At 63.5% G+C, this 55,604-nt stretch carries 55 protein-coding genes and 2 tRNA genes (1 of these 57 running past the window's edge); 28 read left to right on the top strand and 29 right to left on the bottom strand.

The genetic code is table 11. The features are described from left to right. From ACVOLZ_RS06890 to ACVOLZ_RS06840, 11 genes are all read left to right on the top strand, one after another. Positions 1-210, top strand: the 3' portion of a protein-coding gene (locus ACVOLZ_RS06890) for a hypothetical protein (protein ID WP_481515530.1). Its footprint begins 348 nt before the window's first position; only the last 210 of its 558 coding nucleotides appear in the window; its start codon lies off the left edge, out of view; its stop codon occupies positions 208-210. Between the two features lie 302 nt (positions 211-512). Further along, on the top strand, positions 513-1,523 hold the full coding sequence (locus ACVOLZ_RS06885; protein ID WP_481515529.1) for an N-acetylornithine carbamoyltransferase: 1,011 nt from the start codon (positions 513-515) through the stop codon (positions 1,521-1,523). A gap of 145 nt (positions 1,524-1,668) precedes the next feature. Continuing rightward, positions 1,669-2,859 carry an argininosuccinate synthase gene (locus ACVOLZ_RS06880; protein ID WP_481515528.1) on the top strand — a complete coding sequence of 397 codons (1,191 nt, stop codon included), beginning with the start codon at positions 1,669-1,671 and terminating at the stop codon, positions 2,857-2,859. Between the two features lie 196 nt (positions 2,860-3,055). Further along, complete coding sequence (locus tag ACVOLZ_RS06875; RefSeq protein ID WP_481515527.1) at positions 3,056-4,153, top strand: acetylornithine deacetylase; 1,098 nt, start codon at positions 3,056-3,058, stop codon at positions 4,151-4,153. Positions 4,154-4,225: 72 nt separating this feature from the next. After that, on the top strand, positions 4,226-5,554 hold the full coding sequence (locus tag ACVOLZ_RS06870) for an acetylglutamate kinase (RefSeq protein ID WP_481515526.1): 1,329 nt from the start codon (positions 4,226-4,228) through the stop codon (positions 5,552-5,554). Positions 5,555-5,556: 2 nt separating this feature from the next. Further along, on the top strand, positions 5,557-6,165 hold the full coding sequence (locus ACVOLZ_RS06865; protein WP_481515525.1) for a GNAT family N-acetyltransferase: 609 nt from the start codon (positions 5,557-5,559) through the stop codon (positions 6,163-6,165). Then, positions 6,162-7,115, top strand: a complete 954-nt coding sequence (argC, locus tag ACVOLZ_RS06860) for an N-acetyl-gamma-glutamyl-phosphate reductase (protein WP_481515524.1) — start codon at positions 6,162-6,164, stop codon at positions 7,113-7,115. Before ACVOLZ_RS06865 ends, argC begins: the two co-directional genes overlap by 4 nt. A 91-nt stretch (positions 7,116-7,206) precedes the next feature. Continuing rightward, complete coding sequence (locus ACVOLZ_RS06855) at positions 7,207-8,505, top strand: argininosuccinate lyase (RefSeq protein ID WP_481515523.1); 1,299 nt, start codon at positions 7,207-7,209, stop codon at positions 8,503-8,505. A gap of 440 nt (positions 8,506-8,945) precedes the next feature. Continuing rightward, on the top strand, positions 8,946-9,203 hold the full coding sequence (locus ACVOLZ_RS06850) for a YciI family protein (RefSeq protein WP_481515522.1): 258 nt from the start codon (positions 8,946-8,948) through the stop codon (positions 9,201-9,203). A 4-nt stretch (positions 9,204-9,207) separates the two neighbouring features. Then, entirely contained in the window at positions 9,208-10,356 is a 1,149-nt protein-coding gene (proB, locus tag ACVOLZ_RS06845) for a glutamate 5-kinase (protein ID WP_481515521.1), read from the top strand. Positions 10,357-10,386: 30 nt separating this feature from the next. Further along, positions 10,387-11,643, top strand: coding sequence for a glutamate-5-semialdehyde dehydrogenase (locus ACVOLZ_RS06840; RefSeq protein ID WP_481515520.1), 1,257 nt, complete (start codon positions 10,387-10,389; stop codon positions 11,641-11,643). Positions 11,644-11,853: 210 nt separating this feature from the next. On the opposite strand, the gene ACVOLZ_RS06835 is transcribed toward ACVOLZ_RS06840, so the two are convergent. The 6 genes from ACVOLZ_RS06835 to ACVOLZ_RS06810 form a co-directional block, all read right to left on the bottom strand. Beyond that, positions 11,854-13,065 (bottom strand): CynX/NimT family MFS transporter, encoded by a 1,212-nt coding sequence (locus ACVOLZ_RS06835; protein ID WP_481515519.1) that lies wholly within the window; start codon positions 13,063-13,065, stop codon positions 11,854-11,856. Positions 13,066-13,145: 80 nt separating this feature from the next. Next, positions 13,146-13,222 (bottom strand) — tRNA-Pro (locus ACVOLZ_RS06830). Positions 13,223-13,384: 162 nt separating this feature from the next. Next, positions 13,385-13,461, bottom strand: a tRNA-Pro gene (locus ACVOLZ_RS06825). Between the two features lie 60 nt (positions 13,462-13,521). Then, positions 13,522-13,632 (bottom strand): cytochrome bd-I oxidase subunit CydX, encoded by a 111-nt coding sequence (cydX, locus tag ACVOLZ_RS06820; protein ID WP_282269734.1) that lies wholly within the window; start codon positions 13,630-13,632, stop codon positions 13,522-13,524. Positions 13,633-13,662: 30 nt separating this feature from the next. Then, entirely contained in the window at positions 13,663-14,814 is a 1,152-nt protein-coding gene (gene cydB / locus ACVOLZ_RS06815) for a cytochrome d ubiquinol oxidase subunit II (protein ID WP_481512096.1), read from the bottom strand. A 15-nt stretch (positions 14,815-14,829) separates the two neighbouring features. Next, positions 14,830-16,416 carry a cytochrome ubiquinol oxidase subunit I gene (locus ACVOLZ_RS06810; protein WP_481515518.1) on the bottom strand — a complete coding sequence of 529 codons (1,587 nt, stop codon included), beginning with the start codon at positions 16,414-16,416 and terminating at the stop codon, positions 14,830-14,832. A gap of 201 nt (positions 16,417-16,617) precedes the next feature. Between ACVOLZ_RS06810 and cydD the strand changes: the two genes are divergently transcribed. Both cydD and cydC read left to right on the top strand, forming a co-directional pair. Further along, entirely contained in the window at positions 16,618-18,339 is a 1,722-nt protein-coding gene (gene cydD, locus ACVOLZ_RS06805) for a thiol reductant ABC exporter subunit CydD (protein WP_481515517.1), read from the top strand. Continuing rightward, positions 18,336-20,003 (top strand): thiol reductant ABC exporter subunit CydC, encoded by a 1,668-nt coding sequence (cydC, locus tag ACVOLZ_RS06800; RefSeq protein WP_481515516.1) that lies wholly within the window; start codon positions 18,336-18,338, stop codon positions 20,001-20,003. Before cydD ends, cydC begins: the two co-directional genes overlap by 4 nt. A 66-nt stretch (positions 20,004-20,069) precedes the next feature. On the opposite strand, the gene ACVOLZ_RS06795 is transcribed toward cydC, so the two are convergent. From ACVOLZ_RS06795 to ccmA, 16 genes are all read right to left on the bottom strand, one after another. Continuing rightward, positions 20,070-20,342, bottom strand: coding sequence for a hypothetical protein (locus ACVOLZ_RS06795; protein WP_481515515.1), 273 nt, complete (start codon positions 20,340-20,342; stop codon positions 20,070-20,072). A 38-nt stretch (positions 20,343-20,380) separates the two neighbouring features. Continuing rightward, positions 20,381-20,983 carry a GyrI-like domain-containing protein gene (locus ACVOLZ_RS06790; RefSeq protein ID WP_481515514.1) on the bottom strand — a complete coding sequence of 201 codons (603 nt, stop codon included), beginning with the start codon at positions 20,981-20,983 and terminating at the stop codon, positions 20,381-20,383. Positions 20,984-21,040: 57 nt separating this feature from the next. Beyond that, positions 21,041-22,987: a PEP/pyruvate-binding domain-containing protein gene (locus ACVOLZ_RS06785; RefSeq protein ID WP_481515513.1), complete on the bottom strand. Its 1,947-nt coding sequence runs from the start codon at positions 22,985-22,987 to the stop codon at positions 21,041-21,043. 278 nt (positions 22,988-23,265) lie between these two features. Beyond that, entirely contained in the window at positions 23,266-23,874 is a 609-nt protein-coding gene (locus tag ACVOLZ_RS06780; RefSeq protein ID WP_481515512.1) for a DUF1294 domain-containing protein, read from the bottom strand. 182 nt (positions 23,875-24,056) lie between these two features. Continuing rightward, positions 24,057-24,893, bottom strand: coding sequence for a DNA ligase (locus ACVOLZ_RS06775; protein WP_481515511.1), 837 nt, complete (start codon positions 24,891-24,893; stop codon positions 24,057-24,059). A gap of 92 nt (positions 24,894-24,985) precedes the next feature. Further along, complete coding sequence (gene metX / locus ACVOLZ_RS06770; RefSeq protein ID WP_481515510.1) at positions 24,986-26,110, bottom strand: homoserine O-acetyltransferase MetX; 1,125 nt, start codon at positions 26,108-26,110, stop codon at positions 24,986-24,988. A gap of 322 nt (positions 26,111-26,432) precedes the next feature. Further along, positions 26,433-27,455, bottom strand: a complete 1,023-nt coding sequence (locus ACVOLZ_RS06765) for a tetratricopeptide repeat protein (RefSeq protein ID WP_481515509.1) — start codon at positions 27,453-27,455, stop codon at positions 26,433-26,435. After that, positions 27,449-27,901, bottom strand: a complete 453-nt coding sequence (locus tag ACVOLZ_RS06760; RefSeq protein WP_481515508.1) for a cytochrome c-type biogenesis protein — start codon at positions 27,899-27,901, stop codon at positions 27,449-27,451. The genes ACVOLZ_RS06765 and ACVOLZ_RS06760 overlap by 7 nt, the downstream gene beginning before the upstream one ends. Continuing rightward, positions 27,898-28,524, bottom strand: a complete 627-nt coding sequence (locus ACVOLZ_RS06755) for a DsbE family thiol:disulfide interchange protein (protein ID WP_481515507.1) — start codon at positions 28,522-28,524, stop codon at positions 27,898-27,900. The genes ACVOLZ_RS06760 and ACVOLZ_RS06755 overlap by 4 nt, the downstream gene beginning before the upstream one ends. Beyond that, on the bottom strand, positions 28,521-30,455 hold the full coding sequence (locus tag ACVOLZ_RS06750; RefSeq protein WP_481515506.1) for a heme lyase CcmF/NrfE family subunit: 1,935 nt from the start codon (positions 30,453-30,455) through the stop codon (positions 28,521-28,523). The genes ACVOLZ_RS06755 and ACVOLZ_RS06750 overlap by 4 nt, the downstream gene beginning before the upstream one ends. Then, positions 30,456-30,923, bottom strand: a complete 468-nt coding sequence (ccmE, locus tag ACVOLZ_RS06745; RefSeq protein ID WP_481515505.1) for a cytochrome c maturation protein CcmE — start codon at positions 30,921-30,923, stop codon at positions 30,456-30,458. Beyond that, positions 30,920-31,093, bottom strand: a complete 174-nt coding sequence (gene ccmD, locus ACVOLZ_RS06740; protein ID WP_481515504.1) for a heme exporter protein CcmD — start codon at positions 31,091-31,093, stop codon at positions 30,920-30,922. Before ccmD ends, ccmE begins: the two co-directional genes overlap by 4 nt. Further along, the gene (ccmC, locus tag ACVOLZ_RS06735; protein WP_481515503.1) at positions 31,090-31,842 is read right to left on the bottom strand and encodes a heme ABC transporter permease CcmC; all 753 of its coding nucleotides are present in this window, start codon (positions 31,840-31,842) and stop codon (positions 31,090-31,092) included. The genes ccmD and ccmC overlap by 4 nt, the downstream gene beginning before the upstream one ends. A gap of 339 nt (positions 31,843-32,181) precedes the next feature. After that, positions 32,182-32,814: a TetR/AcrR family transcriptional regulator gene (locus ACVOLZ_RS06730; RefSeq protein ID WP_481512112.1), complete on the bottom strand. Its 633-nt coding sequence runs from the start codon at positions 32,812-32,814 to the stop codon at positions 32,182-32,184. 99 nt (positions 32,815-32,913) lie between these two features. Next, positions 32,914-33,609 carry a heme exporter protein CcmB gene (gene ccmB / locus ACVOLZ_RS06725; protein ID WP_481515502.1) on the bottom strand — a complete coding sequence of 232 codons (696 nt, stop codon included), beginning with the start codon at positions 33,607-33,609 and terminating at the stop codon, positions 32,914-32,916. Beyond that, positions 33,606-34,265: a heme ABC exporter ATP-binding protein CcmA gene (gene ccmA / locus ACVOLZ_RS06720; RefSeq protein ID WP_481515501.1), complete on the bottom strand. Its 660-nt coding sequence runs from the start codon at positions 34,263-34,265 to the stop codon at positions 33,606-33,608. Before ccmA ends, ccmB begins: the two co-directional genes overlap by 4 nt. Before the next feature lie 182 nt (positions 34,266-34,447). Here ccmA and ACVOLZ_RS06715 point away from each other — a divergent pair, with 182 nt between their 5' ends. The 5 genes from ACVOLZ_RS06715 (at position 34,448) to ACVOLZ_RS06695 (ending at position 37,530) form a co-directional block, all read left to right on the top strand. Next, the gene (locus ACVOLZ_RS06715) at positions 34,448-35,596 is read left to right on the top strand and encodes a pyridoxal phosphate-dependent aminotransferase (RefSeq protein ID WP_481515500.1); all 1,149 of its coding nucleotides are present in this window, start codon (positions 34,448-34,450) and stop codon (positions 35,594-35,596) included. Positions 35,597-35,610: 14 nt separating this feature from the next. After that, on the top strand, positions 35,611-35,922 hold the full coding sequence (locus ACVOLZ_RS06710; RefSeq protein WP_481515499.1) for a hypothetical protein: 312 nt from the start codon (positions 35,611-35,613) through the stop codon (positions 35,920-35,922). Positions 35,923-35,927: 5 nt separating this feature from the next. Then, positions 35,928-36,743, top strand: coding sequence for an amidohydrolase (locus ACVOLZ_RS06705; protein ID WP_481515565.1), 816 nt, complete (start codon positions 35,928-35,930; stop codon positions 36,741-36,743). A gap of 92 nt (positions 36,744-36,835) precedes the next feature. Then, the gene (locus ACVOLZ_RS06700) at positions 36,836-37,267 is read left to right on the top strand and encodes a hypothetical protein (protein ID WP_481515498.1); all 432 of its coding nucleotides are present in this window, start codon (positions 36,836-36,838) and stop codon (positions 37,265-37,267) included. A gap of 95 nt (positions 37,268-37,362) precedes the next feature. Further along, positions 37,363-37,530: a hypothetical protein gene (locus ACVOLZ_RS06695; protein WP_481515497.1), complete on the top strand. Its 168-nt coding sequence runs from the start codon at positions 37,363-37,365 to the stop codon at positions 37,528-37,530. 232 nt (positions 37,531-37,762) lie between these two features. On the opposite strand, the gene ACVOLZ_RS06690 is transcribed toward ACVOLZ_RS06695, so the two are convergent. The 5 genes from ACVOLZ_RS06690 to ACVOLZ_RS06670 all read right to left on the bottom strand — a co-directional run bounded on the left by ACVOLZ_RS06690 (position 37,763) and on the right by ACVOLZ_RS06670 (position 42,320). Next, on the bottom strand, positions 37,763-38,398 hold the full coding sequence (locus ACVOLZ_RS06690; protein WP_481515496.1) for an ATPase: 636 nt from the start codon (positions 38,396-38,398) through the stop codon (positions 37,763-37,765). Between the two features lie 3 nt (positions 38,399-38,401). Further along, positions 38,402-38,746, bottom strand: coding sequence for a type II toxin-antitoxin system prevent-host-death family antitoxin (locus tag ACVOLZ_RS06685; protein WP_481515495.1), 345 nt, complete (start codon positions 38,744-38,746; stop codon positions 38,402-38,404). Positions 38,747-38,925: 179 nt separating this feature from the next. Beyond that, complete coding sequence (locus ACVOLZ_RS06680; RefSeq protein ID WP_481515494.1) at positions 38,926-40,563, bottom strand: pseudouridine synthase; 1,638 nt, start codon at positions 40,561-40,563, stop codon at positions 38,926-38,928. Then, positions 40,556-41,407: an SMC-Scp complex subunit ScpB gene (scpB, locus tag ACVOLZ_RS06675; protein WP_481515493.1), complete on the bottom strand. Its 852-nt coding sequence runs from the start codon at positions 41,405-41,407 to the stop codon at positions 40,556-40,558. Before scpB ends, ACVOLZ_RS06680 begins: the two co-directional genes overlap by 8 nt. A 16-nt stretch (positions 41,408-41,423) precedes the next feature. After that, positions 41,424-42,320, bottom strand: a complete 897-nt coding sequence (locus ACVOLZ_RS06670; RefSeq protein WP_481512123.1) for a segregation and condensation protein A — start codon at positions 42,318-42,320, stop codon at positions 41,424-41,426. 351 nt (positions 42,321-42,671) lie between these two features. On the opposite strand from ACVOLZ_RS06670, the gene ACVOLZ_RS06665 reads away from it, so the two are divergent. From ACVOLZ_RS06665 to radC, 5 genes are all read left to right on the top strand, one after another. Continuing rightward, entirely contained in the window at positions 42,672-42,971 is a 300-nt protein-coding gene (locus ACVOLZ_RS06665; protein WP_481515492.1) for a YciI family protein, read from the top strand. Further along, positions 42,968-43,246 carry a BolA family protein gene (locus ACVOLZ_RS06660; RefSeq protein WP_481515491.1) on the top strand — a complete coding sequence of 93 codons (279 nt, stop codon included), beginning with the start codon at positions 42,968-42,970 and terminating at the stop codon, positions 43,244-43,246. The genes ACVOLZ_RS06665 and ACVOLZ_RS06660 overlap by 4 nt, the downstream gene beginning before the upstream one ends. 144 nt (positions 43,247-43,390) lie before the next feature. Then, positions 43,391-44,410, top strand: a complete 1,020-nt coding sequence (locus tag ACVOLZ_RS06655) for a LacI family DNA-binding transcriptional regulator (RefSeq protein WP_481515490.1) — start codon at positions 43,391-43,393, stop codon at positions 44,408-44,410. 77 nt (positions 44,411-44,487) lie between these two features. Then, positions 44,488-47,376 (top strand): TonB-dependent receptor, encoded by a 2,889-nt coding sequence (locus ACVOLZ_RS06650; RefSeq protein WP_481515489.1) that lies wholly within the window; start codon positions 44,488-44,490, stop codon positions 47,374-47,376. Between the two features lie 563 nt (positions 47,377-47,939). Next, complete coding sequence (gene radC, locus ACVOLZ_RS06645) at positions 47,940-48,449, top strand: RadC family protein (RefSeq protein WP_033475433.1); 510 nt, start codon at positions 47,940-47,942, stop codon at positions 48,447-48,449. A 43-nt stretch (positions 48,450-48,492) separates the two neighbouring features. On the opposite strand, the gene ACVOLZ_RS06640 is transcribed toward radC, so the two are convergent. Next, a complete protein-coding gene (locus ACVOLZ_RS06640; protein WP_180890450.1) occupies positions 48,493-49,416 on the bottom strand; it encodes a LysR family transcriptional regulator in 924 nt (307 codons plus the stop codon). A 66-nt stretch (positions 49,417-49,482) separates the two neighbouring features. Between ACVOLZ_RS06640 and ACVOLZ_RS06635 the strand changes: the two genes are divergently transcribed. The 3 genes from ACVOLZ_RS06635 (at position 49,483) to ACVOLZ_RS06625 (ending at position 51,311) form a co-directional block, all read left to right on the top strand. Continuing rightward, the gene (locus ACVOLZ_RS06635; protein ID WP_033475437.1) at positions 49,483-50,100 is read left to right on the top strand and encodes a LysE family translocator; all 618 of its coding nucleotides are present in this window, start codon (positions 49,483-49,485) and stop codon (positions 50,098-50,100) included. A 227-nt stretch (positions 50,101-50,327) separates the two neighbouring features. Next, the gene (locus ACVOLZ_RS06630) at positions 50,328-50,714 is read left to right on the top strand and encodes a hypothetical protein (protein ID WP_033475439.1); all 387 of its coding nucleotides are present in this window, start codon (positions 50,328-50,330) and stop codon (positions 50,712-50,714) included. Positions 50,715-51,032: 318 nt separating this feature from the next. Further along, on the top strand, positions 51,033-51,311 hold the full coding sequence (locus tag ACVOLZ_RS06625) for a hypothetical protein (protein ID WP_033475440.1): 279 nt from the start codon (positions 51,033-51,035) through the stop codon (positions 51,309-51,311). Positions 51,312-51,449: 138 nt separating this feature from the next. On the opposite strand, the gene ACVOLZ_RS06620 is transcribed toward ACVOLZ_RS06625, so the two are convergent. Beyond that, positions 51,450-51,971 carry a hypothetical protein gene (locus tag ACVOLZ_RS06620; protein ID WP_235551469.1) on the bottom strand — a complete coding sequence of 174 codons (522 nt, stop codon included), beginning with the start codon at positions 51,969-51,971 and terminating at the stop codon, positions 51,450-51,452. A 411-nt stretch (positions 51,972-52,382) separates the two neighbouring features. Between ACVOLZ_RS06620 and ACVOLZ_RS06615 the strand changes: the two genes are divergently transcribed. Further along, entirely contained in the window at positions 52,383-53,213 is an 831-nt protein-coding gene (locus tag ACVOLZ_RS06615; protein WP_088886605.1) for a DUF932 domain-containing protein, read from the top strand. A gap of 80 nt (positions 53,214-53,293) precedes the next feature. Further along, positions 53,294-55,357 (top strand): ParB/RepB/Spo0J family partition protein, encoded by a 2,064-nt coding sequence (locus ACVOLZ_RS06610; protein ID WP_033474824.1) that lies wholly within the window; start codon positions 53,294-53,296, stop codon positions 55,355-55,357. The last annotated feature ends 247 nt before the right edge of the window (positions 55,358-55,604 follow it).

Raw genomic sequence — 55,604 nt, 5'->3', positions numbered from 1 at the left:
GGTTCTTCCGCGCTGCTGACCCCGGAATGCAAGATCGTCGAGGTTGGGCGTGAATTCCGCCGGCCCATCGCCTATGACGTGGATTACGTCTACAAGGGCATCAAATTCCGCTCACGGCTGCCGGAAGACCCCGGTAACCGGCTCAAGCTGCGGGTGTCGATCACCCCGGATATCGGCCAGGCACCGCCGGCCGCGAACAACGTCCCGTAATGTTGCAGCGCGCCACTTGCGTCGGCCTGACCCGCGTGCGAGTATGCCCGACGATGAAAGCCACCAGCTTCCAGCACGAAACCAGCACCGCCCGGATGGCCACCGGCATGACGTCGCGTGCCCGCCGACCGGAATCCCACATATTCGCTGGGTGACCGGGGCTTCGTGCTGTCCGTTCTGAAAACCCAGCCCAGGCTGGGTTTTTTCGTTTCTGGTTCGGCAAAAGTTTCAAACGCAATGAGCCGCGCGCATGCGCATCCGCCCACCGGCGACGGTGGATCTCCGCAATAAAGGATGGATCGATGTCTCTGAAGCACTTTTTGAACACCCAGGATTGGAGCCGCGCCGAGTTGGATGCGCTGCTCACCCAGGCAGCCTTGTTCAAGCAGAACAAGCTGGGTGATGACCTGAAGGGCAAGTCGATCGCCCTGGTGTTCTTCAACCCGTCCATGCGTACCCGCACCAGCTTCGAGCTGGGTGCGTTCCAATTGGGCGGCCACGCAGTAGTGCTGCAGCCGGGCAAGGACGCATGGCCGATCGAGTTCAACCTTGGTACGGTGATGGACGGTGACACCGAAGAGCACATTGCCGAAGTAGCCAAGGTGCTGGGCCGTTACGTCGACCTGATCGGCGTGCGCGCCTTCCCGAAGTTCGTCGACTGGAGCAAGGACCGCGAGGACCAGGTGCTCAAGAGCTTCGCCAAGTATTCGCCGGTGCCGGTCATCAACATGGAGACCATCACCCATCCGTGCCAGGAGCTGGCACACATCCTGGCGCTGCAGGAACACTTCGGTACCAGTGACCTGCGCGGCAAGAAGTACGTCCTCACCTGGACCTACCACCCCAAGCCGCTGAACACCGCGGTGGCCAACTCGGCACTGACCATCGCTACCCGCATGGGCATGGACGTGACCCTGCTGTGCCCGACCCCGGATTACATCCTGGACGAGCGTTACATGGGCTGGGCCGAGCAGAACGTGGCCGAGAGCGGTGGTTCGCTGCAGGTCAGCCACGACATTAAGAGCGCCTACGCAGGCGCCGATGTTGTGTACGCCAAAAGCTGGGGCGCGCTGCCGTTCTTCGGCAACTGGGAGCCGGAAAAGCCGATCCGCGACCAGTACCAGCACTTCATCGTTGACGAAGCCAAGATGGCGCTGACCAACAATGGCGTGTTCAGCCACTGCCTGCCGCTGCGCCGCAACGTCAAGGCCACCGACGGCGTGATGGATTCGCCGCAATGTATTGCAATCAACGAAGCCGAGAATCGCCTGCACGTGCAGAAGGCGATCATGGCTGCAGTGATCGGCAAGTAACGCTTTAGCCCCTCTCCTGCGGGAGAGGGGTTGGGGTGAGGGTAAGGCTCTTCACTCCAGGCAACACCTCAACTTCATTACCCCCTCCCCAACCCCTCCCCCGGCGGGAGAGGGGCTCAAGAACCAAAGCAGAGATTCCTTCCCCATGAACAAAGACATCGTCCTCGCCTTCTCCGGCGGCCTCGACACCAGTTTCTGCGTGCCTTACCTGCAGGAACGTGGTTACAACGTACACACCGTGTTCGCCGATACCGGCGGCGTGGATGCCGATGAGCGTGACTTCATCGAAAAGCGTGCGGCCGAGCTGGGCGTTACCAGCCACGTCACCGTCGATGGCGGCCCGGCCATCTGGAATGGCTTCGTCAAGCCCTTCGTGTGGGCAGGCGAGGGCTACCAGGGCCAGTACCCGCTGCTGGTCTCCGATCGTTACCTGATCGTCGATGCCGCGCTCAAGCGCGCCGCCGAGCTGGGCACCAATATCATCGCCCACGGCTGCACCGGCATGGGCAACGACCAGGTGCGTTTCGACCTGGCGGTGAAGGCACTGGGCGACTACCAGATCGTCGCGCCGATCCGTGAAATCCAGAAGGAACACACCCAGACCCGCGCCTACGAGCAGAAGTACCTGGAAGCGCGTGGTTTCGGCGTGCGCGCCAAGCAGCAGGCCTACACCATCAACGAGAACCTGCTGGGCCTGACCATGTCCGGCGGCGAGATCGACAAGTGGGAAGCCCCGGGCGAAGGCGCACGCGGCTGGTGCGCACCGCGCAGCGCCTGGCCGATCGAGCCGCTGACCGTGACCCTGAAGTTCGTCGAAGGCGAAGCTGTCGCCCTGGACGGCAAGGCACTGCCGGGTGAGCAGATCCTGGCCAAGCTCAACAAGCTGTTCGCCCAGTACGGCGTGGGCCGTGGCGTCTACACCGGCGACACCGTGATCGGCCTGAAGGGCCGCATCGTGTTCGAAGCACCGGGCCTGGTCTCGCTGCTGGCCGCGCACCGCGCGCTGGAAGACACCGTGCTGACCAAGCAGCAGAACCGCTTCAAGCCAGAAGTCGCGCGCAAGTGGGTGGAGCTGGTGTACGAAGGCTTCTACCACGACCCGCTCAAGACCGACATCGAAGCCTTCCTGAAGGCCTCGCAGGCCAAGGTGACCGGTGAAGTTGTGCTGGAAACCCGCGGTGGCCGTGTTGATGCAGTAGCCGTGCGTTCGGAGCACATCCTCAACGCCAAGGGCGCGACCTACGCGCAGTCGGCGGACTGGGGCGTGGAAGAGGCCGAAGGTTTCATCAAGCTGTTTGGCATGAGCTCGACGTTGTATGCGCAGGTAAACCGCTGACGCTTGACGCTCAAAGCCTCTCTCCCGCCTGCGGGAGAGGGGTTGGGGTGAGGGCAGCTTCTGCTTCTGTCGTTGCTTGCTCTCAAAGCAGACGAGGCAAATCAAAAGCTCCCCCCATCCGCCCTCCGGGCACCTTCCCCCGCAAGCGGGAGAAGGGAAGCCCTCCGATCATTGCTGTGATTACCTGCTGCCCACCATGACCAAGCTGCTCCAATCCACCCTCGATCACCTGGAAAAGCTGGTGTCCTACGACACCCGCAACCCGCCGCGTGCCATCACCACCGGTGGCATCTTTGATTACCTGCGCGACAACCTGCCGGGCTTCAATGTCGAGGTGATCGACCACGGTGCTGGTGCGGTCAGCTTCTATGCTGTGCGCGGCAAGCCGAAATACCTGTTCAACGTGCATCTGGATACCGTGCCGGATTCCCCGCACTGGTCCGCCGATCCACACGTGATGCGTCGTTTGGACGACCGCGTGGTCGGCCTCGGTGTTTGCGATATCAAGGGCGCTGCAGCAGCGCTGGTCGCTGCCGCCAACCTGACCGACGGTGACGCTGCGTTCCTGTTTTCCAGTGACGAAGAAGCCAATGACCCGCGTTGCATCGCTGCCTTCCTGGCGCGTGGCATCGCCTATGAAGCGGTAATCGTCGCCGAGCCGACCATGAGCGAAGCGGTGCTCGCGCACCGGGGTATCAGCTCGGTGCTGATGAAGTTCCAGGGCCGCGCCGGCCACGCCTCGGGCAAGCAGGACCCATCCGCAAGTGCCTTGCATCAGGCGATGCGTTGGGGCGGCAAGGCGCTGGAGCATGTCGAGTCGCTGGCGCATGCGCGCTTTGGCGGCCTGACCGGCCTGCGCTTCAACATCGGCCGCGTCGAAGGTGGCATCAAGGCAAATATGATCGCGCCCGAAGCCGAACTGCGTTTTGGCTTCCGGCCGCTGCCGTCGATGGATATCGACGCGCTGCTGAGCACATTCGCCAGCTTTGCCGAGCCGCAGGCCGCGCATTTTGAAGAAACCTTCCGTGGCCCCAGCCTGCCATCCGGTGATATCGCCCGTGCCGAGGAACGTCGCCTGGCCGCGCGCGACATCGCCGACGAGCTTGGCCTGCCGATCGGCAATGCCGTGGATTTCTGGACCGAGGCTTCGCTGTTCTCGGCCGGCGGCTATACAACCATGGTGTACGGTCCCGGCGATATCGCCCAGGCCCACACCGCCGATGAATTCGTGACGCTGGAGCAACTGCAGCGCTACGCCGAATCGGTGCTGCAGATCCTGCAACGCGGCGCCTGAGCCGCTCGTGGCCCGGCGGCTCGCCGCCGGCTTCTTTTCGTGACCGCATTGGTCACTACGTAGATACAAGTAATGTCCCCAGCCATGCAGCCGCACCGCCAGACCCGCCAGACCATCGTCCGCCTGCTTTCGAGCATGGCCAGCGCGAAGGAAATCAGCCAATACCTCAAGCGCTTCTCGCAGCTTGATGCCAAGCGCTTTGCCGTGGTCAAGGTCGGTGGCGCAGTGCTGCGCGACGATCTGGACGCGCTGACCTCGTCGCTGTCGTTCCTGCAGGAAGTCGGCCTGACCCCGATCGTGCTGCACGGCGCTGGCCCGCAGCTGGATGCCGAGCTGTCTGCTGCCGGCATCGAGAAGAAGACCATCGATGGCCTGCGCGTGACCTCGCCGGAAGCACTGGCGATCGTGCGCAAGGTGTTCCAGCAGTCCAACCTCAAGCTGGTGGAAGCGCTGCAGCAGAACGGTGCGCGTGCTACGTCGATCACCGGTGGCGTGTTCGAGGCCGAGTACCTGGACGTGGACACCTACGGTCTGGTCGGCGAGGTGAAGAAGGTCAATCTGGCGCCGATCGAGGCCAGCCTGCGCGCCGGCTCGATCCCGGTGATTACCAGCTTGGGCGAGACCCCGAGCGGGCAGATCCTCAACGTCAATGCCGACTTCGCCGCCAATGAGCTGGTGCAGGAACTGCAGCCGTACAAGATCATCTTCCTCACCGGCACCGGCGGCCTGCTCGATGAAGAAGGCAAGCTGATCGACTCGATCAACCTGTCCACCGAATACGACCAGCTGATGCAGCAGCCGTGGATCCATGGCGGCATGCGGGTCAAGATCGAGCAGATCAAGGACCTGTTGGATCGTTTGCCGGAAGAATCCTCGGTGTCGATCACGCGCCCGGCCGATCTGGCCAAGGAGCTGTTCACGCATAAGGGCTCGGGCACGCTGGTGCGCCGCGGCGAAAAGGTGCTGAAGGCAACGTCGTGGGATCAGCTCGATACCGCGCGCTTGAAGTCGCTGATCGAATCAAGCTTCGGTCGCACCCTGGTGCCGGACTATTTCGAAAAGACCAAGTTGCTGCGCGCCTATGTCAGCGAGAACTATCGCACTGCGGTCGTGCTCACCGATGAGGCCGAAGGCGTGTATCTGGACAAGTTCGCGGTGCTCGATGACGCCCAGGGCGAAGGCCTTGGTCGTGCAGTGTGGAACGTGATGCTGGAAGAAACCCCGCAGCTGTTCTGGCGCTCACGCAACGGCAATCCGGTCAATCATTTCTACTATTCCGAATCCGATGGCTGCTACAAGCTCGGTCATTGGAAGGTGTTCTGGTTCGGCGCCACCGACTTCGACAGCATCAAGGGCTACGTCGCGCATTGCGGCGAGCGCAAGCCGAGCCTGCAAGGGTGAGCATGGACCTTGCCACCGCCGGGCACTGGAGCCAGGTGCCGGCCCTGAAGGGCCAGCATGTGACGCTGGAGCCTCTGCAGCTTGGGCACGTTCAAGCGCTGCAGCGTGCCTTGGGCGAGGGCGAGTTGTCGCGCTGCTGGTATACCAACGTACCCGCGCCGGAACGTGCAGGCCATTACATCGTTGCTGCGCTGGAAGCACAGGCGCAGGGCAGGGTGCTCGCGTTCGTGGTCAAAGATGCCAGTGGTGAAGTTGTTGGCAGCACCCGCTACTACGCGCTCGAAGCCGACGTGCCGCGCTTGAACATCGGCTACACCTGGTACCACCCGCGCGTGCAACGCAGCGGGCTCAACACCGAGGCCAAGCTGTTGCTGCTGCGGCATGCATTTGAAACACTGGGCTGCATCAGCGTGGGCTTCGAGACCAGCTGGTTCAACCACGCCTCACGCACCGCTATTGCCCGCCTTGGTGCGAAGCAGGATGGCGTATTGCGCAGCCACAAGCGTCACGCCGACGGATCGCGCCGCGATACCGTGGTGTTCTCCATCATCGATACGGAGTGGCCGGCGGTGAAAACCCACCTGCAATTCCTTCTGGATTCGCATTCATGACTGACAACAAATTCTCGGTAGGCATCGTTGGCGCGCGCGGCTACACCGGCGCCGAATTGATCCGCCTGCTGTCCGCACACCCGCGCATCGAGCTGGCCTTCGTGTCCTCGCGTGAGCTGGCCGGACAGCGAGTGGCTGACCACAACGATGCCTACAATGGCGAGCTGCGCTACGAAAGTCTGGACCCGGAGGCGGTCGCCGCCAAGGGTGTGGACGCGGTGGTGCTGGCACTGCCAAACGGCAAGGGCGAGCCCTTTGTGGCCGCACTGGATGCAGTCGCGCCGGATACGGTGATCGTTGATCTGTCGGCGGACTATCGCTTCGACAACAGCTGGTATTACGGCCTGCCGGAGTTGACCCGTGCCCGTTATGCCGGCCAGAAGCGGATCAGCAACCCGGGCTGCTACGCCACCGCGATGCAGCTGGCGATCGCACCGTTGCTGAGCCAGCTGGCCGGCCCGCCGACCTGCTTCGGCGTGTCGGGATGGTCGGGTGCAGGCACTACGCCGTCGGACAAGAACAACCCCGAGCTGCTGCGCGACAATCTGATGCCGTATGCATTGACGAATCATGTGCATGAGCGCGAGGTTGCGACACAGCTCGGTGTGCCGGTGGAGTTCATGCCGCATGTGGCCGCACATTTCCGTGGCATCACCATGACCGTCAACCTTTGGCTGCAGCAGCCGCGCAGTCGCGAAGAGATCGTCGCGTTGTACCAGCAGCGCTATGCCAACGAGCCGTTGATCGAAGTGGTCGACGAGGCGCCGTGGGTCAGTCGCATCGCCGGCAAGCACGGTGTGCAGATTGGCGGTTTCACCATGGCGCCGGGCAACAAGCGCGTGGTGGTGGTGGCGACCATCGACAACCTGCTCAAGGGCGCGGCCACACAGGCGCTGCAGAACCTCAACCGGGCGTTGGGGCTGGATGAGTTGATGGCTGTTCCGTACTGATTTATTTGTGGGTAGCGCTGGGGGCCTGTTGGATCTTTGGCTTCGCGGCTTACGCCGCTCCTACAAATGCATTGTTTTCTGAGAGATCGACATGACTAATTTGCTTTGGCAGAAACCCGGCGTTGCGGTTGACGCGAAGATCCAGACCTTCCTGGCCGGTGACGACGTCATCCTGGACCGCGAATTCTTCCTGCATGACATCCAGGCCAGTGCCGCGCATGCCGAAGGCCTGCAGCACATCGGCATCCTCAGTGCCGACGAGTTGGCTGCGCTGAAGCGCGAGCTGGCGATTCTGGCCGACGATTTCCGCAGCGGCGCATTCGTGCTGGACGAGCAGTACGAGGATTGCCACTCGGCCATCGAGGCACGACTGACCGAGCGCCTGGGTGATGCTGGTCGCAAGATCCACACCGGCCGCAGTCGCAACGATCAGATCCTGGTCGCTACCCGCCTGTGGTTGAAGGACAAGTTGGAGCGTGTGGCGCAGATCAGCACTGAGGTCGCCAAGGTTGCCTTGGATCGCGCGGCTGCCGAGCAGCTGCAGCCGCTACCGGGTTACACCCACATCCAGCGCGCGGTGGTGTCCTCGGCGGGCATGTGGTGGGCCGGCTGGGCCGAAGCCTTCATCGACAATGCCATCCGTGCCCGCGACACGCGTGCGCTGATCGATACCAATCCGCTGGGTACGGCCGCCGGCTACGGCGTCAACCTGCCGCTTGATCGCGAGCACACCACGGCCGCGCTCGGATTCTCGCGCATGCAGATCAGCCCGATCTACGCGCAGCTCTCGCGCGGCAAGTTCGAGCTGGCGGCGTTGGAAGCGCTGGGCGGCGCGACGCTGGACCTGCGTCGTATCGCCTGGGATCTGTCGCTGTTCACCACCGGCGAGTTCGCCTTCGTTGCGTTGCCGGCGCAGTACACCACCGGCAGCTCGATCATGCCGAACAAACGCAATCCTGACGTGATCGAGTTGATGCGCGCCACCCACGCCAGCATCGCTGCGGCACGTACCGAGATCGAACAGCTGCTGTCGCTGCCTTCGGGTTACCAGCGCGATCTGCAGAACTCCAAGGGCGCGATCGTGCACGGCTTTGGCCGTGGTCTCGCCGCGCTGGAACTGTTGCCGGCCTTGCTGTCGAATCTGGATTGGCGTGATGACAACATCCGCGCCGCGATTGATTCGGGTATGTATGCGACCGACGTTGCGGTGGAGGCTGCGGTGGCGGGAGTGCCCTTCCGGGACGCCTACAAGGCGGCAGCAGAGGCAGCGGATTCGGCGGGGCAGGGGCGTACGCCTGAGGGTAGCTTGGCGGCACGTGTGTCGCCTGGTGCTGCGGCGGATCTTCGGTTGGACGAGCTTTCTGCGCGCTGGAGTGCGTTGCAGGACTGATGGATTGAATACGGGCGCCGAAAGGCGCCCGTATTGGTTTGGCTTTATCCCTTCTCCCTCAGGTAGAAGGGCCTGTCCTCGCGAAGGCGGGAATGCCCCGTGGGGGCGGAAGGGTGACGTGGTTGCCTTGGCCTTGGCTGTTGCCTTGGCTGTTGCTTTGGCTGTTGCTTTGGCTGTCTCTTCTCCCGCTTGCGGGAGAAGGTGCCCGAAGAGCCTGCCCCCGCGAAGGCGGGGGGCGGATGAGGGGGGGGCTTTTCGACTTTGCTTAGCTAGAAGCTTCCCCTCACCCCAACCCATCTCCCGCAGGCGGGAGAGGGGCTTAAGCAAAAGCTAAGGCTCAAGCCAAAGCCAAAAGCAAAAACCACAGCAAGTTCCAAGCGAAAGCAATCGCACCATCTTCGCTTTCGTCGTGGTGTCATATGCAGCTAAAGGAGAATGCAATGAAGCTCTACCTGGTATTGGCAATGCGAAAGCCGTCGTTCGACGACGCAGTGATCGCTCCACACATAGCCTTCCTCAACGCGCTAAGCGCCGAAAACCGCCTGCACCTGACCGGCGGTTTCAGCGACGGCAAAGGTGGCGCCTATGTGTTGAAGAACATCGACACGCTGGAAGCAGCCCAGGCCATCGTCGCCTCCGATCCGCTGGCCATCCAGGACAGCTCAGAGCTGACCATCCACGAGTGGAATACCCGCTGATCCCATGATCCAGACTTCGTTATCACCGTTCACCGAACAAGCACTGCCGCAGTGGCGCCGTGCCGTCCTCAAGGTCGGCAGTAGTCTGCTGGCGGCCGATGGCGGTGGCTTGACCCCGCGCTTCGCACTCGGTCTGGCACAGTTCGTGTCGGCCAATGTTCTGGCTGGGCGTGAAGTGGTGATCGTTTCCTCCGGCGCAGTGGCCGCTGGCCGCGCCATCGTGCCCAAGGCCGCCGAAGCCGGCGCGGCCATGGCGGCAAGACAGGCCTTGGCTGCACTGGGTCAAGCACAGCTGATTGGGCTGTGGCAGCGTTTCTTCGAACGCCCGGTGGCACAGGTGCTGCTCACCCACGATGACCTGCGCAATCGCCGCCGCTACCTCAACGCACGGGCAACGCTCAATGAACTGCTGGCGCTGGGCGCGCTGCCGGTCATCAACGAGAACGACACCGTGTCGGTGGACGAACTCAAGCTCGGCGACAACGACAATCTTGCCGCCATCGTCGCTGCATTGGTCGATGCCGACGCATTATTCATCGCAACCGACATTGATGGCCTCTACACCGCCGATCCGCGCAGCAACCCCGATGCACAACCGATAAACGAGGTCACCGAGCTGACGCCAGACGTCCTCGCAATGGCTGGCGGCAGCGGCAGCGCGGTCGGTACTGGCGGCATGCACACCAAGCTGCAGGCAGCCGCCAAAGCCGGTGCCGCGGGTATCGATACCTTCCTGTTCAATGGCCGCAGCGGCGATGTCGTGCGTGGCCTGGCGCAGGGCAGGTTGCACGGCACTCGCCTGCATGCCGGGCAGTCACGCATCGCCGCGCGCAAATACTGGTTGAAGCACGCACCGCTGGAGCCGGGCGCGATCCTGATCGACGCTGGCGCCGCACGTGCGCTGCGCGACAAGGGTGCCTCACTGCTACCCGGTGGCGTGGTTGGCGCCGAAGGCGAGTTCCGTCGTGGCGACATGGTGGAGGTGCGCCTGTTCGATCCGCAGGGCCAGCAGCGTGTGGCACGAGGCGTCAGCCAGTACTCGGCCGTGGACATCCGCCGTATCAGCCAGCACCACACCAGCGAGATCGAATCCATCCTCGGCTACAACTACGGCGACAACGTGGTCCATCGCGATGACCTGGTGTTGCTGTGAGTTTTCCTTTGATTACCGGCAGGACTGACCATGAGTGATATCCGCACCCTCGCATTGCAGTGCCGCCATGCCGCGCAGCAACTGGGCCTGCTTTCCAGCCAAGCCCGCAGCACGTTGCTGAAGTCGATGGCTGCCGCGCTGGAAGCCGATGCAGGCAGCATCCTCGCCGCGAATGCGCGTGACCTGCAGGCGGCACGCGACAAGGGTGTGGGCTCGGCGATGTTGGATCGTCTCGCCTTGAACCCGGAACGTCTGCGCGGTGTGGCCGATGCGCTGCGCGAAGTCGCCGCCTTGCCGGATCCGGTGGGCGAGGTGACCCGCGCCTACGACCGCCCCAATGGCATCCGCGTGCAGAAGGTGCGGGTGCCACTGGGCGTGATCGCGATGATCTACGAGGCGCGACCCAATGTGACTGCTGATGCCGCAGCGCTGTGCATCAAGGCTGGCAATGGTGTGATCCTGCGCGGTGGTTCTGAAGCCATCCATTCCAATACAGCGATTGCCGCCAGCCTCAAACGTGCTCTGCGCGAGGCGGGTTTGCCGGATGCTGCACTCACACTGGTTGAAGACCTGCGCCGCGAGACCATGCTGGAGCTGCTGCAGCTCAATGACATCATCGATCTGGCGATTCCGCGTGGCGGAGAAGGCCTGATCCGCTTCGTTGCAGAGCATGCGCGCGTGCCGGTGATCAAGCACTACAAGGGCGTCTGCCATCTGTTCGTCGATGACAGTGCCGATCTGCAGCTTGCTGTGGACTTGCTGGTCGACGGCAAGACTTCGCGCCCTTCAGCCTGCAATTCACTGGAGACGTTGCTGGTACATGAGGCGATCGCGGCGCAATTCCTGCCGCTGGCGGCCACAGCGCTACGCGAGCGCGGCGTTGAGCTGCGTGGTGATGCAGTGACCCAGGCGTTGCTTGCGGACATCGTGCCGGCAACAGAAGAGGACTACGCCGCTGAGTACCTGGATCTGATTCTCACGATCCGGGTGGTACCGGACATGGCTGCGGCCATCGCCCATATCCAGACCTTCACCTCGGATCACACCGAAGTCATCGCCACCGGCGACTCTGCACACGGCGAGGCGTTCGTGCGGGCGCTGCGTTCGGCGGTGGTGATGGTCAATGCCTCTTCACGCTTCTCCGATGGCGGCGAGCTGGGCCTGGGTGCGGAGATCGGTATCTCCACCACGCGCCTGCATTCCTACGGTCCGATGGGCCTTGAGGCGTTGACGGTGGAGCGCTTCGTGGTGCGCGGCGAAGGCCAGGTAAGGCATCCGTTGAAGTAATTGTGGCAAGCAACCGTTGTAGCCCGGGTAAGCCGTGAGGCACCCATTGCTTCGGCGTGCACAAAGCTCCGGCCCTTCCAACACCGCCGGCTTCGCGGCTTACGCCGCTCCTACAAGATCCGGTCAGTCGCCGGTGCTGGGCTGCGTTGTTTGCTCGAATATGAAAAAGCCGCCGATTCACATCGGCGGCTTTTCTGTATCAATCGCGGCTTACTTCCAGTGATCTTCCAGCTGCTGCGGTTTGCAGGCAAACCACGCACCGGTCAGCAATACACCCGAGCAGCAGGCGAGGAAGGCAAACGACCATGCCCAGCCATCGCTCATGCCATGCAGCCATCCAAACAACAGCGGGCCCAGGCTTGCCAGGCTGTAGCCCACGCCCTGCATGAAGCCGGACAGCGCCGCTGAGCCAGCCTGGCTACGGGTGCGCAGGTTGATCAGGGTCAGGCCGAGCGGGAAGGTCGATGGGCCGAGACCAGCGATGACCGCCCACAGCAGCGGAGCGCTCATCGGTGCCCACAACAGGCCGGCGAAGGCAATCATGTTCAGCACGAACACCATCACCGCGATCGGGAAGGGGTTACGCATGCGTACCGCCAATGCCGGCACCAACAGCGATGGCAACAGACCGATGGCCGAGTACACCGCCACCATCACGCCACCGAAGGATTCGCTGGCACCGGCTTCCACCATCACCTTCGGCAACCAGGTGAACAGGGAATACGTGCCGAGCGAGGTCATGCCGAACATCAGTGCCATGCCCCAGCCCAGTTGCGTTTTCCAGACGCGACCGGCGGCATGTTCGGTGCTGGTGGTGGTTGTTTCCACGCGCGGGGCGCTGCGTGCCAGCAGGATCCACGGCAGCAATGCAGCCACCGACAGCATCGACCACATGCCCAGCGAAACCCGCCAGTCAAATTGGTCGGCCACCGGCACTGCCAGCAACGCAGGCACCATCGTGCCTGCCTGCAGTACCGAGATGTAGACCGTGCTCAGTGTGCCAACGCGGTCGGCGAAGTAGCGCTTCACCAGTGGTGGCACCACCACATTGCCCATGCCCATGCCGGCCAGGGCCACGGCCGAACCGAGCAGCAGCATCCCGACGTCATTGGCGAAGGCGCGCAGCAGCAGACCGATGGTGGCCAGCATCATGGTCAGCACGGCAGTGCGTTCCAGGCCGATGGCGCGGGTGATGCGTGGTGTGGCCAGGCCGAATACGGCGAAGGCGGCGGTCGGCATCATGCCGAGCACGCCGGTCATGGTGCTGCCGAAATCAAAGACGTGGCCGAGTCGGTCCAGCAACGGCGTCAGCGAAGTAACTGCGCTGCGCAGGTTGGCCGAGACCAGGACGATTGCGACAAACGCCAGCAGGCGGCCCTTGAACAGGGGGTGCCGGATGAGGGACTGGGCGGGCGTGGACATTGCTTACTCCGACGCGGTGGGTGGCGTCGTTTGAAACCCACCAAAAACAAAAGCCGACCAGAGGCCGGCTTTTGTCAAATTGGTCGGGGAGACAGGATTCGAACCTGCGACCTCTACGTCCCGAACGTAGCGCTCTACCAGACTGAGCTACACCCCGAAGGAGCCGCCTATGATAGCGGTGAACCTCGTGCCTTGCAAGTTCTTTTGTTCAGCCAGCGCTGCCTGCAAGGCGTGGTGCGTTGACTGCCAGCAGCTGTGTGCTGGCGAATAAAAAACCTGGAAAACGTTGCCGTTATTCCAGGCTTCTTAACCGACCCTTTGGTCGGGGAGACAGGATTCGAACCTGCGACCTCTACGTCCCGAACGTAGCGCTCTACCAGACTGAGCTACACCCCGCGAAGGGAGCCGGAAAGATACGCTCAGTCCGGCGTTTTGGCAATACCTTCACGCAGTTTTTCAGCGCTTTGCATCGATCTTGTTTGCTTCGCGCGCTTCAAACCACATGCCGTTGAGGATGGCGACCGTCGCCGCGAGGCCCGCACCCAGAATCCAAGCGAAATACCACATGAGTTGTCTCCTTGATGTTGTCGTTGCGGATCAGTAGGCGTTCGGGTTTTCACCCATCTCTTCCAGCGTGGTCTTGCCCTTCATCACGCGGTACACCCAGGTGGTGTAGGCGATGATGATCGGCAGGAAGATCACGGTGGCCAGCAGCATCACCCACAGCGTCAGGTGGCTGGAGGAACCGTCCCACACCGTCAGGCTGGAGCCCGGGCTGGTGGAGGAGGGCAGCAGGAACGGGAAGATCGCAAAGCCGACGGTGAGGATGATGCCGGCGATGGAAGCGCCCGAGGCGAGGAAGGCCAGGCCACCACGACGCTTGCGCAGCAGGACCGCACTGGCCAATGCACCCAACAGGCCAACCACCGGCGCCAGAATCGTGGCCGGCATGCTGCTGTAGTTGTGCAGCCAGCCGCCAGCGGCGGAGAACTCAGCGGTCTTCAGCAGCGGATTGCTGGCACCGTCGGTCACCACCTGCGAGGTGATCTGGTAGCCGGGCAGGCCGAAGGCAACCCAGGCACCAGCAAGTGCGAACAGCACGAACGAGGCGATGGCGGCGATGCTGCCGATCTTTGCCGAGCGCTCAGCAACCGGGCCGCTGGTCTTGAGCACCAGCATGGCTGCGCCGTGCGAGACCAGCATTGCCACGCTGACCAGGCCGGCCAGCAGCGCAAACGGAGTCAGCAGGCCGAGCAGGTTGCCGGTGTAGAACACGCGCTGGGTGTCGTCGAAGTGATACGGCACGCCGAGCAGTACGTTGCCAACCGCCACGCCCATGATCAGCGCCGGGATGAAGCCGCCGACAAACAGCGCCTTGTCCCAGTTGTTGCGCCAGCGTTGGGTCGGCATCTTGCTGCGGTACTTGAAGCCGACCGGACGCAGGATCAGTGCGAACAGGATCAGGAACATCGCCAGGTAGAAGCCCGAAAAGCTCACCGCATACAACGGCGGCCAGGCGGCGAAGATCGCACCGCCACCCAGCACCAGCCACACCTGGTTGCCTTCCCACACCGGGCCGATGGTGTTGATCACCAGGCGGCGCTCTTCATCGGTCTTGGCAACGAACGGCAGCAAGGTGCCAACGCCAAGGTCGAAGCCGTCCATTACCGCGAAGCCGATCAGCAGGATGCCGAGCAGCAACCACCAGATCACGCGTAGCGTTGTGTAGTCCAGAAGAATGAATTCCATGAGTGTTCTCCTGCCTTATGCCTGGCCGTTGCCGGCGGTATTGGCGTGGTTGGTTGCGACGGCCGACTGCTGCAGCGAGGGCAGGATTTCGTCCGGGCCCTTGCGGATGGCCTTGAGCATCAGCTTGACTTCGATCACCAGCAGCACCGTGTACAGCGCGGTGAAGCCGACCAGCGTTGCCAGGATTTCGTAGACGGCCAGGCCGGAGGCGGCATAGAAGGTCGGCAGTACGCCATCAACGGCCCACGGCTGACGGCCGTATTCGGCGATGAACCAGCCACATTCGATGGCAATCCACGGTGCCGGCAGCGACCACAGGGCAACCCGCAGGAAAGTGCGCTTGTGCTCGAAGTTGTTACGGCAGGAGTAGTAGAAGGCCAGGGCGAAGAAGCCGATCATGTAGATGCCCAGGCCAACCATGACGCGGAAGGTCCAGAACAGCGGCGCAACCGTGGGTACCGTGTCCAGCGCAGCCTGTGCGATCTGCTCAGGCGTGGCGTTCTCGATGTCGTCGCGGTAACGCTTCAGCAGCAGGCCGTGGCCCAGATCCTGCCAATGACGGTCAAAGACCTCGCGGGCTTCAACGTCGTTCTTGTCGGCGCGGATGCGTTCCAGTGCGGCGTAGGCGATCTGGCCACCCTTGACGCGACCTTCGGCCTGCTTGACCAGATCCAGGATGCCCGGGATCTCTTCATCCAGCGAACGCGTGGCGATCAGGCCCATCACGTACGGAATCTGGACTTCGAAGTCGTTGCGCTGTTCCTGCTGGTTCGGGATGCCGAAAGCAGTGAACGGTGCCGGTGCCGGATGGGTGTGCCACATGCCTTCGATGGCAGCCAGCTTCATCTTCTGGTTTTCCGCCGTGGCGTAACCGGATTCATCACCCAGCACGGCGACAGAGATGGAGGCCAGCAGGCCGAACGCCGAAGCCACTGCGAACGAGCGGCGGGCGATGTCACGGTGCTTGCCGCGCAGCATGAAGAAGGCCGAGATCGACATCACGAACATCGCGCCAGCCACATAACCGGCCGAAACGGTGTGCACGAACTTGGCCTGGGCAACCGGGTTCAGCAGCACAGCGGCGAAATCCACCACTTCCATGCGCATCGTTTCCGGGTTAAAGACCGCACCCACCGGGTACTGCATCCAGCCGTTGGCGATCAGGATCCACAGTGCCGACAGATTGGTGCCCAGCGCCATCAGCCAGGTCACGGTCAGATGCTGCACCTTGGACAGGCGGCCCCAGCCGAAGAAGAACAGGCCGATGAAGGTCGCCTCCAGGAAGAACGCCATCAAGCCCTCGATGGCCAGCGGTGCGCCGAAGATGTCACCCACGTAGTGGCTGTAGTAGGACCAGTTCATGCCGAACTGGAACTCCATCACGATGCCGGTACCCACACCCATGGCGAAGTTGATGCCGAACAGCACGCCCCAGAACAGGGTCATCCGGCGCCAGACATCCTTGCCGGTCATCACATAGACACTCTCCATGATCGCGATCATGAAAGAGAGCCCCAGCGTGAGCGGGACGAATATGAAGTGGTACATCGCGGTCAGCGCGAACTGTAGACGTGACAGTTCTACGACTGTTGAGTCGATCATGGCCTGGCTACCTCGTGGGAATTGGGCGTCATGGAGTGGCTGGGAGGGGTTCTATGGCAGCGATACTCCCCGTTCAGGCCTGCCAATGCCTTGATCTGGATCAATGTGGGCTGGCTGTCCAACGCCGATCGTGCAGGGCCGGCAGGCTGGGTACGGCTTGCTTACAATCACCTATGTTCTCCTTCACCTGAGTTGTCAGTCTTGAGCGAAGTTCCACATTCCAACGCGGTGCAACAGCAACGCCGCGTACAGCAGCAGTGGCTGGCGGCTCTGGCGTCCGGTGCCCGGTCGCAGCAGCGTTTGGCGGCCTTGGCCGTCTGTACTTCAGGTGCGCTGCTGATCGTGCAGGCTGGCGCCATTGCCTGGTTGATCCAGAGCATAGTCGTGGAACGGCTGAATTGGGTACAGGTAATTCACGGTTTCTGGGTATTGGCGGCCGTGCTGGTGTTACGCAGCCTGCTGGGCGGGGTCGCGCAGACCGCCGCCGGCAAGGTGGCCGACAGCGCCAAACTGGCGCTGCGCGAGCAGGTTTACCGGCGGTTGATGGCACGCGGACCGTTGTGGCTGCGCCGTCAGCGCACTGGCGAGCTGGGCGAGCTGCTGCTGTCACACGGCGATGCCATCGAGGGCTATTACGCCGGTTTCCAGCCAGTGCGGGTGGAAGTGGTGGTGGTGCCGCTGCTGATTGCTGCAGCCGTGGCCTATGTGGACTGGGTGGTGGCGCTGATCTTCATCTTCACCGCGCCGCTGGTGCCGTTCTTCATGATGCTGGTGGGCTGGGGCGCTGAGGCTGCCGGACGCGCCCAGCTCGGTGAGCTGGCACGCATGAGCGGCCACTTTGCAGACCGCATCAAGGGCTTGGGCCTGTTGCGACTGTACGGGCGCGGCGAGGCCGAGCTGGAGGGCGTTGCCGCCGCCGCCGATGGCGTACGCGAGCGCACCATGAAGGTGCTGCGCATCGCTTTCCTGTCCTCGACGGTGCTGGAATTCTTCGCCTCGGTCAGCGTGGCGATGGTCGCCCTTTACCTGGGCCTTAGCTATCTGGGCCTGATGTCGCTGCATGCGGTGGTGCCAACCCTGGGCACCGGCATGTTCTGCCTGTTGCTGGCGCCGGAGTTCTATGCGCCGCTGCGGCGCCTTGCGGCGCACTACCACGACCGCGCCAACGCCCTGGCGGCAGCGGCCGAGGTCGAGCGCCTGCTGGCTGATGATCACGACACTGCAGCAGCTACTGCTGTTGCGGCGCCTTTGGTGGCCCCGGAGCCGGCACAGCTGCATGCGCCGTTGGTGTCGGTGCGCAATGCCACGCTGCGTCCACAAGGCGCTGCCCATGATGTGTTGCAGGACTTTTCGCTGGAGATCGGTGATGGTCAGCGTCTGGCCCTGATCGGCCCGAGCGGCAGCGGCAAAAGCACCTTGCTGGAGGCACTGGCTGGTTGGTTGCCGCCACGCGACGGACGCATCGTGGTCCGCGACGGTGTGCGCATCGCTTATGCCGGCCAGCGCCCGTATCTGTTCCATGGCTCGATTGCAGACAACCTGCGCATGGCCGATCCCGCAGTGAGTGCTGCGCGGTTGCAGGCGGTGGCTGAAGTCGCACAGGTGATGCGTTTCGCCAAGGATCTGCCGCTGGGCTTGAACACCGTGATCGGCGAGCGAGGATTCGGCCTGTCCGGAGGCGAGGCGCGGCGTATAGGGCTGGCGCGGCTGTTGCTGCTGGAGCCGGATCTGTTCCTGCTGGACGAGCCCACGGCATTTCTCGATCCGCAGACCGAAGCGGATCTATTGCAGGCACTGGCCGCACATACCCGTGGCCGCACCGTGCTGATGGCCACTCACAGCGAGGCGGCGATGCGCTGGGCCGACAAGGTCATCGACCTGCAGGATTGCATGCAGGCAGAAATGCAGGGAGAGCGCGCATGAGCCCGCAGACGATGCGTGATGTATTCAAGCGCCACCGCTGGCGGCTGGCGCTGGCGACCCTGCTGCTGCTCACCACCATGCTGGCCGGGGTTGGCTTGTTGGGTCTGTCTGGCGGCTTCCTCACTGCGGCGGCATTGGCCGGTGCCTTGGGCATGGGCAGTACTTTCAATTTCTTCTCCCCGTCGGCCGGTATCCGCGGCTTGACGATGGCGCGCATCGCGTCGCGCTATTTCGAAAAGCTGGTCGGCCACGACGCCACCTTGCGGATTGCCCGTGACCTGCGCGTATGGTTCTTCCGGCGTGCGCTGCCATTGGCACCGGCGCGGCTGGGCAGCAGCCGTACCGGCGAACTGCTGGCGCGGCTGATCACCGATATCGGCGAAGTTGATGGCTTGATGGTGCGGGCCATCAGCCCGTTGTTGGCATTGGCCGGTATCGCACTGGCAACGGTAGGGGCGGCGGCGTTGATTTATTGGCCGGCAGCGTTGCTGTTGCTGGTGCTTGCCGTGCTGGTAGCCATTGGCGTGCCGATGTTTGCTGTGCGCCGTGGCGATGCGGTCGAGGCCGAACGTGCGCAACAGCGTGCCAGCCTGCGCACCTTGGCATTTGAAGGATTGGAAGGTGCGGCTGATCTCACCGCGCTGGATGCCCGCGATGACTGGGCATTGCGTGTGGATGCAGCGGCGCAGCAGCTGGCGCGCAGCGATCAGCGTCGCCGCGGCCGCCTGATCGGCGGCAACGTGCTGCATTCAGCGCTCGCCGGGCTCGGCTTGTTGGCAATGCTGTGGCTGGCTTTGTTGGCGTTCCAGGCCGGCAAGGTAGAAGCAGCATATGCGGCGACCTTGGTATTTCTGACTGTCGCTTTGCTGGAAGTTGCAGCGGGCAGTGGCATCGCGTGGCAGGCTTTGCAGTCGGCGCGTGTCGCTGGTAAGCGCTTGCGGCAGATTGTCGATCAGGCGCCTTCCGTGCAGGAGCCGGCACAGCACCGCGCCGTGCCCGCAGGCGCGGCGTCGGTGACTTTCGAGCAGGTGGTGTTTGCCTGGCCGGGCGAGACGCGGCGCTTGTTGGATGGTGTGGACCTGCAGCTGGCACCGGGCGAGCGCATCGCCATTCGCGGTGACAGCGGCTGCGGCAAGACCACCTTGTCGGCCTTGCTGCTACGGCTATGGGACCCACAGCAAGGGGCAGTGTGCTTCGCTGGTGTAGATCTGCGTGAGTTTGCCCAGGACGATTGGTATCGACAGATTGCCTGGTTGCCGCAGGGCGCGCCGGTATTTGCCGGCAGCATTGCGGAGAATCTGCGATTGGGTGACCCACAAGCCAGCAATGAAGCGCTGTGGGCGGTGTTGGCGCAGGTACGCCTGAATGATTGGGCGCAGCAACAAGGCGGGCTGGGCGCGTGGGTGGGCGAGAACGGAGCCACCATGTCGGCGGGACAGGCGCGGCGTTTGGCCTTGGCGCGCGCGCTGCTGCGCAACGCACCGATCATGGTGTTGGATGAGCCCACCGAAGGCTTGGATGTGGATACCGCGCATGCCTTGCTGATCGATCTGGCGGCGGCGCTGGGTCAGCGCAGCCTGTTGATGATCACTCACGACCGCTTGCCGGAAGGCGTGGTGCAGCGCGAGTACCGGTTGCAGCACGGGCGGTTGAGCCTGCAGTAGCCAGCGTGGAGCCGGGTTCGACCTGGCTTTGGAGGCCCAAGGGCGGCGATGCACAAGCGTGCGTCGTCAGCTGCCTTTGCTTCTACGCCATCGTTTGAAGCCGTAGGCGACAATGCTGGCTACCGGCACGGTAACCATCGGCCCGAACAGGAAGGCCAGGCCATCCTGCGCATCGCGATGGCCGGTCACATCCCAGACAAAGCGCAAGCCAAGATAGGGCGCAACCAGGCCGCCGAGCAGGGCGGCAAGCAGTACCGCGAGCCAGGTGCGGTGACACATGGCGCCAGTCGCCAAGCCAAAGCCGACGCTGACTGCTATTGCGACTAACCAGAAGGTCATGATGGGTTCCTGCTATGCGGATTGGTCATCATTGCGACTCACAGCATGGGCTGGCGGATGATGGTTTTCCACTTCTCCGGTGCAGCCCTTCTGATGTCGCTCAAGTAGATCTCATGGTGCTTGCCGCGCAACGCGGATCGTTGATCGATGAAGGCATGCACGCGGTCAATAGTCGGGCCTTCGTTGGCGAAGGGGCCGATATACAGGATCTGCGCGCAGCGTCCTTCATGAAAACTCTCGAAACGCAGCTTTGATAGGCCGACGAGCGACTTCTTCTGCAAGTTGGTCATCGCAGACTCCACGTCTGTCTCGCACACTCCCGGCGGCTGCATGATCATCATGGTCCAGTGCCAATGCTGCTTCTCATCGCGTTGGAAGGTCGCCATGTCGTCGGCCCACCACAATCCCTCCAGTGGCATTACGGCGTAGTCCAGTCGTCCGCATTTCTTGAGCGCGAACTTGATGGTGTAAGCAGTAGAGAACAGCGTTTCCACGGCGTTCTTGTAGTCAGGCGAGGTATTTGGATTGCCTGTGCCATCAATCATCAAAAAGTTGAATGCAGGCACATCGACCACGTCGACGACCTTGGCCGAAGGTTGGTAGAGCTGCTTCAACTGGCGCTTGAGATCGATCTTGTCCATGGATACTCCTGGATCGGTTGATGCAAAGCGGTGGCAATGCAGGGCATGGGCGGCGCTTCAGCGAGCGCTGCCATCCACATAGGGCCGCGACTGCAGGATGAATATGTCATCGCCAACGACCGCCCACTCGATGTCCTGATCGACACCGCCCAGCGCCTGCTTGGTACGGCTGCCAACTGCTGCCAGCCTGGCGATCAAGGCATCGGTCAATACCTGACGGGAGCCGGTCAGCGGCACCTCGCGCACGCCGCCGGCGGCGTTGGCCACCAACTGGGTGTCCTCGGCTGAGCGGCTCAGGACCTGCACCGCCTTGGACCAATTTGAGTACATCACTTGTTCGGCTTGCCGCTTGCCTTCCACCACGCGGATGCCGAGGCCGCGTTTTGCCGATATGTAGGTGATATGGCGACGCCCTGCATCGAACGGGTCACGGGTAATCATCACACCGGAGCTGTCCGACGGCGCCGCCAACTGCACCAGTACCGCCATCGCTACCGCATCCTGGTCAAGGCCGGCGGCGCGGCGTGCTTCGTAGGCCTCGAAGTTGTACACCGACGCCCATACTGTCTGCACCGCACGCAGCAGTGCCTCGGCATCGATCACGTTGGGCACGGTCGTATACAGGCCGGCACCGCTGAAATTCGGCAGGTCTTCCGAGTTGGAAGAGCTGCGTACGAACACGCCGCGTCCCTGCAATTGGTTCTGCCACTGCGACTGCAGGCTGCGGACCAAAGCCGGGTCCGGCGTGGCGCTGCTGATCTGAGCGCGCAGCGAGCTGAGTGCGTCACGGCGGGTCTTGGCATCGCTGGCAAAGCCGGGCTGCCGCTGCAACGCGGCCAGCCGCTCGTTGATGCGCAGTTTCTGCATCGCCGATTGGTAGTACGAGAAGGGAACGCAGAATCCATCAGGTACCCGGGCGGATGGCGGCAATACGGATTTCAATGTGCCCAGATTCGCAGCTTTGACGCCGCAGTGACTGCTGTCCCTGGCGCGCAGGGCAGCAAGCGGTTTCAGCGCGGTCACCGATACATCGGGTTGCGGCAGATTACGCACGGTGGCCTGCGCGGTTCTTGAAGGCCTGCTGGCCGGGCGAAGGGCTGGCCGCACCTTGTAATTGTTGTTGGTGACTTCCAGCTCGATCCACTGTCCGTCGTACACGCGCAATGCGGCCTGTGCATCGCGGACATAGACGTTGGGGATACGCCAACCCTTGGCCAGTAGATTCACGTGCGACAGCAGTGTCGACGGACGCTGGGTGACAAGGCCGGCTACCGGTGGCAGCGAGATCGGAGCTTCATCCAGCACTACGATGTCCTGCGGTGATAGATCGCTTGCCTGCTCGACCGAGCGGATGATGCGCAGGCGGCCTTGTGCGGTACCCGTGTTCAACGGCAGGAAAGACTGCTCACGCAGCAACGCTTCCTGGGTAACGAAGGCCAGCCCTGCAGTACGCGCGGTTTGTTCGTGCAGGGTGGAGTTGGTCTTGAAGCGGATTGGCTCGTAGAACGATCCGCGCACCAGCTGTTCGGTCTGTCCGAGCAGCGCCGGTGTCAGCTGGTCGCCTTCCCAGAACTCATAGGTAAAACCGGGAAGATCGCGCTGCCAGCTTATGGTGCCGAACAGGAAGCGCCGTTGCGGGTCTTTGTACTGCGCGTTGAGAGTGGTTTTGTCCAGCTGCGGCAGAAGCCGTTCGCGGCGCACGAAGTGCTCGTGCAGTTCGTAGCGTGGCGTATTGATGTAGTAGATGCGGGCCGGGTCGCGCCGATCGATGGTGAAGATCAGATGCGGCATTTCCAGTGGCGTGCCGGGGTTGTAAACCCGCGCCAGACGCACGAAGTCATCGCGGCTACCAATGCGCGGCAGATGCGCCGGGGTTTGTGCGCTGTCGGTGGCAGCTGCAGTTGTACCTTGTCGGGCCTCGTAAGGCGAAGGCTTGCGCGCGGTTTGCGCCAGCGCGGCAGGAATCGCACTGAGCAGGAACGCGCAGAAGACGAGGCGCTGCAAACAAACGAGGCGCAGTGTGGATTGCGTACGGGCTCGATCCATGATGCCGTGCTGGAGCTGGTGGAGGGCAGATGATAAGCGACCGGCATCTGCTCCGTTGTGTGCCGGGTAGCTGTAACGCTGAAAGCAGCACAATCCCATTGGTGTGGTTTGCAGTGGCGCAGCCCGGTAAGCGTTGCGCCTCCAGGATGTGAGGTCCAGGTGACTTTCCGGTCGCCCGCTAACAAACCCGGGCGCGCTGCGCTTAGCTTGGCTACGTAGATGCCAAGAGGCTCGGTTTACTGAGGAAGGCTCAGTTTTCCGCTGCCAAGAAACCAGATTGCGGCGATATTGAGCACAACCGTCAGCCAGAACACCAGCTGGAAGCTGGACTTGCTGGTTTTGTGCCGGAACAGGCCTTGGCCGATCAGCGCGCCCGGCCAGCCGCCGAGCAGGGAGAGCAGGTGCAAGGTGTTTTCAGGGGTGCGCTGTTCGCCGCGGGCTGCTGCGCCCTTGTCGTAGAGATAGAATCCCAGCGCAACGATGCTCATGCCGCCGATCAAGGGTAAGGTCCAGCCAGGTACAAGCTTGGCAATCCACAATCCAAGCACGCAGAGCAGGGCGCATACGCCCAGCAGGACATGCGGCAGGCGCGCGGTGAACGGGGGGCGCTTTGGTTTGGCCGTGACGGTTTTGGTGGCGCTTGCTGAGCGCACCGCGATGGCGTTGAGGCGGCCGCGGTCGTCCTTGCGTAGCGCATAGTTGATCAACATGCCGTCGGTGGGGCGTTGCGCGCGTTGCTCAAAGGCCTTGATATGGACGAAGGCACGGTCACCGCCACCGTTCGGGATCACGAAGCCGAAACCCTTGTCGTCGTTCCAATCCTGCAGTCGCCCTTGATAGCGCATTGAGCTCGCCCCTGTTTGTTGGCGCTATTGCAGCGCAAACGTGAGGGGCTGTGAAGCCCTGATTTTGTAGGAGGGGCATAAGCCGCGAAGCTGGCATTGCTGAAGGCCTGGGAGCCTGTGCCATCTGATGTTGTATCAGCTTCGCGGCTTACGCCGCTTCTACAAAAGGGGGCTTGCATTGATCAGGGCTCGTCACGAATCCGCAGGAAGCGCGGAAAGCGGGGCAGTCCGTGCACGGTCAGGCCGTTGTAGCGGTAGGTCACTTGACTACCGATTGCGGGCGGATGGGCCCGCTGTGCATCACTCAGACCGCTACCGATGCGGAACTGTGCGCCGCTGTCGCTGCGCATCAACAGCGCGCCAACCATGCCGGTGTATTTCCCCTTGCCGGGGACATAGCCGATCACGCGCGCTTCGGCGTCGTCATGCAGCTTGAGTTTGAACAGGCCGGTGCTGCGGCCATCGCTGTAGCGATTGTCCTGGTGATGCAGCATCAGGCCTTCGCCGCCGGCCTGCACGGTGCTGCGAAGGTGGCGATGCAGGCTTTCTGTATCGGGCAGGCGACGTTGTTCTATGGTGAAGAGATAGGGATTTGGCTGATTGGCGGCTATCCGACTCAGTTGGTCATGGCGCTGGGCGAAGCCGCCTGTTGCATTGGGCAGATCGAAGGCCATGAAGCGCAGCTTACGCCACTGCGCCTCGTCGGCCGGGGTGCTGCGGATCAGCGCACTGGTGGCTTCAAACTGACCGCGTGCCATCCACAATTCGCCGTCGATCAGCTGCTTGGGCCAGCCTTGGGTAAACCATGCGGGTGCCGCGATGCGGTGGCCGGCGCGGGTCCAGAGTGCTTGGCCGTCCCAGCGCGCACGCACGCCATCGAGCTTCTCGCTGACCAGATACAGCGATACATCTGGTCCATCCTGCCAGCTGCTTGCCAACATCAACGGTGGCGCGGCAGCGAGCGCTGCGTTGAGCGCGCTGCACAGGAAGAACAGCATAAGCAGGAGCGGGCGCGACATGGCTGGCCTCCGGTGGTCGGAGGCTTCAGCGTGATGCGTGCGCGGTGCAGGCAGCCATCAGCGGCCACCTGCATTCAAGGTCGGTGCGGTGTTTACGCGGCTGTCGGCAGTGTCTGCAGGAACTGCGCTACGGCGGGACCGAAGCGGTCGTAGTCAACCAGGAACGCATCATGGCCCTGCGGCGAATCCATGCCGATGAACTGGGTGTCGGCGCCGCCTGCTCGCAAACCGTCGGCGATCTGTTGCTGCTGTTCCACCGGGAACAGAATGTCGGTATTGGCGCCGATGGCGAGCGCGCGTTCAACCCGGATCTTCGCCAACCCGGCCAGTACGTCGCCGTCAGCGTATTCGGCAAGGTCGAACCAGTCCATGGACCGACCGAGGTAGAGATAGCAGTTCGGGTCGAAGTGGCGCACGAAGCGGCGAGCGTGGCCTTCCAGATAGCTCTCCACCTGGAATTCGAGGCCGAACGGGTCTTCGTCGGTCTGGTCCGAGTCCAGCCGCACGCGGCCGAAGCGGCCGTCCCATTCCAGCGCCGAGCGATAAGTGATGACGCCGAGCTTGCGCGCCATGCGCATGCCCGATTCCGGGTAGTGCAATTCGTCGTAGTCGCCGTTGTTCCATGCCGGGTCGAGCCGAATGGCTTCGCGCTGCAGCGAGCGGATGGCGATCGAAAACGGCAGGGCGCGGGCACTGCCGGAGATGTTGATATGACTGCGGGCGATGCCTGGGTGCTGCAGCAACACCGCCAGCGCAGTCATGCCGCCCATCGAGTTGCCAATCAGGCAGGCCAGTTGCTTGATGCCGAGTGCGTGCACCACTTCGGCGGCGGCGTTGGCCACGTCTTCAATCGACAACTCGGGGAAGGACAGCCGGTAGGTCTTGCCGGTGGCCGGATCCAGCGAGGCCGGACCGGTAGAACCTTTGCAGCTGCCCAGTGAGTTGACGCAGATGACGAACCAGCGGTCGGTATCAATCGGTTTGCCGGGACCAAGCATCGGCTCCCACCAGCCCGTGGCCGGGTTGTTGGGGTTGCTGGCGGCATGTGCATCCGGCGATAGGCCGGTGACGATCAAGATGGCATTGCTGGCATCGGCGGCAAGGCTGCCCCAGGTTTCGTAGGCGACATGGGCGCCGATCAGGCTGCCACCGCGCTTCATCGGGAACGGCGAGGGCAGCGCGTGGAAACGGCTGCCATCAGGAATGAATTCAGTCATCTGCCAATTTTAACGGGGATGCCGGGCGCATCTTCGCATGGATGATAACCAGTGGTTATTTGGGTATTGCTGGGCGGGCGATGGGTGGGTGGTGGCGCGGGCGCTCGAAGCGTGTCCGCGAAGCAGTGCGGTTGGAATTCCCGCTGTGCGTGAACAGCTACGGGTGGGCCACAGTGACGCCAGAGCTGGCCGGAGTGCGCATTTTTGTAGGAGCGGCGTAAACCGCCAATCCGACGTTGCTGAAGCAAATGTCATATGTGCCGTCCGATGGATGTGGTTGCTTCGCGGCTTACGCCGCTCCTACAAAGTAGCCTGCAGCGGCTTATTGGCCCAGCGTGATGGTCAACGGCCTGTCAGCCGGTAGCTTGACCTTGACCGGTACCGACTCGACGTCACTCTCGCCGCGCATGGCGTTGCCACTGGCGGACAATCTGGCGAAGACTTCCACTTCCTGCAGGTCGGACAGCTTCTGCGTAGGCATTGGGCTGTCGCCATCGTCGAGGGTGATGGTCAATGGCGCTACCTGTGCCGGGTGGCGTTCGACGGCGACAGGCATCGGTGGGCCACCGGGGATGCGGGCGATGACGAACACGGTCTCCTTGCCGGAGGCTGCCCGTGCGGCCAAGGCCGGTGCCAGCGTTACCGTCACGGTGATGCCGGAGCTGCTGGGCGCTGCTGCTGCCGTTGCGGGAGCGCTGCCAGTAGTGGTGCTCGGCGTCTTGCCGCGGGCGATGTCGATCTGTTCCTGCAGCGCAGTTGCGGCTGCGGGCTCCAATCGGGAGAGCAGGCTTTCCCAGGTCTGCGCGGCTTGTTCGTTCTGGCCTTGCTGGCGCTGGACGATACCGGTGAGCCAGATCACCCGCTCGTTGTCCGGCGTAATCTCGCGGGCGCGGACAAGCCACTGTTGCGCGGTGGCGTCGAACAGGAACTTGGGGTCAGCTTGGGCGCGGGTTTGTGCGGCTTCGACCAGCAGGCCCGGCTCGTCCGGTGCCAGTTGTGCGGCACGCTGGTAAGCGGCGGCGGCATCGGCAACCTTGCCGATCTCCAATTGCGAGCGCGCCAGCAGCACCCAGCCGTCAACGCGCTCGGGGTTCTGTTTCAAGGCGTCCTGCAGCTGGGCAATGCCTTCCTCGATGGTCTGCGGTGCTGGGGCGGCTTCAGGCTGCGGCTGCATCGCTGCCGGGGTGCCCAGCAACTGGTACAGGCCCAGCGTAGCGACCAGCGACAGCGCAACCAGGTTGCCCCAGATCCGGCGTTTGCCGGCGCGCCACAACGGCCACAAGGTGATGCCGGTGGCTACTACCGCCAGCACTGCAGCACCTGCCAGAAACCCAGTATTTACCATTCGCGTTCTTCCTGACTGGCATCGTCATTGCTGGCAACGGAAACGGCGCGGCCACGCCGCCGCACGTACACAATCAACAACACGGCGCCGGCCAGCAACAGCAGGCCCGGGCCGAACCAGAGCAGGGCGGTGCCGGCTTCCAGCTGCGGGCGGTACAGCACGAATTCGCCGTAGCGATCGACCAGGAATTGCTTGATCTCGGCGTCGCTGCGGCCTTCGTGCATCAGCTTGAGTACTTCGCGGCGCAGATCATGGGCGATCTGGGCGTCGGAATCGGCAAGCGATTGGTTCTGGCATTGCACGCAGCGCAGTTCGGCGGTCAGTGTGTGGAAGCGCACTTCCTCGGCGCGGTCGCGGTATTGCAGTGGGCTGGGGTCGCCGGCTGGCTGCGCGCTGGCGGCAAACGCCAGGCACAGCCACAGCAGGGCCACAGCCCAGGCTTTCATCGTGCGGCCCCGAGATCCGGCGCACCGTGTTTGCCACCGGCAGCCGCTTCGACTTTCTCCAGTGCCGGGATCAGCTGTTCGTCCATGACCTGCTGGCTGATGGCGCCGCTGTACTTCCAGCGCACGATGCCGCTGCCGTCCACCAGGAAGGTTTCCGGTGCGGCGGCGATGCCCCAGTCCAGCGCGGTGCGGCCTTCCTGATCGGCCAATACCACCATGTAGGGATTACCCAACTGCTCAAGCCAGCGCAGTGCTTCGCTGGGCTCGTCCTTCCAGTTGTAGCCGATAACGCGCACGCGCTTGGTTTCGGCAAAGCGGGTGAGGATGGGGTGTTCATCGCGGCAGGTCGGGCACCAGCTGCCCCAGACGTTGAGTAGATAGGGTGCGCCGCGCAGCTGCTTGTCGGTGACGTGCACGCTTGGATCATGCAATACCGGCAATGAGAAGGCCGGCGCCGGTTTGCCGATCAATGCGGACGGCAGGCTGTCGCGATCGGGTTTGCCGGAGCGGCTGACGCCGTACAGCATCAAACCCATCAGGCCGAGGAAGAACAATGCGCCGAGGACGATGGCGACCGGCGGCAGGCGATGCTTGGTGTTGGATTCGGGCGAGGGATTATTCATTTCGATTTCTCAGGCAGCCGGCGGAAACGGCGGTCGACGGCGGTAATGAAACCGCCCAGCGCCATCAGCGCCGCGCCCAACCAGATCCAGCGGACAAAAGGTTTGATCTGTACGCGTACGGCCCAGGAGCCGTTGCCCAGTGATTCTCCCAGCGCAACGTAGATATCGCCACCCAGGGCGGGGTGGATGCCGGCTTCGGTCATCGCTTGACCGCCGCTGGCGTACATGCGTTTTTCCGGGTGCAGACGGGTAATCAAGGTGTCGCCGCGCAGTACCTGCAGGTGCCCGCGGTCGGAGTGATAGTTGGGGCCGTCGGTAGCATCCACACCTTCGAACAGCAGCGTGTAGCCGCCAGCATCAATGGATTTGCCCGGTGCCAGCGCGACTTCATGCTGTACATGCAGTGCTTCCACCAGCAGGGCGCCGACCAGGAATACGGCGACGCCGAAGTGGGCGATCAGCATGCCCCAGGTTTCGGCATTGAGCCGGCCGCTCTTGCGCAGCCGCGTCCACAGGTAGTAGCCGGTGCCGCCGGCCACCCATGCAGCCCCCGCAATACCGATGCCCGTCTTGAACTTGCCCTGCGGTGCCATCCACCAGCCAATGATGCCCAGCACCACCGCCAAACCAGCCCACGGCGCGAGTAGCGCCAGCGTGCGCAGGCCTTGCTCGCGCTGCCAGCGGCTGAGTGGACCAAATGGCAGCAGCACGATCATCGGTGCCATCAACACCACAAACAGCGTGCCGAAGTAAGGCGGGCCTACCGAGATCTTGCCCAGATCCAGTGCATCGGCCAGCAGCGGATACAGGGTGCCGAGCAGCACCATGGCGCAGGCGCAGCTGAGCAGCAGGTTGTTGGCCAGTAACAGGCCTTCGCGCGAGTTGAGCGTAAAGGCGCGGCGCGGGTCGGCGCTGTTGCCACCGATGCCGGGGGCACGTATCGCATAGAGCAGCAGCGAGCCGCCAACCACGATGCCAAGGAAAATCAGGATGAACAGGCCGCGCGAAGGATCGGCGGCAAATGAATGCACGCTGGTCAGCACGCCCGAGCGGACAAGGAAGGTGCCGAGCAGGGACAGTGCAAAAGCGGCGATTGCCAGCAGCAGGGTCCAGCCGACAAACACGCCGCGCTTTTCGGTGGCCGCTTGTGAGTGCAGCAGGGCAGCGCCGACCAGCCACGGCATGAAGCTGGCATTCTCCACCGGGTCCCAGAACCACCAGCCACCCCAGCCCAGCTCGTAATACGCCCACCAGCTGCCGAGCGCGATGCCGATGGTCAGAAAGCCCCAAGCCGCGTTGGTCCACGGCCGGGTCCAGCGCAGCCAGCGCACGTCGATGCGGCCATCGATCAGTGCAGCAATGGCGAAGGCGAACGGCACCGCGAAACCGACGTAGCCCAGATAGAGCAGGGGCGGGTGGATGATCAGTCCCGGGTCCTGCAGCAGCGGGTTGAGGTCGTGACCCTCGCTCGGCGCTGGCAGCAGGCGCGCAAACGGATTGGAGGTGAACAGCAGGAAGGCGAGGAAGCCCACGCTGATCATGCCCATCACCGCCAGTACGCGCGCCATCACTTCGGGCGGCAGCTGCCGTGAGAACGCGGCAACCGCGGCGGTCCACAGCGCCAGCACCAGCGACCACATCAGCAATGAGCCTTCGTGTGCGCCCCACACCGCCGAATAGCGGTAGATCATCGGCAGCAGCGAGTTGGAGTTGTCGGCGACATAGCGCAGCGAGAAATCCTGGTGCACAAAGGCAATCGTCAACACCACGAAGGCCGCGAGCACCGTAGTCAGTTGCAGCATCGCCGCCGGCCGTGCGATCGCGATGAGTGCCGGGATGCCGCGTTGGGCGCCGACAAGTGGCAGGACGCTTTGCAGCAAGGCCGCCAGCAGGGCGAGGATCAGTAATACCTGTCCGATTTCACCGAGCACTCAGGGCGTTTCCGTAGTTGGGGTAGTGACCGGGACCTGATGCTTGTCGTGCGCCACGCCCATCTTGTCTGCCAGTTCCTTGGGCATATAGGTCTCGTCATGTTTGGCCAGCACGTCTTCGGCGACGAACACGCCGTTGGCCATGCGCCCGGTGGCGACCACCGCCTGACCTTCGCGGAACAGATCGGGCAGGATGCGGTCGTAGGTGACCGGCAGCATGGCGTCGCCGTCAGTGACCTCGAAGCGCGCCAGCAGCGCACCGGGTTCGCGCTTGAACGAGCCCTTGGCCACCATGCCGCCCAGCCGGAAGCGCGCGTCGGGGGCGACCTTGCCAGCTTTGACCTCGGCCGGCGTGTACAGATAGGCGATGTTGCGTTGCAAGGCGGTGCTGACCAGAGCGACGGCAGCGCCTGCTACAAGCAGCGCCAGCAAAACCCACAACAGGCGACGGCGCTGGGTCGGGCTCATCGGCTCAGTTCCTCGTCAACCGCCGCGGCGCTGCTGCGGCTGGCGCGGTTGATGCGTGCACGTGCCTCGCGCAATTGCTGGCGGATCTGCAGGCGCGGCACGATGAAGTCCCAGGCCAGTACAATGAAGAACACGGCATAGGCCAGTGCCACGTATTTGAAATAGGTCATGCCGATTTCTCCAGCCTTTCGCGCAGCCAGGCCTTGCCGACTTCGCGGCGCAGGTTGTCGGCGCGGGCGCGCGACAGCAGTGAACCGACGAACCAGAATTTGGTGGCCAGCACCATGATCCACAGCGGCAGGATCATGCTGCTGTCCATGCTGGAGTCGCCGAACACACGGATGGTCTGGCCCTGGTGCAGCGAGTTCCACCACACTACCGAGTAGCGGATGATCGGCAGCATCACCACGCCGACGATTGCCAGCAGCCCGGCGGCGCGGGCGGCAGCGCGGCGGTCATCGATGGCGCCGTAGAGTCCGATCACGCCCAGGTACATGAACAGCAGAATGAGCTCGGTGGTCAGGCGCGGGTCCCAATCCCACCAGGTGCCCCACATCGGCTTGCCCCAGATGCTTCCGGTGAGCAGGGTGATCAGGGTGAATGCCGCGCCGATGGGCGCGCAGGCCATGGCCAGGATCTCGCAGAGCTTGATCCGCCAGATCAGCGCAATGGCGCTGTAGAAGGCCATCAGCCCGAACACGAACAGGCTCATCCATGCCGATGGCACGTGGATATACAGGATGCGGAAGCTGTCGCCTTGCTGGTAGTCAGCCGGCACCACCGCCAGTGCCTGCCACAGACCGAAGCCGAACAGCGGCAGCGCGGCGACATAACACCAGGTGGACCAACGGGCGGCGAAGGTGTCGAAGTAGGGCGGTGAGCCCAGCTTGTGAAACCAACCAACTAAACCTTTGAACATCCGCTCGCTCGCTGAGGAAGACGATGACCGGGCCGCGATCAGCGGCCCTGCCGGCTGGGCGGTGCGGGTTGCACCACCGTTGCTGTTTTCAGACTAGCGCAAGATACCGCAAATTCAGAAAAGCGGCGGGGAGTAGCAGGGTTGCTTGGTGGCGGCGTCCTTGATCGTCGGAGCAAGGCCCATGAAGCTGCAGAAAACGGCAGCGGTGCAGGCGACGTGTTGCAAGGGCCAGTGGTCGTAGCCGCATTGATTGCGTTGCCAAGGACTGGTCGCAGACATGTCTACAGACAGATGCTGCAGATTGGGGGCGCGCGGCCGATTCGCGGCCAGCTCATCGGCTCAGCTTCGGGGCAGGGCGCCGGCCATGAACAGGCGTACGGCCGCACGTGCCTGCTCCTGCGCGCGGGGCAGGTCACTGGCTACCACGCGGCCATTGACCGAGCGAAGGATCAAGCCGCCGATCACCACCATGTAGAAGAAGTGCGCGGCTTGTTCGGGGTTTTCGATGTACATGCGCCCGGCGGCGGTTTCGCGGGCGAAGTACTGGCTGAGCAGCACTTCCATTGGTGCCACGCCATGGGCATGGAACCAATCGCGCAGCCCGGGTTGGTTCATGCCTTCGGAAATGACCACTCGATGGCAGGCCAGACGCGCGGGCGAGAGGACCTCCTCGGCCATCTGGCTGGCAGCTTCTTCCAAAGCCTCTGTAGGCGGCAGCGGCGACTGCAGCAAGGTGTCCAGGCTGCGGCCGAAATCATTGATGCTCTGCTCCATCAGTGCATGGATCAGGCCTTCCTTGTCGCCAAAGGCGCGGTACAAGGTGGCCATCGAGCCGCCGGCACGTTTGACGATGTCGGCAAGTCGCGCGGCCTGATAACCTTTTTCGTTGAAGACTTCGGTGGCAGCCGCCAGAAACTTCTCTACGCGCAGTTCGCCACGGCGTTGCAGCTCGACCACGGGACGGGGCGGCAAGGTAGGTTTGTCTACGCTCGGAACTTCCGTGTGGGGCCGCTCAGCCATGTGCTTGGTTCAATTTGTGAAGTAAGCGTCAAGAATAGCGCTGTTTTGTGCTCAGGAGTTGGCGATGCGGATTGCTGCGGCCGCAGTCAGCGGGGCGAGCACTGCGCTGACCAGCAGGCCGGCCGCCAGCATCAGCAGCGCACCGCTGGGATCAAGGCCCTGTGCCGCTGCCGCCACCGCGCCGGCGCCGAACACCAGTACCGGCACGTACAGCGGTAGCACCAGCAGCGCCAGCAGGATCCCCGCGCGGCGCATGCCCACGGTCAAGGCCGCGACCACCGCGCCAAGCAGGCTCAACAACGGCGTGCCCAGCGCCAGTGCGGTGATCAGCACCGGCAGCTGCTCGCGCGGCAGGTGCATCAGTTCGGCCAGCAACGGGCTGACCAGCACCAGCGGGAAGGCGGTGGTCAACCAATGCGAGAACACCCGCACAGCGACCAGCCAGGCCAGCGGCACAGGCGACAGCAGCCATTGCTCCAGCGAACCATCCTCGGCATCACTGCGGAACAAGGTGTCCAGCGATAGCAGGCCGGCCAGCAGAATCGACAGCCACAGCACCGCTGAAGCAACGCTCTGCAGCAGCTTGGGTGCGCCGCCCAGGGCCAGCGCGAACAAGGCGACTACCAGCAGTGCGAACAGGATCGGCTGCGCGGCATCGCCGCGGCGACGCCACAACAACTTCAAGTCGCGCGCCAGCAGGGCGCGGGCAGCGGAGAGCAGGGTTGGCTGCGGACCGGGCAGGCTCATGCCGCGTCCTCCTGTGCTGCCTGGCTGGCCAAGGTGATGGTGCGATTGCGTACCGGTGGTGCTGCGTAGGCACCATGGGTGGTAACCAGCGCGCCGCCACCGCCGCGCAGATGCGCGGAAATCATCCGGTTGACCAGATTGATGCCATCCAGATCAAGGTTGGCGTAGGGCTCGTCCAGCAGCCAGATCGGTGCCGGCGACAGCCAGATCCGGGCCAGTGACAGGCGCTTCTTCTGGCCAGCTGACAACTGTCGGACCAAGGTGTCCTCATAGCCGGCCAGGCCGACTATGGCCAAGGCGTTGCCCGGCATTTGCCGCGCGCGGCGGCCCTGCAGCCCACACAGGAAATGCAGGTTTTCCAGACAGCCCAGATCCTGCTTGAGTGCGGTGAGATGGCTCAGGTAGGCGATATAGCGGGATCGGTCGGTACTGTTGGCAGGGCGTCCGTCGATCTCGATCCGGCCTTCGTCCGGGCGCAGCAGTCCGGCCAATACGCGCAACAGAGTGGTCTTGCCTGCGCCATTGCTCCCTTGTACCAACAGCGCTTCGCCTGCATCCACGTGCAGGTCCAGCGGCCCGAAAACCGGATCGTCATTACGGGTGAAACGCAGGCCGCGTGTGTAGAGCAGCGGCGGGATGTTCGCGGTTTCAATCATCGGATCGGGCGCTTCCGTCCTTGGGAGGTGGCGCAGGCTGGGCAGCGCATCGGGGCGCGCAGTATAGCGCTGGGCCGCGGCTGTCCTGCGTCGCACGGGCACGGTTCCGGTGGTTGATCGGGAGGCCGAGACCGCCGGGTTTGCGTACACTCGGGGTTTTCTCCCCCGGCGTGTACGTACCCATGCATCCGCAGACCAAGTTGCCCAAGGTGGGCACCACCATTTTTACCGTGATGTCACAGCTGGCCGCCGAGCACGGCGCGGTCAATCTTGGCCAGGGCTTCCCGGACTTTTCCGCCCCGCAGCGCTTGATCGATGAAACCGCCAAGGCCATGCGCGAGGGCCTGAACCAGTACGCGCCGATGACCGGCGTGGCACCGCTGCGCCAGGCCATCGCGCAGAAGGCACTGGATTGCTATGGCGCGCAGGTCGACCCGGACAGCGAGATCACCGTCACCTCTGGTGGCACCGAGGCGATCTTCAATGCCATCCACGCCGTGGTGCGGGCCGGTGAGGAAGTCATCGTGCTGGACCCGGCCTATGACTGCTATGAGCCGGCGATCGATCTGGCCGGCGCGCGCGCTGTGCATGTGCCGCTGGACCCGCAGACCTTTGCGGTGGATTGGGATCGCGTGCGTGCGGCCATCACCCCGAAGACGCGCATGTTGATGGTCAACACCCCGCACAACCCGTCCGGCGCGATGTTGACTGCCGATGACATGCAGGCGTTGGCTGATGTGTTGCGTGGTACCGACATCTACCTGATCTCCGATGAAGTGTACGAACACATCATCTATGACGGCGCGCGCCACGAGTCGGCATTGCGTTACCCGGAACTGCGCGAACGTGCGTTCGTGATCTCGAGCTTCGGCAAGACCTACCACTGCACCGGCTGGAAGATCGGCTACGCCATCGCACCACCTGCAATGACTGCCGAGTTCCGCAAGGTGCACCAGTACAACACCTTCACCACCTACAGCCCGGCGCAGTATGGTTTTGCCGCGATGATCCGCGATGAGCCCGAGCATCACCTGGAGCTGGGTGCGTTCTACCAGAGCAAGCGCGACCGCTTCCGCGAGCAGCTGCTGGGCACGCGTTTGAAGCCGCTGCCGGTGCCGGGTGGTTATTTCCAGCTGGTCGACTATTCAGCGATCAGCGACCTGCCGGACCATGAGTTCGTGCGCTGGCTGACCATCGAGAAGGGCGTCACTGCGATTCCGTTGTCGCCGTTCTATGAAACCCCGCCGGCTGGGCAACGTCTGGTGCGACTGTGCTTCGCCAAGAACGATGCGACGCTGGATGCGGCTATCGAGCGCCTGCGCGCGCTCTGACACTCATAGCCACGATGGACACTGGTTTGCTCGTTTTCCTCTTGGCGTTCGGTGCGTTCCTGCTTGCGGTTGCAGTGAAAGGCTATCTGTTCCTTGCCGTGGTTCAACCCGGTTTGCACGCGCGTGGAGTGTCGGTGGACGAGGGGCGCCTGGCGTTTCGTGGCAGCTTTGGCCGCTATACCCGTGAGTATCTGGCGCTGCTTGAAGATGTTGAGCGGCGCCAGCCGGTTAATTGCTGGATTGCGCGGCTGCAGTGGTGGGGGCCGGTACTCGGCGCCGCCATGGCGGTCAGCGCTGTTCTATCTTTATGGCTGACAGGACGATGATGACGATGCAGGACCTGCGTATTTCCCTGGTGCAGGGCGACACCCGCTGGCACGACCCGGCGGGTAACCGCGATTACTACGGTGCTCTGCTGGCGCCGCTGGCCGGTAACACCGATCTGGTGATTCTGCCGGAGACCTTTACCAGTGGCTTTTCCAACGACGCGATTGATCAGGCCGAAGGCATGGACGGCCCTACCGTCGCATGGATTGCCGAACAGGCGCGCGCGCTGGGCGCGGTAGTGACCGGCAGCGTGCAGCTGCGGGTTGATGGCAGCGTCTACAACCGTCTGCTGTGGGCGACACCCGAAGGCGAGTTGCACTATTACGACAAGCGCCATCTGTTCCGCTATGGCGGCGAGCACAAGCGCTACGCCGCCGGCAACGAGCGGCTTTGCGTGGAATGGAAGGGTTGGCGGATCAATCCGCAGATCTGCTACGACCTGCGTTTCCCGGTGTTCTGCCGCAATCGCTTCGATGTGGAGCGGGCAGGGCAGATGGATTTCGACCTGCAGATCTTCGTCGCCAACTGGCCGTCGGCGCGTGCCTACGCGTGGCAGACCCTGGCGCGTGCACGGGCGATTGAGAACCTGTGCTACGTGGCCGTAGTGAACCGCATTGGTGTGGATGGCAATGGCCTGCACTACTCAGGCGACAGCGCGGTGATCGACTTCCTCGGTCAGCCGCAGTTGGAGATCCGTGAGCGCGAACAGGTGGTCACCACCACCATCTCGGCACAGGCGCTGGCGGCGCATCGCGAGCGCTTCCCGGCGATGCTGGATGCCGATGCGTTTAGCTTGGGCGGGCCGGTGGTGGCTCGCTGAACGCCGGCCGCGTGCTGTGTCTGTCAGCCCTTTGCAAGCTGCGGGGCGGCTGTCAGGCTCGGTGCCGGCTTCAATCATGCAGAGGGTGCGCGATGAAAAAGATGATGGCGATGGCCGCGGTGCTGGCGTTGGGCATTGCCCCGGCGGCGCAGGCAGCGGGCAATATCGACTGTGAACTGCATTACAACCTCACCGGTTGGTCGATGTTCTACAAGACCTCCAGCGGCACCGGCACGATCACCTGCGACAACGGCGCCAGTATTCCGGTCAAGATCAGCGCCAAGGGCGGTGGTTTGACCGTGGGCCGTACCACCATCACTGATGGTCGGGGCAAGTTCAGTGGCGCTTATTCGCTCAACGACTTGTTGGGAACTTATGCAGCAGTCGAGGCACATGCCAGTGCATCGCGCGCCAATGATGCGCAGGCAATGACCAAGGGTGACATCTCGCTTGCATTGGCTGGTAGCGGGCGTGGTTGGAGCATTGGTGTTGGCTTTGGCAAGTTCGTGATCGAGCGACGCTGATTTTTTACGATGAGGGACAGGTTGCTGTAGAGCAAAAGCCTGCCCTCATCCGCCCCTGCGGGGCACCTTCTCCCGCTAGCGGGAGAAGGGAATGCTTGGAAGCAACGGCCAGAGCCGAAGCAACGGCCAAAGCCGAAGCAACGGCCAAAGCCGAAGCAACGGCCAAAGCCGAAGCAACGGCCAAAGCCGAAGCAACGGCCAGAGCCGAAGCAACGGGCAAGAGCGATGGAAATCGCGGTGGCAACAAGTCAAACAATGTTTGAGGACTACTCCCTTCTCCCGCTTGCGGGAGACGGTGCCCGAAGAGCCTGCCCCCGCGAAGGCGGGGGGCGGATGAGGGGCTTTTGGCTCAGCTGCAGATGTGCGAATGGCAAGCAGTCCGCCTGCCTGTTTTGTTATCGCTGAGCCTTCAAACGGGCCTGGGCGCTCAAATCGAATGCCGCGCACGGTGGTGCGGGGCAGCTGTTGGCGGACGCAAATCCCTGGCTCTGCGACTCACTTTCCACTTGCGGCCGGAAAGGCCTTGAGCGCCGCCCACACCACTGGCTTGGCCCACTCCGGTACCTGTGCAAACTCGTCCTGGCTGATCGGGCAGAGAATTCGCCCCTTATCCATTTCCAGCACCAGCAACGGCTCGACCAGGCCGTCGTGATCCGGGGGGCGGCTGTTGTCATAGACGTGCAGCGTGGTCAGGTGCGGTAATAGTTCGATCAGGTTGAGGCGCGAGCTGTCATAGCGCTGGCGGATCTTGTCTTCGGGAATATCGTGGCCGCCAGCTGCAACCCGTTCGGCCACGCGTTGCAGATGCAGCTCGATGCTCTCCAGGCCGCAGAACCACACCGTTACTTCATGTTGCTCGCAGGCCTCGCGCAACAGCTTGGGAATGGTGTTGGCGCCAAGTGTTGTTTCGAAAGCGTAATCGCGATTGAAAAGCATCGCTTCGCGCAGGCGGCGAGTACCTTCATGCCATGCGGTTGCATTGGCTTCCGCCAGTGGCCAGTCATGCTCGACCAGTTGCCGGGTGAAGGCATCGGGGTTGAACCAGGTGGCGCCATCGTGCGCCAGCATCATGCCCAGCAAGGAGCTCTTGCCTGCGCCATTGACGCCGGCCAATACCAGAATGCGCGCCATCGGTCAGCGCGACTTGCCCGGGGCGATCTTCAGGCCACGGCGGGCAGGGCGCCCCAAGGCCTTGCTCAAGGCGGTACCGTCATCAAGCACAGCAAGGTGTGCATCGAACTCATCCTGCAGCTGCTTGAGCGACTGTGCGCGCTGCGCTGCGACCGAGGCGCCCGAAGCCTGCGCTACCAGACGCTGATACTCCTCGGCAGAGACCACCACTGCCTGCGGATGGTTGTGGTTGGTCACCACCACAGCGCCAAGCTTGGCGACTTTGCGCATCAGATCTGGCCAGCCTTTGGCCTTGACGTCACTGGCAGGCATCTTTTCGAGATCCAGCAGGTTCAGGGACAGATCCATGGCGGTATCCGGGTTGCGTAGGTGCAAAATATACCAAATTGTCTATTTTGGGTATTTTTACCTTTATTGGTTCATCTATCGTTTGTAGGCGGGGCCCAAAAACGCAAACGCCCGGTGCAAGGTGCACCGGGCGTTTGCTTGCAGTGTTGCGCGGTGAGGCGCGTCAGCTGCGTCGCGGATCAGGCACCGCGCGGGCCGCGGTTGCCGCCGCCACCTGGACGACCGCCGCCACCCGGGCGGCCTGCGCCGCCTGGACGGTTGCCGCCCGGACGCGGGCCGCCTGACGGACGACCACCCGGGCCGCCTGGGCCGCGGTTGCCGCCACTCGGGCGGCCGCCAGCCGGGCGTGCGCCGTACGGGCTATAGCTCGGGGTGGCGTGATCGGAGGGGAAGCTCGGGGCATTGCCCGGGTGGCCGTAAGGGTGCTTGCTGCGCTGACCCTGGCTCGCGCCTTGGCCGCCTGCACCCTGCGGACGACCCTGGCCGGGGCCGCCACGGCTTGCGCCTGGGGCGCCGCCCGGACGCGGCTTGCCGTAGGGGCGTGCCTGGCCATCAGCGGCCGGGCCACGGCCAGGACCACGATTGCCGCCCGGGCCGCGTGCTGCGCCCGGACCTGCATTGCGGTGGCCGCTCGGGCCGGTGCTGACACCGTCCGGCACATACCAGGTGCGGAACGCGGCCGGGTTGCCGTCCGGCAGGCTACGGTCGCCGGCGGGCTTGCGCTGCTTGAATGGCTTCTGCGATTGCTTGGCTGCGGCTTCGCCGCTGACCGTCAGGCCGCCCTTGTAGCCGCCGCTGTTGCCACGGCCACGGCCGCCGCGGTCTTCGCGCACGTTGTCGAAGCGACGCAGTTCGCGGCCTTCGTCGGCAGTGTTGTGGCCATTGACGTAGGCATTGCCGCGGCCGCCATCGCGCGACACGCGCAGCGTGGTCTTGACCGCCTTGCGCTGGCCGATCACCGGCTGCAGGGTCAGTGCCGACGGGGTGCCTTCTTCCAGCTTCAGCTGGGCGCGCAGAGCGTCGACCTGCTGGGTGGTCAGTTCCACCGACTTGCCGCGCATCAGGTCGCGCGGCAGTTCGATCTTGCCGTAGCGGGTGCGCTTCAGGCGGCTGACCTGGCAGCCCTGCGATTCCCACAGGCGGCGCACTTCGCGATTGCGGCCTTCCTTGACGACCACGCGGAACCAGTCGTGCGAATCGGTGCCGCCAATGCGCTCGACTTCGTCGAACTTGGCGCCGCCGTCTTCCAGCAACACGCCACGGCCAAGGCGCTCGACGATTTCGTCGGAGACCTTCTCTTCGCCTTCCGGCGCGCGCACGCGCACCACGTACTCGCGCTCGACTTCGAACGACGGGTGCATCATCGCGTTGGCGAGTTCACCGTCGGTGGTAGCCAGCAGCAAGCCGGTGGTGTTGATGTCGAGGCGACCGATGGCGATCCAGCGTGCGCCCTTCAACGGCGGCAGCGCTTCGAATACGGTCGGGCGGCCTTCGGGATCGTCACGCGTGGTGACTTCGCCTTCGGGCTTGTTGTAGATCAGTACGCGCGACGGGTCGGTCAGCGCGCTGGCCACAAAGCTGCGACCGTCGAGGTCGATCTTGTCGCCGCTCTTGATCGACATGCCGGTCTTGGCAACTTCGCCGTTGACCTTGACCAGGCCGTCGGCGATGCGCTGCTCCAGCGCACGGCGCGAGCCCAGGCCGGCCTGCGCCAGCACCTTGTGCAGGCGCTCTTCGAGCTTGGGCTGCTGTTCGGTGTCGACTTCGCGCTTGAGCGAGAGCTTGTTCAACGAAGGTTTACGCGGGGTGTCACTCATCTGTTTGGCTCCGGCCGGCGTTTTCCGCGTCGGCCTGTGGTTCGGAATCGGCTACATCAACAGCCACGGTCGTCGTCGCGACGGCGTTGTTTTCAGTTTGTTCCACTTCCGCCGCGCGCTCTCCCGGCGCGGCGTCGGGTTCGCCGGTGAAGGCGGTGTTGGATGCGGCTGCGTTCGAATCCGGGGATTCTGGCGTAGCTGCGGGCGTTGAGTCGCTGTCGTTGGCAGCATCCAGGCCTTGCGGCGAGGCGGCACCAGCGGCAAGCGGGGCAGCTGGTTGGCCGTCGCCATCCAGCGGTAATTGCGGTTCCAGCTCGCCGATGTCACGCAGTTCGGACAGCGGCGGTAGTTCGTCCAGGCGCTTGAGCCCGAAGTAATCCAGAAAGCCCTTGGTGGTGCCGAACAAAGCCGGCTTGCCGGGCACGTCGCGGTGGCCGATGACCCGGATCCACTCGCGCTCTTCCAGAGCTTGAATGATGTTGCTGCTTACTGCCACGCCGCGCACCTGTTCAATCTCGCCGCGGGTGATCGGCTGCCGGTAGGCGATCAGGGCCAGGGTTTCCAGGGTGGCACGGGTGTAGCGTGTCTTGCGCTCGGTCCATAGCCGCGACACCCAGCCGTGCACTTCGCTGGTGATCTGGTAGCGGTAGCCGGAGGCCACCTCCGTCAGTTCCACGCCGCGCCCTGCACAGCCGTCGCGCAGCAGTTCCAGCGCTCGCTCGATGCTGCCTGGCGGTGCCGGCGCATCCTCGGGGAACAGGCCCTGCAGCTGCGCCAAGGTGACCGGCTGGCTGGAAGCAAGCAGGGCACCTTCGACAATACGGTTGATCAGCGGTTGATCCATGCGTTGGGTCGGTTGCTCAGGCGGTGGTGTCAGCGTCATCGAACTCGCTGGAAAACTGCAGCGGTGCGTTGGTATTGCCGGTGGCCAGGGACTTCACGTAAATCGGGGCGAGCGGGGCTTCCTGCACAAGATCCAGCAGTTGCTCCTTGGCCAGCTCCAGTACCGCGAGGAAGGTGACCAGAACGCCGAGCTTGCCTTCTTCGGCGGTGAACAGACTTTCAAAACGGTAGAACTTGTCGCCTTCCAGCAGGCTCAGTACATCGCCCATCCGTTGTCGCACACTCAGCGCTTCGCGTTTGATCGCGTGGCCGCTGAACAGCTCGGCGCGCTTGAGTACATCGTGCAGCGCCAGCAGCATTTCCTTCAGTTCCACCGGCGGTGGTGCCTTGACCAGTACCCGCTCCGGCACGAAGGCGTGCGCCAGGCTGGTGTCGCGGTCCTGCCGGGGCAGGTCGTCGATATCTTCGGCGGCCTGCTTGAAGCGTTCGTATTCCTGCAGGCGACGTACCAGTTCGGCACGCGGATCTGCTTCTTCACCTTCAATGCTGGGTGGGCGCGGCAACAACATGCGCGACTTCACTTCAGCAAGAATCGCCGCCATCACCAGGTATTCGGCCGCCAGTTCGAAGCGCAGCTCCTGCATGACGTTGATGTATTCCACGTACTGCTTGGTGATCTCGGCGACCGGGATATCCAGGATGTCCAGGTTCTGGCGGCGAATCAGGTAAAGCAGTAGATCCAGCGGGCCCTCGAAGGCGTCAAGAATGACTTCCAGAGCATCCGGTGGAATGTACAGATCCTGCGGGATCTGCAGTACCGGCTGGCCATGCACCATCGCCAGCGGCATTTCCTGCTGCTGAGGTAAGGGATGCTGCGCTGGCGGGTTCGCGTCGTGCGCGAGTTCGGAAGTCATCAGGTCGACATTCGGGGTATTGCGAGCTGTGCACGCCCCGGGTTCCCGCCCGGGAGGATTCCAACCCTGTATTACGAGCTACTCGCGCTTGTTCTGCGCGCTTCCACATATGAACAACAAGACGCGCCGCAGGATCAGCGGGAACGTCATTACGAGGAGGTCGTCTACGCGGTCCGGGAAGTGATGTGCTGCGGTGGTTGGGTGGAAGGTCTGTGCCTGCCACCGCACCGAGCGGCTACTGGCCGACTGCGTGCAATGGACTTAAGAGTAATCGCCCGGGCAGGGCGCTGTCCAGCCTTGTGACGCTAGACTTGGCATCCTTCCATTCAGCAGACAAGCGGAGAAAGGCCAGTGTGGTACGTAATTGAAGGCTATGACGGAGCGGATGTACTGGCGGCGCGGCTGCAGGCGCGGGCAGCGCACCTGGCGCGCTTGCAGACATTGCTTGACCAGGGGCGATTGCTTTTGGCTGGTCCCTGTCCTGCGATTGACGCGGAAGACCCCGGCCCGGCCGGTTTCAGTGGCAGCGTGGTGATCGCCAGCTTTGAGGACCTGGCCGCCGCCAGGGCTTGGGCCGATGCTGATCCGTATGTGGCTGCAGGCGTCTATATACGCGTGGAAGTGCGCCCGTTCCGCAAGGTGCTGCCATGAGCCGGGTCGAACGGATCCAGTCCGCCCTGCAGGCCGCTTTTGCGCCCCTGCAGTTGGAAGTGAAGGATGACAGTCACCGTCACGCTGGCCATGCCGGTGCCAGCGATGGGCGCGGCCATTTCAAGGTCATGGTGGTCAGCGAGGCTTTCGCCGGCAAGGCACCGCTTGCCCGCCATCGTGCGGTGTATGCCGCGCTCGGCGAGATGATGGAGACGGACATCCATGCGCTGTCGATCAAGGCGCTGACGCCGCAGGAACTGGGCGGGGCTGGCTGAACAGGGTGGGGCACAGCAAGGTTCCTGTGGGAGCTGCCGGGACAGGCGTTGTCCAGGCGGGTCAGATCGAACTAACGAACTGTTTACAAATGCGATTGAAAACGTTTACAGTCCGCCCGACCCTGTACTGCGGTGGGTAGGCCAGTGGCGAAGTCGGCAATAACGATCAAGGATGTTGCCCGCGAGGCGAATGTCTCCGTGGCAACCGTGTCGCGCGCCCTCAACGGCCATGACAACGTCGCCGCGCCGGTCCGCAAGCTGGTGTTGGAAGTAGCCAGCCGGCTGCGTTACACACCGCATGCGGCCGCCCGCAGCCTGAGCAGCCGCAGTACCCAGACAGTCGGTGTGGTGCTTCCCGACCTGTACGGCGAGTTCTTTTCTGAGTTGATGCGGGGCATTGACGGCGTGGCCAGCGCTCATCGCCGGCATCTGTTGGTGTCCAGTTATCACGGCGACCAGCAACAACAAGGTTCGGTGTTGCAGGCGATGCGCGGACGTGTTGATGGTCTGTTGGTGCTGTCGCCTTATGCAGGCGATTCCGACTTCCTGGTCGACAATCTGCCGCCTGCGTTGCCTACGGTGTTGATCAACACGCCGTTGACCGAGGCGCGCTATCCGGTTTTCAGCATCGATGACCATGCCGGTGCTCTGAGCATGACCCGGCACCTGCTTGAAGGTGGGCATCGCCGTATCGCTTTCATCGGCGGACCGGAACACAACCACGATGCGCAGCAGCGCCTGCTCGGTTTCCGTGAGGCGATGGCGACATTCGACGGCAAGGTCGAAGCCATCGAACTGCCGGGCAATTTTGATGAAGCCTCCGGTCATCAGGCTGGATTGGCGTTGTTGGCTGGTTCCGGGCTGCCCGATGCGGTGTTCGCCGCCAACGACATGATGGCCTTGGGCTGCCTGTATGCGTTCTCGCAGGCAGAGGTGAAAGTGCCCGCGCAAGTGGCACTGGCCGGCTTTGACGACATTCCTTTGGCGCGCTTTGTTCACCCCGCTTTGACGACGATGCAGGTGAGCATCGCCGAGTTGGGCGAGCGGGCGATGCTGCAATTGGTGCAGATGATCGATAGCGGTGAGGCGCAGGCAACGCCTGCTGTAACCCTGGTTCCGACCTTGGTGGTACGTGACTCAACCACCGCCTGCGACTTCCTTTGACCCGGCGTAAGACCGGGACGCTTACTCACACACATGTTCTTTGCGGCCAGGTGCCGCCGCCTTGGGAGAGGACGAAAATGAACAAGAATGCCCGGAGATTCACGCCAACCCGCAAGCTGCTCAGTAGCGCGCTTGTAGGTTGCCTGCTGTTGGGTGCTGCACCCGCGTTCGCGCAAAGCACCAGTGCAACCATTCGTGGTCAGGTGATGGCTGATTCGAGCCCTGCCGCGCAGGCGCAGGTGACTGCTACCAACATCGCCACTGGCCTGAGCCGCAGCGTGCAAAGCAATGGCAATGGCGGCTACTCACTGGCTGGCCTGCCGCCAGGCACCTATAAAGTGGACGTCACTGCTGGCGGCAAGACCAGTACCCAGAACATCACCGTGCAGGTTGGACAGACGGCCACGGTCAACCTGGGGGTTGGCGGCGTGGCGGAAACGGCCAGCGGCCCGGCCACCACCCTGGATGCGGTGCAGGTAACTGCGCAATCGGCGGTGGAGACGCGTACATCGGAGATCGCGACCTATATCAGCAGCAAGCAGATCGAAGCCTTGCCACAGGGGACGCGTAACTTCCTGGCCTTTGCTGACACGGTTCCCGGCATGCAGTTCACCCAGGACAACAGTGGTTTTACCAGTCTGCGTGGTGGTGCCCAGAGCGCCAACAACATCAATGTTTTCATTGATGGTGTTGGTCAGAAAAACTATGTCCTGCAAGGTGGCGTAAGCGGTCAGGACACGTCGTCCGGTAACCCGTTCCCGCAGCTGGCGATCGGCGAATACAAGGTGATCACCTCGAACTACAAGGCTGAGTACGATCAGATCAGCAGTGCAGCGGTCGTGGCGGTGACCAAAAGCGGCACCAACGAATTCAAGGGGAGTTTTTTCTGGGATCGTTTCACCAATAACTGGCGCAGCAAGACGCTGGCAGAGCGCGCTGGTGGCCCGGAGACTGATTTCTCCGAAGAACACTATGGCGCTGCCTGGGGCGGCCCGATCGTGAAGGACAGGCTGCACTTCTTCGTTACCTATGAATCGAAGGAGCAGATGCGTCCGTATACAATGACGCCTGGTCGTGGATACACCGCCGCAACCCTTCCTGCACAATTCCAGGATCTGTTGCTGCCAGGCAGCCAGCAGTTCAAGGAAGATCTGTATTTCGGCAAGTTGAGCTGGCAGCCGGGAGACAACCATCTGGTCGAGCTGACCGCCAAGCGCCGCGACGAAGTGGCTGAGATCGCCGCTGGCGGCAGCAATTCCTTCGAACATGGCACGGATCGGGAAAATACCGATGATCGGCTCGACCTGCGCTACCAGCTTACCTTCGGCGACTGGTTGAACGACGCCCATATCACCTATGAAGACACCTCCTGGGGGCCGCGTCCGCGCAGCATTGGGCCGGGCTACATTCTGGTGGATGGTTCCAACTGGCGTGATGTAGTGCTGCAGGCCGGCTCTGGCGGTGACTTCCAGGACAAGGGGCAGAAAGGCCTGGCCCTGCAGAATGATTTGACCTTCAGCGGTTGGGAAGATCACACCGTAAAAATGGGCTTCAAGTACAAGGACGTGGACCTGAGTGTTACCGAGCGCAGCTTCTACAACCCGCAGTTTCACTATGACGTCAGGGCGGGAGAGCTCAACATCCCGTATCACGTGACATTTGGCGGTGCATTTGCAGGGATTGGCGACGGCACCCTGAAGACCAATGCAAAACAGTTCGGTATCTACCTGCAGGATGATTGGCAGGTGACGGATCGATTGCTGCTCAACCTTGGCCTGCGCTGGGATTACGAGCGCAATCCTGCCTACACCGATTACCAGACACCGGCAGCGACGCTGGCAGCGTTGAACGCGGTCGACCCGCGTGGCAATGGCGTGCAGACCTATGCGCAGACGCTGGCGCTGGGTGGTATCAATCTGGGCGATTACATTGCCACGGGCTCCAATCGAAGTGACTTCAAGAGGGCCTGGCAGCCAAGAGTCGGATTCTCCTACGATTTGACTGGTGACCAGCGCCATGTGGTGTTCGGCGGTGCCGGCCGTTCCTATGATCGGAACCTGTTTGACTGGCTGTCGCTGGAGCGCAACAAGCAGTCCTTCCCGGAGAACGAACTGAACTTCAATACGGCAGCGCATCCGTGTACGGTTGGTGTCGGCAACTGTCTGGCTTGGGATCCTGCCTACCTCCAGCCCGGCGCGCTTGCGGCCTTGGCCAGCGCAACGCCCGGTCGCGAAATCACGATGCTGCGTAATGACCTGAAGTCGCCGTACTCGGATCAGTTCAGCATCGGTATCAGGGACATTTTCGAGCTGTGGGGCCAGGAATGGAATTCGTCGGTTGCCATTTCCAGGGTGGTGAGCAAGGACGGTTTCGTCTACATGCTTGGCAACCGCAATCCTGATGGCAGCTTCCACAACCCCGGGACCTTGAGCATTCCGTGGGGTGCCGGTGTGCCGGGCAACAACAGCTTGATCCTTGGCATGAACGGGCTGGAGACTCGCGCCAACTCGCTGTTGGTCAGCTTGGAGAAACCGTATACCAACGCCTCGCGATGGGGGGCGACGTTGGCTTACACGTATACCGATGCCGAGGAGAACCGGGAGTCGGGCGAGCACTATGCGTTGCACTACCCGAGCTTGGCCGGTTACGGCTGGAGCCGCGCGGGCGGTGTTCCCAAGCATCGCCTGGTGTTGACCGGCGTAGGTGACGTCGGCTTTGGCATCACCGCTTCCGGCAAGCTCACTCTGGCCACTCCGACGCCTTGGTATGGCACCAATTGTTCGTCTGGTTGGGACGTGTGCGACGAACAGGACCAGGTAGTGCCCAAGAACACGCTGGGCTACAAATCCTTGGACGTGGCCCTGCAGAAGCGCTGGGACACCGGCACGGATCTGGGCTTGAAGGTGCGACTTGATGTGTTGAACCTGTTCGATAGTTTTGTCAAACAGAATTTTCAAGCGGCCTGATCGCCGGAAAGCCAGTCCCCATGCGGGTTTAGCGCCCGTGCCACGCTGCCCAAGATGCCCTGCCTGTCCGGTCTAGGAGCCGGATAAGAGCCAAGGGAAAGAACGCCACCGGACAAGCATGGCGTGTTCCAGCGCAGCAGTTTCCCCAAGTCCCCTTTTCCTTTGATGCCCATGTTGGGCGTCCCGGCGTGCCGCCGTCGGGTGTGCGGGCTGCGCCCCGCGCTTCGTGCCGAATCGCGGCCATCCGGCTTTTCCCCCTGACGCCTTCGGCCCTCGGCCGCCGCTATGGAAATTTCCCCGACAGTGTCTGGGAAATCTTCCCCGACGCTTTTGCTCCACGGGCCTGCGCGCTCCGCTTGCCCCAAAAGCCGACTTTGTGCAGTGGGCGGAGTGTAGGCGGTCTTGCTGTCTCCTTCACCGTATCACGTCGTTCTCGCTGTCAAAGGCGGCGCGCGCCATGCGCGCTTGCGTCCTGGCGGCCGTCTTTGACCTTCTGACAGCTTGCGCTGCGCCGTGCTGACCACGGTTCCGGGCAATTCCGCCCGAGCAACCGGAGCACGATCATGTCGCAACTGTCCTTTTCCTCGTTCGATGATGCTTTGCTGGTGCGTGACTCTCACGGGCGCTATGCCCTGGCGTCTGCGGATCAGATTCTGGAAGCCGCGCGCCTGGTCATTGACCAGAAGATGCAGCGTGGTACTTCGTTCACTTCACCGGCGGCCGTCAAGGAGTACCTGTTTGCCAAGCTGTCCGGCTTCGAGCATGAGGTGTTCGCGGTGCTGTTCATGGACACGCAGCATCGGCTGATCGAATACAGGGAGATGTTCCACGGCACGATCGACTCGGCCGAAGTGCATCCGCGTGAAGTGGTCAAGGAGGCGCTTCGGCTCAACGCGGCGGCGCTGGTCATCAGCCACAACCACCCGAGCGGAAATCCCGAGCCAAGCGCAGCCGACAGGGTGCTGACGAAGCGGCTTCGGGAGGCGTTGTCGATGGTGGATGTGCGCGTACTGGATCACATCATCGTCGGCGGCACGAAAACGACATCATTTGCCGAACGTGGCCTGATCTGATCCAGGGGGCTTCGGCCCCCTTTTTTGCTGCGACCGCTACCTGCTATGCCATCGCCCGCAGCCAGTCCAGCAAATCGGCCTGCGGGCCGTCGGGCTGCAAGGGCTGCGGCGACAGCAGGCAGTAGCGCGAACCGTCCTCGACAAAGCCCAGCGGCGCAGTCAGCACACCGCTGTCAAGGTCGTCGCGCACCAGATGCCACGGGCCGATTGCCACGCCCAGGCCGGCCACGGCCGCCTGCAAGCTGAAATAGAAGTGCTCGAAGGTTTGTCCCGCCGCATCCTGTACGGGCTGGCCTGCGGCTACCGCCCATTCCGACCATGCGCCCGGCCGCGTGCGCGAATGCAAGCGCGGCGCGCCGGTCTTGAGCGCGGCGCTGGCCTTTTTCGTGGAGAACCAGGTCGCCACCTTGTCCGGTCGGCAGACCGGGCCGACCTTTTCCGCGAACAGAGATTCGGCGTGGTAGCCCTCGGGCCAGGGGAAGTCGTCGCGGCGGATGGCCAGGTCGATGCCGCTGGCGAAGGAGAACGGCCCGCCGCCGGCGACCAGATGCACGTCGATCCCTGGATGCCGGGCCTGGAAGGCTGGCCAGCGCGGGATCAGCCAGCGCATCAGCAGCGTTGGCTCGCACGACAGCACCCAGCGCTGCCCCTGGCGGGCGCTGGCGCGCAGCTCGCCGACGGCCTGGCGCATCAGATCCAGCCCGTTGCCCACGGCCCGCGCCAGGGTGCGGCCGGCATCGGTCAGGAACACGCGCCGGCTGCGCCGCTCGAACAGGGCCACGCCCAGCTCGTCTTCGAGCAGGCGCACGGCGCGGCTGACCGCGCCGTGGGTCAGGTGCAGTTCGTTGGCCGCGTGGCTGAAGTTCTCCAGCCGGGCCGCCGCCTCGAAGCAGCGCAGCGCGAGCAGCGAAGGCAGGCGCGCATCGTTCGATGGTGAATCAGGCTCACCATTAATGTCAGAAATCATCGTTATTCACTGGGCCTTATTGTCGATAGCATCGCCTTAATACGTTGCTTTTCGACAGGATACGCCATGACCGAACTGATAGCTGTCATCACAATCACCTTGCTGGCCGTCATCAGCCCTGGGCCGGACTTTGCGATGGTCACGCGCAACAGCCTGATGCTGTCGCGCCGCGCCGGTGTGCTGACGGCCCTGGGCATCGGCCTGGGCGTGCTCGTCCACGTCACCTATACGCTGGTCGGCGTGGGCCTGCTGATCCAGCAGTCGTTGTGGCTGTTCAACGCCATCAAGCTGGTCGGTGCCGTCTATCTGATCTATCTCGGCGTGAAGATGCTGCGGGCCAAGCCTGCCGGCCCGCTGGCTGACAGCACCGTGGCGTCGCTGTCGGATGCGGCGGCGCTGCGCACCGGCTTCCTGACCAATGCGCTGAATCCGAAGACCACGGTGTTCATCGTTAGCCTGTTCATGCAGGTGGTACGGCCGGACACGCCGCTGGCGGTGCAGATCGGCTACGGCGCGTTCATCTCGGTGGCGCACATGGCCTGGTTCAGCCTGGTGGCCTTGTGCTTCTCCGCCGGCGCCGTGCGCGATCGGCTGCTGGCCGTGCGCCACTGGATCGACCGCGCCTTCGGTGGGCTGCTGGTCGGTTTCGGTGTCCTGTTGGCGGTAGCGCGCGGATCGCGCTGATCGTCTGGGATTTCCGAGACAGTGTTTCGGAAATTCAGCATGCCAAGGTTTGTGCATGACGTGGGGCGGTCTTGCTGTCCCCTTCACCGTATCACGTCGTTCTCGCCGTCAAGGGCTGCGCGTGCGAGCACGCTTGCGGCCCGTGGCCGTCCTTGACCCCTGACGGCTGCGCTGCGTCGTGCTGGCGACGGTTCCGGGCAATTCCGCCCGTGCAACCGGAGACCGTCATGAACGACAAATCGCACGTTTTCCTCGAACAACACGTTTGCCTGGTCTGCGGCGCTCGCTTCGACACCGGCGCCATCCTGCTGGACAAGCGCCTGCGCGCGAGCATGGAGCGCCACACGGCGACAGGCTGGGGCTTGTGCCCTGAACATCAGAAGCTGTCCGACGATGGCTTTGTCGCGCTGGTCGAATGCGATCCGCAGCGCAGCCGCGCTGCGGCGGGCGCCGCTCGCATGAAGCCCGATCAGGCGCATCGGACTGGTCGCCTGGCGCACCTGAAACGCGAGGTGTTCGCCGATGTGTTCAATGTGCCGATCGAGGACAAGCAGCCATGCGTGTTCGTTGAACCCGGCGTGATCGAGCAGTTGCAGGCGATGACCGCGCACTGATCGCGCGGCATTGATCCGGCGCGTTGTCCTTCGGGATGACGCGCTATTTTTTTGCTGCGTCCGCGTCCTTTGCACCTTCATGCAACGCTGCCTCGAAAAAGCCAGATGGTGTCTGGCGAATCTGCCATGCCGATGTGCATGGACGGAGAGGCGGTCTTGCTGTTCCCTTCATCGTGCCACAGCGTTCGCGCCGTCAAGGGCTGCGCGCCGATGGCGCTTGCGTCCTGGCGGCCGTCTGCGCCCCCTGACTGCTTGCGCTGCGCCGTGCCCCGGAAGGGTCGGGCAATTCCGCCCGGTAATCTTTCAGGAGTTCATGCCATGAGCAGCCATCACGATTGGGTCATCGAAGTCTCGGCGCAGCACGACGCGCGCAAGCCGTTCGCGCCGGAGAACGGTCAACCGCTGCGCTTCAAGGTCGGCGATGCGGTGATCTACACCAATGACTTCGGCGTGCAGTTCCATCGCCGCGTCACCGGGTTCTATCGGCCTGCCGGGCCTTGCGGGCTGTACGCGCTCGGCCGGCGCTACTTCATCAATTCGACCTCGCCCTGGATGCCGGTCGCGGAATCCAGCCTGCGCCCTGACGACGCGGGTTGATGCCTTCGCGCCCCTGCCGGGGCGCTGCGCGCTTCGCTTGCACTCCAGGGGAAGGCCATGCGGCCATCCCCGCCGCGCTGCGCTTGGCGCCCCTCAATGCAGCCGAACCGGCTCGCGCCGGATCGGCACTGTACGGCGTCAGTCGTACATCCTGTCCGGGCGCTCTCGCCGTACTCCGCGTTCGTTGGCTTCCAGCCAGTCGAATAGCGCGTCAATGTCGTGATCCAACTGGAACAGCGATGCCTCGGCCATCATGTGCCAGGTGGCGCATTCGTCGGCATGGTGCGCGTTGTTCACCACGGCATTGAGCTGCTGATGCAGGGCAAGGAGGCGTTTCTTCTCCGCTGCGACTGTCGCGCGGTCGGTCGTCCAGACCATCGAGGGCAGAAAGATGCCTTGGGGTGGCGTGCCGGGCGTTGAAGCATCGGCAGAGGGTGGTGTTGTCATGGGAAGCCCAGGAAGTGATGAAGCCCCCACGATAGGCAGCAGCTTGTCTTTACTCCAGTCGAAATTCGCCCAAAAACGCCCCGATTTCGACATCAGCTCCGACAACAACGCAAAGGCGGAATGGGCGTCCCCGGCCAGGAAACATGGCCGGTCGCGCTGTCGTGCTGCGCATCGAGCCTCGCTACGCGAGTCTCGCCCCTGACGGGCTTCCATCGTTCCCTCGCTCCGCTCGGCTGACGCCTACGGCCCGGCTTCCAGCTTCGGGCCTGCGCGCTTCGCTTGCGTGCGGTTCAGCACACCAGGGCGGCCGTTGCCTTGTCCAGCCATCTCTCCTGACTCCATCACCTTGTTCGCGACCGTAGCCCGCTCCCGTGTGCCGTCAAGGCGCGCAGGGCCGTGTCCTCGGCTGCGCCTGCGGGCCGCACCAACCCTGCGCTTGTTTCCTTGACGGCCCCCGTCCGCGCGCTCCTTTGGCCGCGGGCGATGAACTCAGGAAAGACGGTGGCAACAGGGCCAACCGGGTTCCTCGTGCCAACCGCACCGAACAGCCGAAAGGCTGGGCTCCGAATCTAGGAATCCGGTGTGCGGTGTGAACAGCAAACCCTTTTCGTCAGGAGAAAGACCATGCAACTCGCATCCCGTTTCGCTTCCCGCTCCCCTTCGCTGCGCAGCGACTACCCGCTGTCCGATGACCAGATTCACCGCGTGGCCCCGTCCATCTTCGCGGATGCCCCGCACGAAAGCCGCTCGCAGCGGTACGCCTATATCCCCACCGCCGCCGTGCTGGCCGAGCTTCGCAAAGAAGGATTCCAGCCCTTCATGGTGACGCAAACCCGCGTGCGCGACGAAGGCAAGCGCGAGCACACCAAACACATGCTGCGCCTGCGGCACGCGAGCCAGATCAACGGAGCGGAAGCCAATGAAATCGTGTTGTTGAACTCGCACGATGGCACCAGCAGCTATCAGATGCTGGCCGGCATGTTCCGGTTCGTGTGCAGCAATAGCCTTGTGTGCGGCGACACCGTGGCCGATGTGCGCGTGCCCCACAAAGGCGACGTTTCCGGGCATGTCATCGAAGGCGCTTACGAAGTCTTGCGCGGTTTCGACCGGGTGAAGGATTCCCGCGATGCCATGCGCGCGATCACCTTGGATGAAGGCGAAGCCGAAGTGTTCGCCCGTTCCGCGCTGGCTCTCAAGTACGACCCTACCGACAACAAGCCCGCGCCCATCACCGAATCACAAATCCTGATGCCGCGCCGGTTCGACGACCGCCGCCCGGACTTGTGGAGCGTGTTCAACCGCACCCAAGAAAACCTGACCAAAGGTGGATTGCATGGGCGCAGCGCCAACGGTCGCCGCCAGCAAACCCGCCCGGTGCAGGGCATTGATTCCGATGTGCGCCTCAATCGCGCCCTCTGGATGCTGGCCGATGGCCTGCGCCAGTTGAAAGCCTGATTCCCCACGCGGCAGGGGCAGGCAGCAGCCCTAGCCGCTTTCTTCGCTGCTGCATCCCTGAACCGATAGGAGTTATCACCATGAACGCCATTACCCAAACCGAAGCCCGCGCCATCCAAGCCCCTGCGCTGGAAGCAGCCGACCCGACCAAGAATCTGATTCTGGTTCCGCTGTCGCGGCTGGTGTCGCGCGCGACCGGGCGCAACGTGCGCAAGACCCCGCGCATGTCCATTCCCGAACTGGCCGCATCCATCCAGCGTGTGGGCCTGCTGCAAAACCTGATCGTGATCGCCGCCGCCGATGGCGAGCATTACGAAGTGGTCGCCGGTGGCCGACGCCTCGCCGCGTTGAAGCTGCTGGCGAAGAAGCACCGCATCAGCAAGGAATGGGACGTGCCTTGCCTGCTGGTGGCCGATGGCACCGCCCGCACGGCCAGCCTGACCGAGAACGTGCAGCGCGAAGCCATGCACCCCGCCGACCAGTTCGAGGCATTCGCCGCGCTGGTGGCCGAAGGCCGACCCATCGAGGACATAGCGGCAGATTTCAGCGTGTCCCCGCTGGTGGTGCAGCGCCGCTTGAAGCTGGCGAACGTCTCGCCCCGGCTGCTGGCCGACTACCGCGCCGAAGCCGTGACGCTCGATCAGTTGATGGCCCTTGCCATCACCGACGATCACGCCGCGCAGGAGGCCGCGTTCTACGATGCGCCGACATGGCAGCGCAGCCCGCACAACCTGCGCGACCGCCTGACCGAACGGGAAATCGACGCCTACCGGCATCCGCTGGTGCGTTTCGTCGGGCTGGACGGCTACCAGCAGGCAGGCGGCGGCATCCGCCGCGACCTGTTCGCGGAAGGCGACAAGGGCGTGTATCTGACCGATGCCGCGCTGCTGGAACGGCTGGCGCAAGACAAGCTGGCAGGCATCGCCGCCGAGGTGCAGGCCGAGGGTTGGGCTTGGGTGGATGCCACGCCGAGCATGACCCATGCCGACCTGCAAGCCTTCCAGAGTGCGCCGAGGGAACGCCGCAGCCCGAACAAGCGCGACGCGCAGCGTATCGAGAAGCTGCAAGCCAAGATGCAGGAAGTGGCCGAAGCCGTGGATGCCGCGCTGGACGACGAGGACGAGGAAAAGGCCGATGCCTTGCAGGAGGAAGGCGAGCGCCTGGGCGAGCAGTTGCAGGCGCTGGAAGATGGCTTGCTGGACTATGCGGCCAACGTGAAGGCCGCAGCCGGTGCCATCGTCAGCATCGACCGCGACGGGCAGGCCGTGATTCATCGCGGGCTGCTGCGCGAAGCCGAGGCCAAGGCGCTGCGCACGCTGGAACGGCTGCGCCACGGGTTCGGCAGCGAAGGCGAAGCCGACAACGACGACGAAGGAGAGGAAGCGGACAACGCCCCCAAGACCGCCGCCATGTCCGACCGACTGGCGCAGCGGTTGAGTGCCCACCGTACCGCCGCGCTGCAAATCGAAGTCGCCCGGCATCCGCAAGCCGCGCTGGCCGCCGTGGTACATGGCATGGTGCAGACCGTCTTGCAGGAAAGCTACTACGGCCACGATCTGCCGCTGGGTGTGAGCCTGAAACAGCAAGACCGGCTCGAAAGCCTTGCCCCGGACGTGTCGGAATCGCCTGCCGCCGTGGCGCTGCGCACCTTGCAGGAAGTCGCGGGCGAAGCCTTGCCGGAGGACAGCGCCGAACTGTTCGCCGCGCTGCTGGCGAAGCCGCAGGATGAACTGGTGCGCCTGTTGGCCGTGTGCGTGGCGTCCACGGTGGACGTGGTGACGCCCCGCGCTACGCCGCACCAGCCCGGCGCAGAACTGGCGCAAGCGGTGGGGCTGGACATGGCGGCATGGTGGAAGCCGACCGCAGACGGTTACTTCCAGCATGTGCCGAAGGCCGCGATTCTGGAAGCCGTGGAACAGTACGCCCCGGCGCACGTCACCCGGCTGGCGAAGTTGAAGAAGGCCGACATTGCCAGCGAAGCCGAACGGCTGGCCGATGGCACCGGCTGGATGCCCGCCATCTTCTGCGCCGAAGCCCCGCAGCAGGACGCGCAGGAGGTGGTGACGGACGAGGAAGCCGAACAGCCGGAGGAAGTCGCCGCCATGGCGGATGAGCAGCCGCAGGCCGAGGCACTGGCCGCGTGATCTTGCACCACAGATAGGGGCCCCGCGCCGCCCCGGGGGGGGGGGGGGGCGGGGGTCCCCCCGGGGGCCGCGCCCCCCCCCCCCCCCCCCCCGGGCCCGCCCCCCGCCCCCCCCGCGGGCCCGGCCGCCCGGGGGCGGCGCACACGCCCCCTTGGGGGCGGGAACCCCTCCAACCCAAAACTGGCGCCGGCGCACAACGCCGACGACATTCCGAATGCGCCCCGCCCCAATGGTCGGGGCTTGGGGC

It is taken from the genome of Stenotrophomonas sp. STEN020, from assembly GCF_056760195.1.
Note: the sequence above shows the minus strand (reverse complement) of the source record. Positions and strands in the feature narration are given on the sequence as shown.

What these genes read in the sequence shown, in the direction of transcription:
- ccmE (WP_481515505.1), bottom strand. Translation starts at nt 30,923, where the DNA reads ATGAGCCCGACCCAGCGCCGTCGCCTGTTGTGGGTTTTGCTGGCGCTG.
- ACVOLZ_RS06850 (WP_481515522.1), top strand. Translation starts at nt 8,946, where the DNA reads ATGAAGCTCTACCTGGTATTGGCAATGCGAAAGCCGTCGTTCGACGAC.
- ACVOLZ_RS06625 (WP_033475440.1), top strand. Translation starts at nt 51,033, where the DNA reads ATGAGCAGCCATCACGATTGGGTCATCGAAGTCTCGGCGCAGCACGAC.
- proB (WP_481515521.1), top strand. Translation starts at nt 9,208, where the DNA reads ATGATCCAGACTTCGTTATCACCGTTCACCGAACAAGCACTGCCGCAG.
- ACVOLZ_RS06700 (WP_481515498.1), top strand. Translation starts at nt 36,836, where the DNA reads ATGAAAAAGATGATGGCGATGGCCGCGGTGCTGGCGTTGGGCATTGCC.
- ACVOLZ_RS06840 (WP_481515520.1), top strand. Translation starts at nt 10,387, where the DNA reads ATGAGTGATATCCGCACCCTCGCATTGCAGTGCCGCCATGCCGCGCAG.
- ACVOLZ_RS06635 (WP_033475437.1), top strand. Translation starts at nt 49,483, where the DNA reads ATGACCGAACTGATAGCTGTCATCACAATCACCTTGCTGGCCGTCATC.
- ACVOLZ_RS06855 (WP_481515523.1), top strand. Translation starts at nt 7,207, where the DNA reads ATGACTAATTTGCTTTGGCAGAAACCCGGCGTTGCGGTTGACGCGAAG.
- ACVOLZ_RS06810 (WP_481515518.1), bottom strand. Translation starts at nt 16,416, where the DNA reads ATGATCGACTCAACAGTCGTAGAACTGTCACGTCTACAGTTCGCGCTG.
- ccmA (WP_481515501.1), bottom strand. Translation starts at nt 34,265, where the DNA reads ATGATTGAAACCGCGAACATCCCGCCGCTGCTCTACACACGCGGCCTG.
- cydC (WP_481515516.1), top strand. Translation starts at nt 18,336, where the DNA reads ATGAGCCCGCAGACGATGCGTGATGTATTCAAGCGCCACCGCTGGCGG.
- ACVOLZ_RS06685 (WP_481515495.1), bottom strand. Translation starts at nt 38,746, where the DNA reads ATGGATCTGTCCCTGAACCTGCTGGATCTCGAAAAGATGCCTGCCAGT.
- ACVOLZ_RS06885 (WP_481515529.1), top strand. Translation starts at nt 513, where the DNA reads ATGTCTCTGAAGCACTTTTTGAACACCCAGGATTGGAGCCGCGCCGAG.
- ACVOLZ_RS06690 (WP_481515496.1), bottom strand. Translation starts at nt 38,398, where the DNA reads ATGGCGCGCATTCTGGTATTGGCCGGCGTCAATGGCGCAGGCAAGAGC.
- ACVOLZ_RS06660 (WP_481515491.1), top strand. Translation starts at nt 42,968, where the DNA reads ATGAGCCGGGTCGAACGGATCCAGTCCGCCCTGCAGGCCGCTTTTGCG.
- ccmC (WP_481515503.1), bottom strand. Translation starts at nt 31,842, where the DNA reads ATGTTCAAAGGTTTAGTTGGTTGGTTTCACAAGCTGGGCTCACCGCCC.
- ACVOLZ_RS06765 (WP_481515509.1), bottom strand. Translation starts at nt 27,455, where the DNA reads ATGGTAAATACTGGGTTTCTGGCAGGTGCTGCAGTGCTGGCGGTAGTA.
- scpB (WP_481515493.1), bottom strand. Translation starts at nt 41,407, where the DNA reads ATGGATCAACCGCTGATCAACCGTATTGTCGAAGGTGCCCTGCTTGCT.
- ACVOLZ_RS06615 (WP_088886605.1), top strand. Translation starts at nt 52,383, where the DNA reads ATGCAACTCGCATCCCGTTTCGCTTCCCGCTCCCCTTCGCTGCGCAGC.
- metX (WP_481515510.1), bottom strand. Translation starts at nt 26,110, where the DNA reads ATGACTGAATTCATTCCTGATGGCAGCCGTTTCCACGCGCTGCCCTCG.
- ACVOLZ_RS06705 (WP_481515565.1), top strand. Translation starts at nt 35,928, where the DNA reads ATGCAGGACCTGCGTATTTCCCTGGTGCAGGGCGACACCCGCTGGCAC.
- ACVOLZ_RS06880 (WP_481515528.1), top strand. Translation starts at nt 1,669, where the DNA reads ATGAACAAAGACATCGTCCTCGCCTTCTCCGGCGGCCTCGACACCAGT.
- ACVOLZ_RS06715 (WP_481515500.1), top strand. Translation starts at nt 34,448, where the DNA reads ATGCATCCGCAGACCAAGTTGCCCAAGGTGGGCACCACCATTTTTACC.
- ACVOLZ_RS06780 (WP_481515512.1), bottom strand. Translation starts at nt 23,874, where the DNA reads ATGCGCTATCAAGGGCGACTGCAGGATTGGAACGACGACAAGGGTTTC.
- ACVOLZ_RS06875 (WP_481515527.1), top strand. Translation starts at nt 3,056, where the DNA reads ATGACCAAGCTGCTCCAATCCACCCTCGATCACCTGGAAAAGCTGGTG.
- ACVOLZ_RS06640 (WP_180890450.1), bottom strand. Translation starts at nt 49,416, where the DNA reads ATGATTTCTGACATTAATGGTGAGCCTGATTCACCATCGAACGATGCG.
- ACVOLZ_RS06620 (WP_235551469.1), bottom strand. Translation starts at nt 51,971, where the DNA reads ATGGAAGCCCGTCAGGGGCGAGACTCGCGTAGCGAGGCTCGATGCGCA.
- ACVOLZ_RS06790 (WP_481515514.1), bottom strand. Translation starts at nt 20,983, where the DNA reads ATGGACAAGATCGATCTCAAGCGCCAGTTGAAGCAGCTCTACCAACCT.
- ACVOLZ_RS06835 (WP_481515519.1), bottom strand. Translation starts at nt 13,065, where the DNA reads ATGTCCACGCCCGCCCAGTCCCTCATCCGGCACCCCCTGTTCAAGGGC.
- ACVOLZ_RS06630 (WP_033475439.1), top strand. Translation starts at nt 50,328, where the DNA reads ATGAACGACAAATCGCACGTTTTCCTCGAACAACACGTTTGCCTGGTC.
- ACVOLZ_RS06670 (WP_481512123.1), bottom strand. Translation starts at nt 42,320, where the DNA reads ATGACTTCCGAACTCGCGCACGACGCGAACCCGCCAGCGCAGCATCCC.
- ACVOLZ_RS06755 (WP_481515507.1), bottom strand. Translation starts at nt 28,524, where the DNA reads ATGAATAATCCCTCGCCCGAATCCAACACCAAGCATCGCCTGCCGCCG.
- ACVOLZ_RS06795 (WP_481515515.1), bottom strand. Translation starts at nt 20,342, where the DNA reads ATGACCTTCTGGTTAGTCGCAATAGCAGTCAGCGTCGGCTTTGGCTTG.
- ccmB (WP_481515502.1), bottom strand. Translation starts at nt 33,609, where the DNA reads ATGAGCCTGCCCGGTCCGCAGCCAACCCTGCTCTCCGCTGCCCGCGCC.
- ACVOLZ_RS06870 (WP_481515526.1), top strand. Translation starts at nt 4,226, where the DNA reads ATGTCCCCAGCCATGCAGCCGCACCGCCAGACCCGCCAGACCATCGTC.
- cydB (WP_481512096.1), bottom strand. Translation starts at nt 14,814, where the DNA reads ATGGAATTCATTCTTCTGGACTACACAACGCTACGCGTGATCTGGTGG.
- ccmD (WP_481515504.1), bottom strand. Translation starts at nt 31,093, where the DNA reads ATGACCTATTTCAAATACGTGGCACTGGCCTATGCCGTGTTCTTCATT.
- ACVOLZ_RS06760 (WP_481515508.1), bottom strand. Translation starts at nt 27,901, where the DNA reads ATGAAAGCCTGGGCTGTGGCCCTGCTGTGGCTGTGCCTGGCGTTTGCC.
- ACVOLZ_RS06650 (WP_481515489.1), top strand. Translation starts at nt 44,488, where the DNA reads ATGAACAAGAATGCCCGGAGATTCACGCCAACCCGCAAGCTGCTCAGT.
- ACVOLZ_RS06865 (WP_481515525.1), top strand. Translation starts at nt 5,557, where the DNA reads ATGGACCTTGCCACCGCCGGGCACTGGAGCCAGGTGCCGGCCCTGAAG.
- ACVOLZ_RS06680 (WP_481515494.1), bottom strand. Translation starts at nt 40,563, where the DNA reads ATGAGTGACACCCCGCGTAAACCTTCGTTGAACAAGCTCTCGCTCAAG.
- cydX (WP_282269734.1), bottom strand. Translation starts at nt 13,632, where the DNA reads ATGTGGTATTTCGCTTGGATTCTGGGTGCGGGCCTCGCGGCGACGGTC.
- ACVOLZ_RS06775 (WP_481515511.1), bottom strand. Translation starts at nt 24,893, where the DNA reads ATGTCGCGCCCGCTCCTGCTTATGCTGTTCTTCCTGTGCAGCGCGCTC.
- argC (WP_481515524.1), top strand. Translation starts at nt 6,162, where the DNA reads ATGACTGACAACAAATTCTCGGTAGGCATCGTTGGCGCGCGCGGCTAC.
- ACVOLZ_RS06610 (WP_033474824.1), top strand. Translation starts at nt 53,294, where the DNA reads ATGAACGCCATTACCCAAACCGAAGCCCGCGCCATCCAAGCCCCTGCG.
- ACVOLZ_RS06710 (WP_481515499.1), top strand. Translation starts at nt 35,611, where the DNA reads ATGGACACTGGTTTGCTCGTTTTCCTCTTGGCGTTCGGTGCGTTCCTG.
- radC (WP_033475433.1), top strand. Translation starts at nt 47,940, where the DNA reads ATGTCGCAACTGTCCTTTTCCTCGTTCGATGATGCTTTGCTGGTGCGT.